The 57,671-nt window shown below is 53.2% G+C and carries 50 protein-coding genes (2 of these 50 running past the window's edge); 26 read left to right on the forward strand and 24 right to left on the reverse strand.

Annotated features, from left to right (window positions below; all coding sequences use genetic code 11):
* Positions 1-1,516 carry the 3' portion of a glucose/quinate/shikimate family membrane-bound PQQ-dependent dehydrogenase gene (locus tag F3J40_RS14095; RefSeq protein WP_167015522.1) on the forward strand. Its footprint begins 866 nt before the window's first position, so 1,516 of the gene's 2,382 nt are visible here — the last part of the coding sequence; its start codon lies off the left edge, out of view; the stop codon is at positions 1,514-1,516.
* Positions 1,517-1,566: 50 nt separating this feature from the next.
* Here the strand turns inward: F3J40_RS14095 and F3J40_RS14100 are convergent, their stop codons facing one another.
* From F3J40_RS14100 to F3J40_RS14110, 3 genes are all read right to left on the reverse strand, one after another.
* The gene (locus F3J40_RS14100; RefSeq protein WP_167015524.1) at positions 1,567-2,781 is read right to left on the reverse strand and encodes an MFS transporter; all 1,215 of its coding nucleotides are present in this window, start codon (positions 2,779-2,781) and stop codon (positions 1,567-1,569) included.
* 112 nt (positions 2,782-2,893) lie between these two features.
* A complete protein-coding gene (locus F3J40_RS14105) occupies positions 2,894-3,790 on the reverse strand; it encodes a LysR family transcriptional regulator (protein ID WP_167015526.1) in 897 nt (298 codons plus the stop codon).
* Between the two features lie 71 nt (positions 3,791-3,861).
* Complete coding sequence (locus tag F3J40_RS14110; protein ID WP_017347342.1) at positions 3,862-4,230, reverse strand: helix-turn-helix domain-containing protein; 369 nt, start codon at positions 4,228-4,230, stop codon at positions 3,862-3,864.
* 167 nt (positions 4,231-4,397) lie between these two features.
* On the opposite strand from F3J40_RS14110, the gene F3J40_RS14115 reads away from it, so the two are divergent.
* From F3J40_RS14115 to F3J40_RS14125, 3 genes are all read left to right on the forward strand, one after another.
* Positions 4,398-5,057, forward strand: coding sequence for a response regulator (locus F3J40_RS14115; RefSeq protein ID WP_017347341.1), 660 nt, complete (start codon positions 4,398-4,400; stop codon positions 5,055-5,057).
* Positions 5,054-6,409 carry a sensor histidine kinase gene (locus tag F3J40_RS14120; RefSeq protein WP_167015528.1) on the forward strand — a complete coding sequence of 452 codons (1,356 nt, stop codon included), beginning with the start codon at positions 5,054-5,056 and terminating at the stop codon, positions 6,407-6,409. The genes F3J40_RS14115 and F3J40_RS14120 overlap by 4 nt, the downstream gene beginning before the upstream one ends.
* A gap of 265 nt (positions 6,410-6,674) precedes the next feature.
* Positions 6,675-7,538 carry a nucleoside-specific channel-forming protein Tsx gene (locus tag F3J40_RS14125; protein ID WP_167015530.1) on the forward strand — a complete coding sequence of 288 codons (864 nt, stop codon included), beginning with the start codon at positions 6,675-6,677 and terminating at the stop codon, positions 7,536-7,538.
* 72 nt (positions 7,539-7,610) lie between these two features.
* Here the strand turns inward: F3J40_RS14125 and yjdN are convergent, their stop codons facing one another.
* Positions 7,611-8,039: a VOC family metalloprotein YjdN gene (gene yjdN / locus F3J40_RS14130; RefSeq protein ID WP_167015532.1), complete on the reverse strand. Its 429-nt coding sequence runs from the start codon at positions 8,037-8,039 to the stop codon at positions 7,611-7,613.
* A gap of 77 nt (positions 8,040-8,116) precedes the next feature.
* The gene (locus F3J40_RS14135; RefSeq protein ID WP_167015534.1) at positions 8,117-9,019 is read right to left on the reverse strand and encodes a LysR family transcriptional regulator; all 903 of its coding nucleotides are present in this window, start codon (positions 9,017-9,019) and stop codon (positions 8,117-8,119) included.
* Between the two features lie 117 nt (positions 9,020-9,136).
* On the opposite strand from F3J40_RS14135, the gene F3J40_RS14140 reads away from it, so the two are divergent.
* The 7 genes from F3J40_RS14140 to F3J40_RS14170 all read left to right on the forward strand — a co-directional run bounded on the left by F3J40_RS14140 (position 9,137) and on the right by F3J40_RS14170 (position 18,378).
* Positions 9,137-10,450: a M20 family metallo-hydrolase gene (locus tag F3J40_RS14140; protein WP_167015537.1), complete on the forward strand. Its 1,314-nt coding sequence runs from the start codon at positions 9,137-9,139 to the stop codon at positions 10,448-10,450.
* Positions 10,447-11,892, forward strand: a complete 1,446-nt coding sequence (locus F3J40_RS14145; protein ID WP_167015539.1) for a M20 family metallopeptidase — start codon at positions 10,447-10,449, stop codon at positions 11,890-11,892. Before F3J40_RS14140 ends, F3J40_RS14145 begins: the two co-directional genes overlap by 4 nt.
* A gap of 85 nt (positions 11,893-11,977) precedes the next feature.
* On the forward strand, positions 11,978-13,495 hold the full coding sequence (gene abgT / locus F3J40_RS14150) for a p-aminobenzoyl-glutamate transporter (RefSeq protein WP_167015541.1): 1,518 nt from the start codon (positions 11,978-11,980) through the stop codon (positions 13,493-13,495).
* A gap of 347 nt (positions 13,496-13,842) precedes the next feature.
* The gene (locus tag F3J40_RS14155; RefSeq protein WP_167015543.1) at positions 13,843-14,736 is read left to right on the forward strand and encodes a sce7726 family protein; all 894 of its coding nucleotides are present in this window, start codon (positions 13,843-13,845) and stop codon (positions 14,734-14,736) included.
* Between the two features lie 6 nt (positions 14,737-14,742).
* Entirely contained in the window at positions 14,743-15,675 is a 933-nt protein-coding gene (locus F3J40_RS14160; RefSeq protein ID WP_167015545.1) for a sce7725 family protein, read from the forward strand.
* A gap of 107 nt (positions 15,676-15,782) precedes the next feature.
* Positions 15,783-16,712 carry an RES family NAD+ phosphorylase gene (locus tag F3J40_RS14165; RefSeq protein ID WP_369410945.1) on the forward strand — a complete coding sequence of 310 codons (930 nt, stop codon included), beginning with the start codon at positions 15,783-15,785 and terminating at the stop codon, positions 16,710-16,712.
* A gap of 253 nt (positions 16,713-16,965) precedes the next feature.
* Entirely contained in the window at positions 16,966-18,378 is a 1,413-nt protein-coding gene (locus F3J40_RS14170; RefSeq protein WP_017347333.1) for an MFS transporter, read from the forward strand.
* A gap of 111 nt (positions 18,379-18,489) precedes the next feature.
* Here F3J40_RS14170 and F3J40_RS14175 read toward each other — a convergent pair whose 3' ends face one another.
* Genes F3J40_RS14175 through F3J40_RS14185 form a run of 3 tightly spaced genes read right to left on the reverse strand, consistent with a single transcriptional unit; the run spans position 18,490 to position 22,333 of the window.
* Positions 18,490-19,800 carry a c-type cytochrome gene (locus F3J40_RS14175; RefSeq protein WP_167015548.1) on the reverse strand — a complete coding sequence of 437 codons (1,311 nt, stop codon included), beginning with the start codon at positions 19,798-19,800 and terminating at the stop codon, positions 18,490-18,492.
* A gap of 11 nt (positions 19,801-19,811) precedes the next feature.
* Positions 19,812-21,596, reverse strand: coding sequence for a GMC family oxidoreductase (locus F3J40_RS14180; protein ID WP_167015550.1), 1,785 nt, complete (start codon positions 21,594-21,596; stop codon positions 19,812-19,814).
* Between the two features lie 2 nt (positions 21,597-21,598).
* On the reverse strand, positions 21,599-22,333 hold the full coding sequence (locus tag F3J40_RS14185) for a gluconate 2-dehydrogenase subunit 3 family protein (protein WP_167015552.1): 735 nt from the start codon (positions 22,331-22,333) through the stop codon (positions 21,599-21,601).
* Positions 22,334-22,632: 299 nt separating this feature from the next.
* On the opposite strand from F3J40_RS14185, the gene sbmA reads away from it, so the two are divergent.
* Positions 22,633-23,868: a peptide antibiotic transporter SbmA gene (gene sbmA, locus F3J40_RS14190; RefSeq protein ID WP_017347329.1), complete on the forward strand. Its 1,236-nt coding sequence runs from the start codon at positions 22,633-22,635 to the stop codon at positions 23,866-23,868.
* A gap of 38 nt (positions 23,869-23,906) precedes the next feature.
* Here sbmA and F3J40_RS14195 read toward each other — a convergent pair whose 3' ends face one another.
* The 4 genes from F3J40_RS14195 to F3J40_RS14210 form a co-directional block, all read right to left on the reverse strand.
* Complete coding sequence (locus F3J40_RS14195; protein WP_167015554.1) at positions 23,907-25,550, reverse strand: dihydroxyacetone kinase subunit DhaK; 1,644 nt, start codon at positions 25,548-25,550, stop codon at positions 23,907-23,909.
* A gap of 138 nt (positions 25,551-25,688) precedes the next feature.
* Positions 25,689-26,819: a 7-bladed beta-propeller protein YncE gene (gene yncE, locus F3J40_RS14200; RefSeq protein ID WP_240155466.1), complete on the reverse strand. Its 1,131-nt coding sequence runs from the start codon at positions 26,817-26,819 to the stop codon at positions 25,689-25,691.
* 229 nt (positions 26,820-27,048) lie between these two features.
* The gene (locus F3J40_RS14205) at positions 27,049-27,258 is read right to left on the reverse strand and encodes a YdgH/BhsA/McbA family protein (RefSeq protein ID WP_167015556.1); all 210 of its coding nucleotides are present in this window, start codon (positions 27,256-27,258) and stop codon (positions 27,049-27,051) included.
* 234 nt (positions 27,259-27,492) lie between these two features.
* The gene (locus F3J40_RS14210) at positions 27,493-28,680 is read right to left on the reverse strand and encodes an MFS transporter (protein WP_167015558.1); all 1,188 of its coding nucleotides are present in this window, start codon (positions 28,678-28,680) and stop codon (positions 27,493-27,495) included.
* 100 nt (positions 28,681-28,780) lie between these two features.
* On the opposite strand from F3J40_RS14210, the gene F3J40_RS14215 reads away from it, so the two are divergent.
* On the forward strand, positions 28,781-29,737 hold the full coding sequence (locus F3J40_RS14215) for an AraC family transcriptional regulator (RefSeq protein WP_167015560.1): 957 nt from the start codon (positions 28,781-28,783) through the stop codon (positions 29,735-29,737).
* A 39-nt stretch (positions 29,738-29,776) separates the two neighbouring features.
* Here the strand turns inward: F3J40_RS14215 and F3J40_RS14220 are convergent, their stop codons facing one another.
* From F3J40_RS14220 to gltP, 3 genes are all read right to left on the reverse strand, one after another.
* Positions 29,777-31,321, reverse strand: a complete 1,545-nt coding sequence (locus tag F3J40_RS14220; RefSeq protein ID WP_167015562.1) for a methyl-accepting chemotaxis protein — start codon at positions 31,319-31,321, stop codon at positions 29,777-29,779.
* 160 nt (positions 31,322-31,481) lie between these two features.
* The gene (murQ, locus tag F3J40_RS14225; protein WP_167015564.1) at positions 31,482-32,390 is read right to left on the reverse strand and encodes an N-acetylmuramic acid 6-phosphate etherase; all 909 of its coding nucleotides are present in this window, start codon (positions 32,388-32,390) and stop codon (positions 31,482-31,484) included.
* Positions 32,391-32,485: 95 nt separating this feature from the next.
* Entirely contained in the window at positions 32,486-33,784 is a 1,299-nt protein-coding gene (gltP, locus tag F3J40_RS14230; RefSeq protein WP_167015566.1) for a glutamate/aspartate:proton symporter GltP, read from the reverse strand.
* A gap of 581 nt (positions 33,785-34,365) precedes the next feature.
* Here gltP and acs point away from each other — a divergent pair.
* The 4 genes from acs to F3J40_RS14250 all read left to right on the forward strand — a co-directional run bounded on the left by acs (position 34,366) and on the right by F3J40_RS14250 (position 39,638).
* On the forward strand, positions 34,366-36,321 hold the full coding sequence (gene acs / locus F3J40_RS14235; RefSeq protein ID WP_167015568.1) for an acetate--CoA ligase: 1,956 nt from the start codon (positions 34,366-34,368) through the stop codon (positions 36,319-36,321).
* A 125-nt stretch (positions 36,322-36,446) separates the two neighbouring features.
* A complete protein-coding gene (locus F3J40_RS14240) occupies positions 36,447-36,776 on the forward strand; it encodes a DUF485 domain-containing protein (protein ID WP_017347316.1) in 330 nt (109 codons plus the stop codon).
* Positions 36,773-38,425, forward strand: coding sequence for a cation acetate symporter (locus F3J40_RS14245; protein ID WP_167015570.1), 1,653 nt, complete (start codon positions 36,773-36,775; stop codon positions 38,423-38,425). The genes F3J40_RS14240 and F3J40_RS14245 overlap by 4 nt, the downstream gene beginning before the upstream one ends.
* Before the next feature lie 178 nt (positions 38,426-38,603).
* The gene (locus F3J40_RS14250) at positions 38,604-39,638 is read left to right on the forward strand and encodes a substrate-binding domain-containing protein (RefSeq protein ID WP_167015572.1); all 1,035 of its coding nucleotides are present in this window, start codon (positions 38,604-38,606) and stop codon (positions 39,636-39,638) included.
* Between the two features lie 59 nt (positions 39,639-39,697).
* Here the strand turns inward: F3J40_RS14250 and F3J40_RS14255 are convergent, their stop codons facing one another.
* From F3J40_RS14255 to F3J40_RS14265, 3 genes are all read right to left on the reverse strand, one after another.
* The gene (locus F3J40_RS14255; protein WP_167015574.1) at positions 39,698-40,243 is read right to left on the reverse strand and encodes a YfaZ family outer membrane protein; all 546 of its coding nucleotides are present in this window, start codon (positions 40,241-40,243) and stop codon (positions 39,698-39,700) included.
* A gap of 130 nt (positions 40,244-40,373) precedes the next feature.
* The gene (locus F3J40_RS14260) at positions 40,374-41,069 is read right to left on the reverse strand and encodes an LrgB family protein (protein WP_167015576.1); all 696 of its coding nucleotides are present in this window, start codon (positions 41,067-41,069) and stop codon (positions 40,374-40,376) included.
* Complete coding sequence (locus F3J40_RS14265; protein ID WP_167015578.1) at positions 41,062-41,487, reverse strand: CidA/LrgA family protein; 426 nt, start codon at positions 41,485-41,487, stop codon at positions 41,062-41,064. The genes F3J40_RS14260 and F3J40_RS14265 overlap by 8 nt, the downstream gene beginning before the upstream one ends.
* 105 nt (positions 41,488-41,592) lie before the next feature.
* On the opposite strand from F3J40_RS14265, the gene F3J40_RS14270 reads away from it, so the two are divergent.
* Positions 41,593-42,513: a LysR family transcriptional regulator gene (locus F3J40_RS14270; RefSeq protein ID WP_017347310.1), complete on the forward strand. Its 921-nt coding sequence runs from the start codon at positions 41,593-41,595 to the stop codon at positions 42,511-42,513.
* Between the two features lie 35 nt (positions 42,514-42,548).
* On the opposite strand, the gene F3J40_RS14275 is transcribed toward F3J40_RS14270, so the two are convergent.
* The 3 genes from F3J40_RS14275 to soxR form a co-directional block, all read right to left on the reverse strand.
* Positions 42,549-44,198, reverse strand: a complete 1,650-nt coding sequence (locus F3J40_RS14275; RefSeq protein WP_017347309.1) for a Na+/H+ antiporter — start codon at positions 44,196-44,198, stop codon at positions 42,549-42,551.
* A gap of 371 nt (positions 44,199-44,569) precedes the next feature.
* Positions 44,570-45,919, reverse strand: a complete 1,350-nt coding sequence (locus F3J40_RS14280) for an NCS2 family permease (protein WP_017347308.1) — start codon at positions 45,917-45,919, stop codon at positions 44,570-44,572.
* Positions 45,920-46,180: 261 nt separating this feature from the next.
* Positions 46,181-46,669: a redox-sensitive transcriptional activator SoxR gene (soxR, locus tag F3J40_RS14285; protein WP_017347307.1), complete on the reverse strand. Its 489-nt coding sequence runs from the start codon at positions 46,667-46,669 to the stop codon at positions 46,181-46,183.
* Between the two features lie 100 nt (positions 46,670-46,769).
* Between soxR and soxS the strand changes: the two genes are divergently transcribed.
* Both soxS and F3J40_RS14295 read left to right on the forward strand, forming a co-directional pair.
* Complete coding sequence (gene soxS / locus F3J40_RS14290; RefSeq protein WP_026042552.1) at positions 46,770-47,192, forward strand: superoxide response transcriptional regulator SoxS; 423 nt, start codon at positions 46,770-46,772, stop codon at positions 47,190-47,192.
* Positions 47,193-47,422: 230 nt separating this feature from the next.
* Positions 47,423-47,704, forward strand: a complete 282-nt coding sequence (locus F3J40_RS14295; protein ID WP_167015580.1) for a YjcB family protein — start codon at positions 47,423-47,425, stop codon at positions 47,702-47,704.
* A 68-nt stretch (positions 47,705-47,772) separates the two neighbouring features.
* Here F3J40_RS14295 and F3J40_RS14300 read toward each other — a convergent pair whose 3' ends face one another.
* Both F3J40_RS14300 and F3J40_RS14305 read right to left on the reverse strand, forming a co-directional pair.
* On the reverse strand, positions 47,773-48,723 hold the full coding sequence (locus F3J40_RS14300) for an ATP-grasp fold amidoligase family protein (RefSeq protein WP_167015582.1): 951 nt from the start codon (positions 48,721-48,723) through the stop codon (positions 47,773-47,775).
* A gap of 8 nt (positions 48,724-48,731) precedes the next feature.
* Positions 48,732-49,988 (reverse strand): MATE family efflux transporter, encoded by a 1,257-nt coding sequence (locus F3J40_RS14305; RefSeq protein WP_167015584.1) that lies wholly within the window; start codon positions 49,986-49,988, stop codon positions 48,732-48,734.
* Between the two features lie 509 nt (positions 49,989-50,497).
* On the opposite strand from F3J40_RS14305, the gene F3J40_RS14310 reads away from it, so the two are divergent.
* A complete protein-coding gene (locus tag F3J40_RS14310; protein WP_167015596.1) occupies positions 50,498-50,911 on the forward strand; it encodes a transposase in 414 nt (137 codons plus the stop codon).
* An 839-nt stretch (positions 50,912-51,750) separates the two neighbouring features.
* On the opposite strand, the gene F3J40_RS14315 is transcribed toward F3J40_RS14310, so the two are convergent.
* The gene (locus F3J40_RS14315) at positions 51,751-52,680 is read right to left on the reverse strand and encodes a LysR substrate-binding domain-containing protein (RefSeq protein ID WP_167015598.1); all 930 of its coding nucleotides are present in this window, start codon (positions 52,678-52,680) and stop codon (positions 51,751-51,753) included.
* Between the two features lie 327 nt (positions 52,681-53,007).
* Between F3J40_RS14315 and F3J40_RS14320 the strand changes: the two genes are divergently transcribed.
* The 5 genes from F3J40_RS14320 to F3J40_RS14340 form a co-directional block, all read left to right on the forward strand.
* Positions 53,008-53,613 carry an ankyrin repeat domain-containing protein gene (locus F3J40_RS14320; protein ID WP_167015600.1) on the forward strand — a complete coding sequence of 202 codons (606 nt, stop codon included), beginning with the start codon at positions 53,008-53,010 and terminating at the stop codon, positions 53,611-53,613.
* 34 nt (positions 53,614-53,647) lie between these two features.
* Positions 53,648-54,529 carry an oxamate carbamoyltransferase subunit AllH family protein gene (locus tag F3J40_RS25220; RefSeq protein ID WP_505543774.1) on the forward strand — a complete coding sequence of 294 codons (882 nt, stop codon included), beginning with the start codon at positions 53,648-53,650 and terminating at the stop codon, positions 54,527-54,529.
* Positions 54,507-56,057 carry an acyl-CoA synthetase FdrA gene (fdrA, locus tag F3J40_RS14330; protein WP_167015604.1) on the forward strand — a complete coding sequence of 517 codons (1,551 nt, stop codon included), beginning with the start codon at positions 54,507-54,509 and terminating at the stop codon, positions 56,055-56,057. Before F3J40_RS25220 ends, fdrA begins: the two co-directional genes overlap by 23 nt.
* Positions 56,057-57,475, forward strand: coding sequence for a YlbE family protein (locus F3J40_RS14335; RefSeq protein ID WP_167015606.1), 1,419 nt, complete (start codon positions 56,057-56,059; stop codon positions 57,473-57,475). The genes fdrA and F3J40_RS14335 overlap by 1 nt, the downstream gene beginning before the upstream one ends.
* Positions 57,476-57,585: 110 nt before the next feature.
* Positions 57,586-57,671 carry the 5' portion of a hypothetical protein gene (locus tag F3J40_RS14340; RefSeq protein WP_017347294.1) on the forward strand. 1,459 nt of this gene lie beyond the right edge of the window, so the window shows 86 of its 1,545 coding nt (coding positions 1-86); it begins with the start codon at positions 57,586-57,588; its stop codon lies beyond the right edge, outside the window.

The raw sequence follows: 57,671 nt of genomic DNA on the forward strand, positions 1-57,671 counted from the left end.
ACGTCGCATTTACCTGCCGGTAAACGATGGTCGTCTGTTTGCGCTGGACGCAGATACCGGTGCTCGCTGCGCGGCATTTGGTAATGACGGTGAGCTGGATCTGCAACACCTGCAGCCAGTGAAAACCCCAGGCCAGTATGAACCGACTTCACCGCCAGTTATCACGGATAAGACCATCGTGATTGCAGGTGCCGTCACCGATAACTACTCTACTCACGAGCCTTCTGGCGTGATCCGTGGTTTCGATGTCAACACCGGTAAACTGCTGTGGGTATTCGATCCAGGTGCCAAAGACCCGAATGCGATCCCAGCGGATGAGCACAGCTTCGTGCCTAACTCACCGAACTCATGGGCGCCAGCGGTGTACGATCCGCAACTGGATACTGTCTATCTGCCGATGGGCGTATCTACCCCGGACATCTGGGGCGGCAACCGTACGCCAGAGCAGGAACGTTACGCGAGTAGCGTACTGGCTCTGAACGCCACCACCGGTAAGCTGGTATGGTCTTATCAGACCGTTCACCACGACCTGTGGGACATGGATTTACCGTCACAGCCAACGCTGGCTAACATCACAGATAAAGACGGCAACACCGTTCCTGTGATCTACGCTCCGGCGAAAACCGGTAACATCTTTGTGCTGGATCGTCGTACTGGTAAGCCAGTAGTACCGGCTCCGGAAACCCCAGTACCGCAGGGTGCGGCGAAAGGCGATCACGTTTCGCCAACACAGCCATACTCTGAGCTGACTTTCCGTCCAGAACAGCATCTGACCGACAAAGACATGTGGGGCGCGACCCTGTATGACCAGCTGGTGTGCCGCGTTATCTTCAAGCGTCTGCGCTATGAAGGTCCGTTCACGCCACCGTCTGAACAAGGTACGCTGGTGTTCCCAGGTAACCTGGGCATGTTTGAGTGGGGCGGTATTGCCGTCGATCCAAACCGTCAGATTGCAATTGCTAACCCAATGGCACTGCCGTTTGTTTCGAAACTCATCCCACGTGGACCAGGTAACCCGATTGAACCACCTGCTGATGACAAAGGCGGTTCAGGTACGGAAACCGGTATTCAGCCACAGTACGGTGTACCGTACGGCGTTGAGCTGAACGCGTTCCTGTCACCGTTTGGTCTTCCATGTAAACAGCCGGCATGGGGTTATATGTCTGCGGTTGACCTGAAAACCAACAAAGTGATCTGGAAAAAACGTATTGGTACCGTCCGCGACAGCGCACCTGTACCACTGCCGTTTAAAATGGGGATGCCAATGCTGGGCGGCCCAATCACTACCGCAGGTCACGTAGCCTTTATTGGTGCCACCGCAGATAACTATCTGCGTGCTTTCAGCACCAATACCGGTGAACTGCTGTGGCAGGCACGTCTGCCAGCAGGCGGCCAGGCGACACCAATGACCTATGAAGTGGATGGCCAGCAGTATGTGGTTATCGCTGCTGGTGGTCACGGTTCATTCGGCACCAAGCTGGGTGACTATGTGATTGCATACAAACTGCCGCAGTAAGGCAATGTAAGCAGCTGAAAACAGAGGCGGACTTCGGTCCGCCTTTTTTATTACTGCGTTTTACGCCGCAGCCACCAGAGATTCAACGCGCCGCACAGCGCCATCACGACACAGGTGGCAAGAAATACCGGCCTCATCCCCAGAGCGCCCCCGACAAACCCACCAAACAGCGGCCCCCCCACCTGCCCGACATACTGCGCTGAGGTGGAATAGCCCAACATCCGGCCGACCTGAGAAGAGGGCACATTATGGCGGATAATCGCCGTGATGCAGGGCATCAACCCGCCTAACGCCACGCCCATCAGGAAGCGTAAGATCACCAGTTGCCAGGCGGCAGTGATAAATGCCTGAGGAATCAACAGCAGTGCGCAGGCCAGCAATCCGGTAACCAGCACTTTGCCATGACCGATACGATCGGCCAGTCGTCCCATGCGCGGAGCCGAAACAATATTACCCAACGCCGCCGCGGCCATGACCACGCCCGCAGTCAGGGTAATGGCGTGATCGCCCGCGACAAACTGACCGATATAGAGTGTGATAATCGGCTCTATCGACATGTTCGCAAAGATCAGCAACGCCCCTGATAACCACATCAACCACACCACGCCCTGCTGCACCGTTGCCACCTCCCCCGCGACAGCCGCTTTTTTCTGTGCGGTCTGGCGCGGCGGATCGCGCAGCAGGAAAGTGGTCGCAAGAAACGCGACAAAGATCACCGCACCGGTCAGCCAGAAAGTGTGCCGAATGCCGATCAGTGGCGGTAACGCCCCGCCTAACAGCGGCCCCACCACATTCCCGGCCATAATCCCGGAAGAGAGGATGCCCAGTGCCCAGCCGGTATGCTGCTTTGGCGTCTGTGCCGCCACCATGATGGTGGAACCTGATGCATAGCCTCCCAACAGCCCCGCCAGCAAACGCAGCGCGACCAACTGCCAGGGCGCTGTTGCCATGCCAATCAGCGACATTGCCACCGCCATTCCCAGGCTGGCACGAATTAACATCAGCTTGCGCCCGTAGCGATCCGCCAGCTTCCCCCACAGGGGTGCCGTCAGCGCCGCGCTGAGAAAGGTTGCGCCATAAGCAATGCCTGACCAACGGGCAATCGCCGCAGGTTCAGTCACACTCAGTTGCTGTACGTAGAGCGGTAAAAACGGCAGCAGTAACGTCATTGCCACGATGGTGCTGAAAGAACCAAACACACATACCCACATATTGCGGCGCCAGTGTATTTGTTCCGGGGGGAGTGTCTCTTCCGTTGGTTGCATGATACCGGTCCTGTTGGATAACCAGCTCTCAGGCTAACAACAGGATCACAGCCGCAACAGATCGCGCACGATATTTACTCTCCAGCGTTCTGATGTTGCTGGAGAGCAACAATCAACCGTTCGCCAGCCCGGCGATCAGCGCATCACACAGCAGATTCACTGGTGAGGTAGCCTGCTGCGTCTCTTTAATCATCAGGAAGCACTGCAGGCGGTCCATTTGCCACTCCGGCAGCAGTTGCACGATTTCACCCCGCTGCATCGCTTCCTGCGTCATGTAGGAAGGCAGATAGGCAATGCCGCTGCCAGCAAGGGCGGCATTGAGGAGCGCCATACTGTTGTTGGCACGAAAGCGGCTACGGACATCCATCATCAGCTTCTGTTTTTCCCGGCGGAATGGCAGTGCGGCGGTATGTGCCGCACCGTGAAACAGCAGCAAATCATGGCGCGGCAGTTGCTCAGGATGCAGAATCGGCGGGCGCTGATCCAGATAACCCGGCGTGGCATACAGCCCCCAGTTAATGTCGGTCAGGGCGCGGAAATTTCCCTGTAGCGGCGTGCGCGCACGAATCGCAATCACCGCATCCACCTCTTCTGGCACGCTTTCACCAATGCGGTCAGTCAGATCGAGATCAACGTTGATATGCAGGTGACCGCGTAAAAAACGGTTGAGTACCGGCACCACACACTGGCAGCCAAAGGTCACCGGGGCCTGTAAACGCACGTTACCTGCCGGTTGCTGATGAATCTGCTTCACAAAGGCATCTGCGCGATGCATTTCCGCCAGCATTCGTGTACAGAAGGGGTAGTAGGCTTGACCAAGTTCAGTCAACGTCATTTTGCGCGTGGTGCGCTGGAGCAGTTTGATTCCCAGCCTTAGCTCAAGCCGGGCAATCTCACGGCTGACGTAAGATTTCGACAGCCCGAGATCGCGTGCGGCTTCGCTAAAACTTTGCAGCTCTACCACGCGAGCAAACAGCAGCATGGCGGTGAGGTTATCGCTATTTTCCATGAATTCCCGGATGAGGCTATTGTTTCTGAATTAAACAACATCTACCGGGAAGCATAACAGAATTCGGGCTATTAACTCGCTACCGCCACCGGAAACAGCAGCCGATCCGGTTCAACGCGACGCTGACGGCGCAGTTGACCCGGCGTCACACGGAAGTAGTTTTTAAAGGTGCGCGTGTAGGCTTGTTGCGTATCAAACCCGAAGTTCATCGCCACCTGCAAAATCGCCTCATTACTGTTGAGCAGGCTCAGGGCGGACTCGGTGAGACGACGTTGACGAATATATTCCGCCAAAGAGTAGCCGGTGTGTTGACGGAACAGACGCTGTAAATGCCAACGAGAGTAACCAGAACGACGCGCGACTTCGTCAAGATGCAGGTCGTGTGCAAGGTTGTTCTCGATCCACTCCAGCAAACTACGGATAAATTCGCTCTGATTCATGATGCTCTCCTGAAGAGACTGTTAGGCAGTAGCGTCACTGTAGCGCGTAAAATTTATCCCTTAATTAGCGAAAACTTAGCGCAGAATTAGCAAGGCTGAGATCGCGGTTAATTCTGCGCTAACTTTTCAGCGTTACACTGCGTGTAATGATGGCTGGAGGCATCCTGATGCGTGTACTACTGGTAGAAGATGATGAAATGATCGGTGCTAACCTTCAACATGCGTTGGAAGGTGCTGGCTGGTCAGTAGATTGGGTACGTGACGGCGTTTACGCCAGCAATGCCTGGAGCGAAGGTGGCTACTCCTGTGTACTACTCGACTTAGGCTTACCGCGCCAGGACGGGCTGCAAGTATTAAGACATGCCCGCAGCCGTGGCGATATGACGCCAGTGCTGATCCTCACCGCACGCGATAGCGTCTCTCAGCGCGTGCAGGGTCTGGACAGCGGAGCCGATGATTATCTGCTAAAACCCTTTGATCTACAGGAGGTTCTGGCCCGTATGCGCGCCATAACTCGTCGTCGCCATGGTGCGGCAGACTCCTTACTCGGCAGTGGCGATCTGCAACTCGACATGATGACGCGAGAAGTGTTGTACAAAGGCCAGCGCGAGCAGTTAACTGCGCGAGAGTATGCGCTGCTCTATGCACTGCTGGAGCGTCCCGGTGCCATTCTTTCTCGCGAACAGTTAGAGAACCGCATTTACGGCTGGGGCGAAGAGGTCACCAGCAACGCCATTGACGTACTGATTCACGGTATGCGCCGCAAACTCAACAACGATGCCATTCGCAACGTACGCGGCCTCGGCTGGCGGGTGCCTGCCATATGAAAACATTGCCCTTTATGCGTTCGTTACGTAACAAACTGCTGAGTACGCTGTTTATTATTCATCTGTTGGTGATTGGCGGCGTGACCTGGTATTTCTTTAGCTGCTACGGCGACATGATTGGCAGCATGAAAGACGACCAGCTCACCAAAATAGCGGATGCCTGGGCAGTCAACAAACGTTTGCCGGTGCTGATGCCGCTATTGGTCAATGCCGATAAGGTAAAAAGTGCCTATGTGGTGCAGCTATGGGATGCCAACGGCAAACTGCGCGCCAGCTCGTGGCCGGAACTCAATGCCCCGCTGGTGACGCAAAAGGGCTGGCACAACGTCTACGTCGGTCACTGTCACGACTGCCAATGGCGTATCTATACCCGCCCCGGCGAGCCAGGCAGCGATATTCGCACCATTCAGGTCATGCACAATCTCAGCTATATGAAGTCGGTGATGGTGTCCCGTACTTTATCGGCGATCATCCCCCTGATTCTGATGATGCCTCTGTCAATGCTGGTGATCTGGCTGGTGGTACGCAAAATCACGCGCGATCTGCGCGTGGCCGCCAGGGAGATTGCCGCCCAGGAGACGCTGAATCCGCACACGGTAGCCTCGCACGACTTGCCGGATGAGCTACAGCCGCTGATTGCCGCCTATAACTCCCTGTTACACAAGCTGCATGCGGCCTGGTCCTCCCAGCGACAGTTCCTGGAAGATGCCGCCCATGAGCTACGCACGCCAGTCACCGCCGTGACGCTGCAAGTGGAAAATCTGCGCCAGCATATTCAGCCAGGGGATGCCAGCCGACAGTTTGACCAGCTGGAAGCGGGCGTGACCCGCACCCGCCATCTGGTGACGCAGCTGCTGAATATTTCGCGTCAGGAAGATCACAGCGTGGTGGCAACGGTCGAAAATATCGATCTCGAAGGGCTGCTGAAAGAGAGCATTGAACAGCTCATGGTGGTAGCCGATAAGCGCGGCATTGATATTGGTTTTAACGGCAGTACCCAATATCAGATCCAGGCCAGCCGCTCAGAATTGCGCAGCTTGTTCGATAACCTGATCGGTAATGCGATGCTACACACGCCAGAAGGCAGCCTGGTGGACGTGCTGTTACATCGCGTCGCCGGCAAAACCGTGGTCGATGTGATTGATAACGGCCAGGGAATGGAAGAAGCGTTTATCGATCGTGCTTTTGATCGCTTTACCCGCTCGTCGGATGTGAAAGCCCAGGGCAGCGGTCTTGGCTTGTCCATTGTGAAAAGCGTGGCTAACAAACACAGCATTCAGGTCGCGATCAGTAACTGCCTTAACCCGCAGGGTGTGATTTGCGGTTTGCAGGTTCGCGTCACCCTCCCCTGATTTCCTGCATCGCAACGGAACCGGACAACGCAAACGGTTGTTCGGTTCCGTTCGCCTCAGTTTGATTATGTGATGCACGTCACATTTCCAATGATTTAAAATGCAACACGTTTTGACAAATGTGAGCAAAATCTATTTTCTATGCGCTGATAAACGGCACGCTACGCACGCTGTTTATCTGATTGTTACAGCGCATTTCCCGCGGGGAATTGATTTCACTCCGGCCGCCCCACGAGCAGCGGTCATCAGCATGTGGCTTATGATAATGAAATATAAAAAACTGATAGCAGGCGCTTTACTGGCAGGTAGCATGGCAGGAGCAGCCCAGGCTGCTGACGAACCGCAATATGTTTCTGACTGGTGGCACCAGAGTGTTAACGTGGTAGGCAGTACTCACACCCGTTTCGGACCACAGTACAACAATGACGTGTATCTGGAATATGAAGCCTTTGCACACAAAGACTGGTTCGATTTCTATGGCTACGCCGACCTGACCAACTTCTTTGGCACGGGCAACAGCAACGCCAACGGTATTTTTGACCACGGTTCGCCGCTGTTTATGGAGATTGAACCTCGCTTCTCCATCGACAAACTGACCGGCACCAGCCTGGCATTTGGCCCGTTCAAAGAGTGGTACTTCGCGAACAACTACATCTACGATATGGGTCGCAACCCATCTCAGCGCCAGAGCACCTGGTATATGGGTCTGGGCACGGATATCGATACCCATTCTGACGTTGGCCTGTCGCTGAACGTCTATGCCAAGTACCAGTGGCAGAACTACCAGGCTGCAAACGAAAACAGCTGGGATGGTTACCGCTTCAAAGTGAAATACTTTGTACCGATTACCGACCTGTGGGGCGGTAAGCTGAGCTACATTGGCTTCACCAACTTCGACTGGGGCTCAGACCTGGCGGAGAAAACCGGTCCATCACGCACCAGTAACTCCATCGCTTCCAGCCATATTCTGTCGTTGAACTACGCACACTGGCATGTTTCAACCGTGGCGCGTTGGTTCCACAACGGCGGTCAATGGGCGGATGGTCAGGAGTTGAACTTCGGCAATGGTCCGTTTGAAGTGAAATCTACCGGCTGGGGTTACTACCTGGTTGTAGGTTATAACTTCTGATAGATCGGGAGTGGGCATCTCCACTCCCGCATCTCGGGTTCCTTCCCCCGCTCCGGGAGAAGGAACCGGCTGTTAACCTTGTGGTTTATAAGCATTCACCATCCACGGCACGCCGAACTTATCGGTAAACATCCCAAAGCCATTTGCCCAGAATGTGGGTTCCCAGCTTTTTGTTACCGCTCCACCTTCCGACAGTGCGTCAAACCACTTTTTACCCTGAGCTTCATCGGGCGTAGAGAGGCTGACTGCAAAGCCACCATAGCGCGTATCAGAAGGTCCATCGCTCAGCATGATTTCACCCTGCCCAATGCGCAAATGCGCATGCATGATCTGCTCAGGCGGGAACGTCATTCCCGTAGGGCAACCTTCACCGCCTCCTTCAGACTCCGGCATATCACCAAACGTCATTTTAAACAGTAGCGTGGCATCGGTAGCGGCAAGATAAAACGCAATCGCCTCTTCACAGCGCCCGTTATAAAACAGATAAGGTGTGACTTGCATGATCGACTCCTGCGGAAATAACCCGCTAGAGAGTGTAGTGCGGTTTTTTTCACCCGGACGCGAGCCAGGCCACACTCTTAACTTTGCTGACAATAGCGCCGGAACAGCTGCGCCATATACGCCCCCATTGGGGTAAGTGACGTGTCCTTACGCTGAATAAGATAAAACTGTGCCAGTGGCAGCGGCTCGTCCAGTTCCACCGCCTGCAACTGGCTGCCCAACACCGCATCGTTAATCACATCCTCCGACAGAATGCTGACAAAGTCGCTCTGCGCCACCAGGCTGATACAAGCCATGAACGTTTCACAGGTCACCACAATATTGGGTGCCATGCCGCGTTCGGCAAACAGATCGTGCAGCAGGCGGTAGTAACTGCCTTTGCGCGTTGGCATCGTCCAGTCACAGTGTTGCATCTCCTGTAGCGATCGCGCTTTTGCCATGGGATGGCCTTTGCGCACTACCACGCGGTATTCGCGCGTCATCACCTGTTCGTAGCTCAGCTCCTGATCAAGATGGCTTTGATCGTAAGTGTTAATGGTGAAATCCAGCTCACCCTGACGCAGTTCTGGCACCATGGAGACCAGTTGCCCTTCAACAATACGGACTTTGACACGCGGGTATTCACGATGAAACTGCGTAATGACCTGAGGCATCACGGTGCGAGCAATACTGCCACCCACGCCAATATTCACCTGTCCCCCCGCCAGCCCTAACCGCTGCTGAATCTCCTCCTGCGCCACGCGGAGTTCTTCCAACACCAGACTGGCATGGCGAAAAAAGTTATCACCGATGTCCGTCATTCGCACACCCTGCTGGCCGCGAATAAACAGCCGCGCGCCAACCGCCAGCTCCAGCTCCTGAATCGCTTTCGTGAGCGCCGGTTGCGACAGACCAGACAGGCGGCTGGCTGCACGAATGCTGCCCTGGCGTGCCACATCGACAAAGGCGCGCAGTTGATGAAGTTTTAGCGGTGCTGGCATGGGTATCCTCGTGATAACCCCTGTTTATCATAGGCAAGATATTCGCATCTTATGCCCCCCAATACCATTGTGTAGATTCAGGTTAAAGACCAAAAAACCAACATCAAGGATCACACCATGACTACCCTTTCTCAGCAGGTTTCCGACCTGGTTCCACAACTGCAAAGCTGGCGTCGCGATTTGCATCAGTTTGCTGAATCTGGCTGGCTGGAATTTCGCACGGCGACACTGGTCGCGGAAGAGTTACACCAGTTAGGTTATCAGCTTCAGTTAGGTCGCGAAGTGATTGATGCGGAAGCCCGCATGGGCTTACCAGACGCCAGCGTGCTGGCCGCACAGGAAGCGCGCGCGCTGGCGCAAGGCGCATTGCCACAGTGGATTGGCCACTTCTCCGGCGGATTTTGTGGCGTGGTAGCCACCCTCAACACTGGCCGCCCTGGCCCGGTGATGGGTTTCCGGGTTGATATGGATGCACTGGATCTCAACGAGAGCCTGGCGGCCGATCACCTGCCTGTGCGTGAAGGTTTTACCTCCATCAATAGCGGCATGATGCACGCCTGCGGTCATGACGGTCATACGTCCATTGGCCTTGGTCTGGCCCGCGTCTTAATGGCAAACCAGGCGAAGTTGAGCGGCACCATTAAACTCATTTTCCAGCCTGCTGAAGAGGGCGTGCGCGGGGCGAAAGCCATGGTGGCGGCGGGCGTACTGGATGATGTCGACTTATTCACTGCGATCCACCTCGGGACTGGCGTACCGGCCGGTGAAATCGTCTGCGGCAGCGACAGCTTCCTGGCAACCACCAAGCTTGATATCCATTTCACCGGCGTGGGTGCGCACGCAGGCGCAAAACCCGAAGAGGGCCGCAACGCCCTGTTGGCCGCGGCACAGGCAACCCTTGGCCTGCACGGCCTGACCCAGCACAGCGGTGGCGTAGCGCGCATGAATGTCGGCGTATTGCAGGCAGGCACCGGGCGCAACGTGGTACCGGATACCGCGCTGCTTAAAGTCGAAACCCGTGGTGCCAATAACGAAATCAACGATGCGGTCTATCAGCAAGCACTGCGCGTGATTGAAGGCGCGGCCGTGATGTATGGCGTGGAATATGACATCAAGCTGATGGGCGCGGCGCGTAGCTGTAAACCAAGCCAGGCCTGGGTCGAGTTCATCCATCAACAGGCTGAAAAACTCAATATCTTCTCATCGGTGGTGGACACCAAATCGGCTGCCGCCGGTTCCGAAGATGCGACCTACATGCTGGAGCGCGTTCAACAGCGTGGTGGCCAGGCTTCCTATGTGATTTTTGGCTGCGATCTGGCTGCAGGCCATCACAACGCCAAATTCGATTTCGATGAGCAAATCATGGCTGTCGCGGTGGAAACCCTGGCCACGCTGGCGCTGCATCAGGCCGAATTCAAGGTGCCGGCATGAGTTTGACCGGTTTTATTGAAGAGTATATCCAACAGCATCAGGCCAAGTTTACGGCGCTGAGCGATGCCATCTGGGATATGCCGGAAACCCGTTTTCAGGAGACGCGCTCGTCTGCCCTGCTGGCGACTGCGCTGGAGCAAGAAGGCTTTCAGGTCGAACGGGCCGTAGGTGGCATTGATACTGCCTTTATCGCCAGCTTCGGCAGCGGTAAACCGGTGATTGCTGTTCTCGGTGAATTTGACGCATTGGCCGGGCTGAGCCAGCAGTCTGGCTGTGCCACACCGGCTCCGGTGGTGGAAAACGGCAACGGTCACGGCTGTGGTCACAACCTGTTAGGCACCGCAGGCGTGGCAGCCGTCTGCGCGGTGAAGGCATGGATGCAGCAGCAGGGCACTGGCGGAACGCTGCGTTTTTACGGTTGCCCTGGTGAAGAAGGCGGTTCCGGCAAAACCTTTATGGTGCGTGAGGGGCTGTTTGACGATGTCGATGCCGCCGTCACCTGGCACCCGGAAGGCTTCAGCGGCATGTTTAACCTCAGCACGCTGGCCAATATTCAGGCTGCTTTTCATTTCAAAGGCGTCGCCGCCCATGCGGCCAACTCGCCGCATCTCGGACGCAGTGCGCTGGATGCGGTAACGCTGATGAATACCGGTGCCAATTTTCTGCGCGAGCACATCGTGCCGGAAGCACGCCTGCACTACGCCATTACCAATACGGGTGGCGCATCCCCCAATGTGGTGCAAGCCGATGCAGAAGTGCTTTACCTGGTGCGCGCACCGCAGCTCGATCAGGCGCAGGATATTTATCAACGCGTCATCAATATCGCACGCGGCGCAGCCCTGATGACCGACACCACCATGACGGTACGCTTCGATAAAGCCTGTTCCAACTATGTGCCTAATCGCGCCCTGGAAGCGGTGATGGAGCGATATTTGCATCAGTTTGGCTTACCGGAATACAGCGTTGAAGAGCAGGCGTTTGCCGCAGAAATTCGTGCCACGCTGACCAAAGACGACCTGCGCAATGCCCGCCTCAACGCCGCACGCACCGGCGGTAGCGCAGGCACGGCATGGGCTGAAGCGTTAGGGGAGAAAGTCTTGATGGATGAAGTGGCCCCGTATGCTATCAGTAATGAGCTGATGTTTGGCTCAACCGATGTGGGCGATGTTAGCTGGGTCACCCCGGTTGCGCAGTGCTTTACGCCCTGTTTTGCGTTTGGCACCCCACTCCATACCTGGCAGTTGGTGGCGCAGGGGCGCACATCTCTGGGGCACAAAGGCATGTTGCTGGCGGGGAAAGTGCTGGCAGCCAGCGCGCTGACCCTGCTGGAACAGCCCGATACGCTGGCTGCCTGTCGGGAAGAGTTTGAACGGATACGCCAGCAGCAGCCTTACCGCTGCCCAATCCCGGACGGTATTCAGCCGTCACCGCTGGCTTCTTAGCATTACCCGCGTCGGCAACGGCGCGGCTGTACTACCCATAAAAAATATTACATCTAAGCAAACATAACGACACGAGGAATACCCGATGGATTTCACCACGGAGAACCGCAGCCCAGGGAAGCTGTTTAGCTTTATTGAGCGTATTGGCAATAAAGTCCCCAACCCTTTTCTGCTTTTTATCTATCTGATCGTGGTGCTGATGGTAGCCACTGCGCTACTGAGCAGTTTTGGCGTCACCGTAACCAACCCGACCAACGGCGAGATCATTCAGGTGAAGAACCTGTTGAGCATTGCCGGGTTGCAGTGGATGCTGCCGAATATCATCAAAAACTTCAGTAGCTTTACGCCGCTGGGATCGATTCTGGCTCTGGTTCTGGGCGCAGGCCTGGCCGAAAAAGTCGGCTTATTACAGGCACTAATGGTGAAGATGGCTTCAGGTGTCAGCCGTCGCTACGCCAGCTATATGGTGCTGTTTATCGCCTTCTTCAGCCATATCTCTTCTGATGCCGCGCTGGTGGTGATGCCACCACTGGGTGCGCTGATTTTCCTCGCCGTGGGCCGCCATCCGGTCGCTGGTTTGATGGCTGCGATTGCGGGGGTTGCCAGTGGTTTCACCGCTAACCTGCTGATTGTGAATACCGATGTGCTGTTGTCTGGCATCAGTACTGAAGCGGCGAAATCCCTCGACGGTGCGATGCATGTCAACGTTATCGATAACTGGTTCTTTATGGCCAGCTCGGTGATTTTGTTGACCATCGTTGGCGCACTGTTAACCGACAAGTTTATCGAACCCCGCCTGCAACCGTGGCAAGATCGCGATGGCGATCGCCTGCCAGCCTTAACTCCGCTGGAAAACCGTGGCCTGAAAGCCGCAGGCATTGCTGCGCTGATCTTCTGTGGTTTGATTGCTCTGCTGGTGATCCCGGATCATGCGCCACTGCGAAATCCGAACGGATCGCTGGTGCCATCACCGTTTGTGCAGGGCATTGTGCCACTGATTATCATTCTGTTTTTTGTCGTCGCCATTGCCTATGGCGTGGTAACAAAACAGATTCGCCGTCAGGATGATATTCCTCAGTTGCTGATCGACCCGATGAAAAGCATGGCGGGCTTTATTGTGATGGTGTTCCCACTGTCGCAGTTTGTCGCCTTCTTTAGCTGGTCCAATATGGGCAAATTCATGGCGTTTGGCATGACGGATATGCTGGAGAGTGCAGGCGTTAGCGGGGCACCGGCTTTCCTCGGGCTGATGTTCCTGTCGGCTTTCCTTTGCATGTTTATCGCCAGCGGCTCGGCAATCTGGTCGATTCTGGCACCGGTTTTCGTGCCGATGTTTATGCTGCTCGGCTTTCATCCCGCCTTTGCCCAGATGATTTTCCGCATCGCTGACTCCGCCGTCCTGCCGCTGGCACCGATGTCGCCGTTTTTACCGCTGTTCCTCGGCTTCCTGCAAAAATACGAGAAAAACGCCCAGCTTGGTCGTTACTACGTGTTGATTTTGCCTTACCCCATCGCGTTCTTTATCGCCTGGATTTTGCTGTTAGTGGTGTGGTATTTCCTCGGCCTGCCTATTGGCCCTGGCATCTATCCGACGCTGCATTAATTAGTTATCCTATTAAACATATCGACTAAAGGATTAGTCGATATATAATAACCCTGGAACAAGAGAATAATAAGGCTTTCATCTCATAAACTTCATATCCTTTTTGCAATTTCATTTTTTTCTGTGAGCGCGCGTATAGTTATTAACACTCCTCTTGAAAACCCCACCTTCCCAAAGTAACCTCCATCTCGCAAGCTAGCAATAAAAACTGTAAAATCAACAAATTAAACAGACTTACTCGCTATAAAAAAAATCATTGTGACTTTATAATGACTTATTAAGGGTTATGATTTATCATTCAGGAAGAAATTAATAAATATTCGTATAAGTAGAAGGATGTTGTGAGCATGGGTAGCATATCTCCCACACAGGATAAATCTCTGTCAAAGATGTTCTCAGCATCACTGATTTCAGAGATAGCGCGTAAGGGGAAGTCAGCCTCTCTTGCCCATCTACTCCATGAGAATGATATTATTGGCAACCATAAGAATGAAAACAATACGATTGGCGATGCCTTTAATCATGCCTTCAACATTTTACGAAAATCAAATTCTCGTGGCGATTACATCTATCGATCTGCCTTAATAAGGAAATCACTGTCTGGCAGAAATCCTTTAAAGAACTCAACTTATCTACCAGAGTTCAGAATTGGTTTAAGTAAGGCAGACATGGTAATAATTAATGAAACCGCGTCTGTTTATGAAATAAAATCAGAAATTGACTCTTTGTCTCGCTTGGCGAAACAAATCGGCGATTATCAGAAAGCATTCGCGAAAGTATTTGTGATTGCAGGTGAATCACATATTAACAATGTTATGTTGAAAGCACCTGATCAGGTTGGGGTATTAAAACTTGATCGTAGAAATAAAACTACGATTGTCAGGGATGCATCTTTTTTTAACGATGCCCTCTGTTCAACCACGATGTTTGAATCACTGAGAGTGAGTGAGTCTTCTGAAATATTGAGGAGAATGGGTATAGATATACCCTCCTTACCAAACACGCTAATTAATCGGGCGTTAAAGGATATTTTCTCCTCCCTTAACGCGATAGATGTAAATTATCATATGGTAAGCGTATTAAAAAAGACGCGTAACCTTGCACCATTAAATCCGTGCATAAAGGCAATACCTGACGCCTTGCAAGCGCTGGTTTTAATGATGCAGTTACGTAATGTTGATCGGGAACGCCTTATCGATACACTGAACAAACCAATCGAAGAGGCACTGACATGGGGTTGATAATTAATGTATTTTCCATATTTCAGAGGCAAAACATTTGAATTAATAGCAATTCGAGAAAGCGCCGCCGTTATGGCTAACGCTGGATTTATTCCAATTATTGAGCCTGTTAAAGAAAATTTTAATGGTTTAGAAAGAACGTTAGCAGAAATTTCTAAAAATGGCGGCAAAGCAATCGTCATAGTCAATCCTATTTATGGTGACCATGCTGAAAATCAGGCCTATATATCTCAGTTAATGACTGAAAATCTTTATGAGTTTGATAACATTTCAGCAGGGATTATAGCCAGCGCTAATACATCACCAAATACCATCTCAGATTTATTACAAGTCTATGAACAACACAACCCAGTGCTAATACATTATGGGTTTACAGACCCTAAATTTTTAGTAAGTTCTTCCGATAAAAAAGTAAAACATAATATCTTCATAGATCAATATTGTACTCGCTTGTACAGAAAACATTTCAACCAAACAGAAAGAACACTGGTTCGTGATGGTTTCAAAAAAAGGAAAAACTCTGAATATCCTGCCGTTGAGAATTTTTCTGAATTGCATGTTACATACCAAGATGAGGGTATGGATAGTTTTGGTGACTTTCTTATTGTGGGCGATGAGTATTCAGAGGGTGGTGGTCCAGCCTATGCAGTTGCCATTCATCTTACGATGATTGACTCCAACAAAGATGATGAAATGTTGGTGTATCATTTTGTTTCTACAACAAATGATACACCTACCGATCCAGCAGGAAAATTTGGTCAGGCATTAGATAAACTCATTGCCGAGATCAATAGTCAGCATTCTCAATTCTATGAGAGTTCAGCGATACAAATATTTCGCCATTTACACTCTGTAGGACACTTTCCTGGGCTCGCTATGGTGAAAAAACTCTCCATGCAGCATCACATAGAAACGCTTGCGAATTATTTCAGGGACTGAAAATGAAACGAATGTGTTGTCCACAATGCTTTTCTGATAGTGGGTTAGAAAACCATATCCTTTCCGAATCTCTTGAGGGGTACGGGAATTGTTCATATTGCGGCTCCATGTCAGTCCCTCTGATACAACCAGCTTCTCTTTCAGGTTATTTTGAATTCTTGATAAATATTTATGAAATCGATCATACCGGTCAAAGCCTGGTTGAGTGCCTTAAACAAGACTGGATGTTATTCCAGCACAGTAAAATGGATAATGCACACGTTAAAGAACTTCTGTCCGATATTCTTGATAATGGAGAAATTGTCAGGAAAAGTTTCTCTCCTTCCAAAAAATATGAAAGCCATGCGCTAGCTGAATGGGATACACTGCGTGATGAGTTATTACATAAGAACCGATATTTCCTTGAGGGAAATATTGACCAGGCTCGCCTAAAAAAACTACTCGGCTACTTAGTAATATCTAATCTACAACCCACCTGGCACCGTGCAAGAATTAATCAAACTCGGGAAGGCTACGCTTTAAGTGAAATGGGAGCGCCGCCAAATATGCTTGCGAGTCATGGCCGAGCTAATCCCACAGGCATTCCCTATCTTTACCTTGGTTCCTCCTCTGAAGCGGCTATTTCAGAGATACGACCTCATACGGGCGAAACTGCAACAGTTGCGGAATTCTTAATTAAAGAAAAGATTAAATTAGTAGATCTTCGCTCTCCTCGAAAATCTATTTCGCCATTCTTACTTCCCACTGAAGATGATATTGGTAGAGTACGGGCTGATATTCCCTTCCTGGAACGACTGGGAGAAGAACTCACTCGTCCCGTGTTACCGAGAAGCGCCGCAATTGATTATATTCCCAGTCAGTATCTCTGTGAGTTCATAAAGAAGTCTGGTTTTGATGGTGTTGTTTACAGAAGCTCTGTCAGCGATGGCATAAATCTGGCTTTGTTTAATCCAGATAATGCACATGCTATTTGCGTTTCTCAATTCAGTGTTCATAGGGTTTCAGTATCTGTGGCAAGTCTTGGCCCCGTTGAATAGATCAGTCTGATGATGGGCATACAAGCACCCGTTGCCCATCATCAAAAACGCATCTCAGTTTCCTCTTGGTGTTTAATTGCTCTTACAAATTCTGCAACGCACGTTGCCAAAAACTCAGCACGCTACCTCTCGGCAACCTGCGGCGAATTGATTATTCTGCCTCTTCTTCGCCTGCTAATGGTTTAACTCTTTTAACAACATCCTTGCCGTTAGTGGGTTTTGCAAACATCGTCACACCGAGGTTATTACAACAATGACAACAGCCAGCACCCCAGGGATCGCTTCTGTTCCACCCATCACCACACCCGCCAATAGTCTGGCAGGCCGTATTGACGCCCTGCCGTCTTCAGCCGGGTTATGGCGCTTTATTTCACTGCTGGCGTTAGGCGGCTTCTTCGAACTGTATGATCTGTTTGAGACCGGCTATATCAGTTCAGGTCTGCTGGCAGCAGGCATTTTCCACACCGGCAGCGCTGGGGCATTTGGCATTGCGGATCAGGCTGCTTTTGCGTCCGCAACGTTCCTCGGTCTGTTCGTCGGTGCCAGCCTGCTCGCACCCTATGCCGATCGCTTTGGTCGTCGCCTGACCTTTATGTGTGCCCTGTTGTGGTACGGCTGCTTCTCCCTGCTGATGGCTTTCCAGCAGAGTGCTGAATCGGTGATTTTCTTCCGCTTTCTGGTCGGGATTGGACTTGGCGTCGAGCTGGTGACGATCGATACCTATCTGACCGAATGGGTACCGACCCGGATGCGCAGCAAGGCATTTGCTTTCTCCTTCTTCATCCAGTTTTTGTCTGTTCCGGCAGTGGCGTTGATGTCGTGGTGGCTGGTGCCGCAGACTATCCTGAGCCTGGAAGGCTGGCGCTGGGTGGTGATTGCCGGGGCGCTGTGCTCGCTGGTGATTTGGTTTATCCGTAAAAACTTACCTGAGTCCGCGCGCTGGCTGGCACAGCAGGGTCGCCATCAGGAAGCGCATCAGGTGATGAGCCAGATGGAGATCCGCTGCGGTCTGACGCCAAAAGCAGATTTCCCACAGGATGATGCCGCCGCTCAGTTGCCACAGCGCGGGCGTTTTCGCGAGATTTGGGCACCAGAATGGCGTAAGCGTACCCTGATGCTGGTGGTGATGAACTTCTTCCAGGCCATCGGGTTCTTTGGTTTTGGCAACTGGCTGCCTGCGCTGTTGTCTGGCAAAGGCACCACGGTCACGCACAGCTTGCTGTATGCGTTTTTTATCACCCTCGCCTATCCGATTGGTTCACTGATTTGCAGCCGTTATGCCGACAAGTTCGAGAATAAATGGCAAATTGTCGGCTCTTCGCTGATGACCGTGGTGTTTGGCACCCTGTTTGCGCTGCAAACCAACCCGGTGTTGCTGATCATCTGCGGCTTCCTGATCACCTACTCAAACGCCTGGCTGACCTTTAGCTATCACGCCTATCAGACGGAGATTTTCCCTACGCACATCCGCGCACGCGCAGTGGGTTTCTGTTACTCGTTCAGCCGCCTGTCGACGGTGTTTAGCAGCATTCTGATTGGTTTGATTCTGGAGTATGCAGGCAGCCAGGGTGTGATTCTGTTTATCGTGCTGAGTATGCTGGTGGTGATGCTGTCGGTGGGCATTTTCGGGCCGAAAACCCGCGGGATTGATTTGGAAAACATCTGATTTTTCGAGCTTTTCCCCTCACCCTAACCCTCTCCCATAATGGGAGAGGGAATAGAGAGTGCAGACTTTGCTCCCTCTCCCATTATGGGAGAGGGCCGGGGTGAGGGGCCGTTACTTCTGCCCTTCCAGCACTTTAATATCCGCGCTACCTTGCTGATCCTTCACCGTTTTACGCAGTTTTGCTACCTGGCTGGCGCTCACCTGCTGCGGCGCGCTGTTACCCCAACTGCTGCGGATGAAATTCACGACGTCAGCCACTTGCTGGTCGTCCATCCGCCAGCCAAAAGCAGGCATCGTAATGGTTGAAGGTGCGCCGCTGACGCCCGGCAACTGTCCGCCCACTAATACGATATGGATCAGCGAAGTCGGATCATCCGCTAACACCACCGGATTCCCCTGCAATGCCGGGAAGAAGCGCTTGTAGCCGGTGCCATCGGTTTTATGACAGGCGGCACAGCTATCCACATAGGCAGCCGCACCCGGTTTGCTATCATCACCGTGCCATAAAGCCTGGGCTTCGCTGCTATTCGGGCTGAAGGCCACCTGATTCACATCTTTCGCCCCCAGTGACTTGAGGTAACGGGCAATTGCCGTGATATCCGCGTCGTTGAGGTGTTGCAGGCTGTGTTCCACCACATCGCTCATACCGCCAAACACCGCAGTATGATCGTTACGGCCATAACGCAGGAACTGACGCAAGTCCTCTTCGCTCCAGCGGCCTAAACCGTCACGGCTATCACCGCGCAGGTTACTTGCGGTCCAGCCATCCACCGGCGCGTTGCTGCCAGACAGGAAGTTGCTGCCTTCGGCATTGTTCAGCGCCTTCTCCTGCATGGTGAAACTGCGTGGCGTATGGCAGGCACCACAGTGGCCCAGGCCTTCAACCAGATACTGACCGCGCGTCAGGACCGGGTCCTGCTGCTGTGGCTGAATCGGCGCGACTGAAGGCGCGAACATGCCACGCCACACGGCCAACGGCCAGCGCATCGACAGCGGCCACGGGATCTCGCTCTCTTTATTCGCCTGATTCACCGGCGCGACACCCTGCATAAAGTAGGCGTAGAGCGCGTGCATATCGGCATCGCTGATCACCGCATATGATGGATAAGGCATCGCTGGGTAGAGCGTCGTGCCCTCTTTGGTCACGCCGTGGCGCACGGCTTTCTCAAAGTCATCGTAGCTGTAGTCGCCGATACCGCTGGTTTTATCCGGCGTGATATTGGTGGAATAGATCGTGCCGATCGGCGTTTCCATCGGTAAGCCACCGGCAAAGGGCTGACCACCTTTGCTGGTGTGGCAGGCGATACAGTCCCCGGCACGTGCCAGATATTCACCCTGTTTTACCAGGTCAGTGTTGCCTTGATCCGCGAGCGCAGCGCACGACAACGAGCCCAGTAGCAGGGCCAGAAAAATCTTTTTCATGGTCATGTTCCTTACGCTTGCACCAACGGGCCGGGGTTTTTCAGATACTGTTCACGGATCGCTTTAGCCGACCAGTAGGTCAACGCGGCCACCATGCCAGTGGGGTTATAGCCCAGTCCCTGCGGGAAGGCTGAAGCCCCTGGTACGAAGACGTTCGGCACATCCCAGCTTTGCAGATAACGGTTGATGGCGCTGGTTTTCGGGTCTTCTCCCATAATCGCGCCGCCGTTCATGTGCGTCGTCTGGTAGACGGTGGTGTCGAAATGGCTCCCAGGTGCTTTCGCTGCGCCCATGATCAGTTTTGGATTCATCGCCTCGGCGATGGTGTGCATTTTGCTCACCATGAACTGCGCCATCTTGATGTCGTTATCCTGCCAGTCAAAGGTCATGCGCAGCAGTGGCTGGCCGTAGGCATCTTTGTAGTTCGGATCGAGATCGAGATAGTTAGCGCGGTAAGACTGGTGAGCGCCGTGCGCATCCATAGAAATGTGATGGGTGTACGTTTCCGCCACGGCGTTTTTCCACTGGCTACCCCAGTTCGGCGTACCCGGAGGCGTCGGCAGGCCAGAGATCGGCTTGGTACCCGCCTGGTTAACCCAGAACGGTGAACCGCCGACAAACCCAAGCGGGCCGTGGTCAAAGTTATCTGCGTTGAAATCGTCGATACCCACACCCGCGCCACCCGCGCCGATAAACGGGTTAGTGGTGGTGTTTTTATCAAACAGCGCCTTCAGCGTTGAGATGTTTTGATAGGCAAAGTTACGTCCTACCGTCCCTTCGTTGGTGATAGGGTTGTAAGGCTTACCGATTCCGGACAGCAGCATCAAGTGGACGTTGTGGAACTGGAAGGCTGACAAAATCACCAGGTCAGCAGGCTGTACCTGCTCACGTCCCTGCGCATCAAGATAGGTCACGCCAGTGGCGCGTTTTTTATCTTCGGTCAGATTGACCCGCAGCACATAGGAGTTGTTACGCAGTTCGAACTTCGGTTCCTGACGCAGCGCAGGCAGGATGTTGACGTTCGGAGAGGCTTTCGAATACATGTAGCAAGCATAGCCACTACAGTAACCGCAGAAGTTGCACGGCCCCATCTGCGCGCCATAGGTATTGGTATATGGGCCCGACGTGTTGGCAGAAGGCAGATCGTAAGGGTGGTAGCCGACAGATTTTGCCGCCTCAGCAAAGAGCTGCGCCGAGTAAGTGCGCTTCTGTGCGGGCAGTGGGAAGTTATCCGAGCGATCCGGTGCAAACGGGTTGCCACCGCGCTCTTTACCCACTACCTGGCCTTTAATACTCCAGGCGCTGCCTGAGGTACCAAACACCTTTTCGGCCTTATCGAAAAACGGTTCCAGCTCGTCGTAGGTCACGCCGTAGTCCTGAATCGTCATGCCTTCAGGAATGAAGTTTTTGCCGTAGCGCTCTTCATAGTGGCTACGCATACGCAGTTCGATAGGATCGACACGGAAATGGACACCTGACCAGTGCAGCCCCGCGCCACCCGTTCCGGTGCCCGGTAAGAATGCCGCCAGTTGGCGGTAAGGCACGGCGGTCTGGGACGCATCGTGACGGATGGTGACGGTGCTTTTTGACAGATCCTGGAACAGCTTTTTACGGATGTTATAGGTCAGTTCATCAATAGACTGTGGATAAGCGCCGTCTGGGTAAGTATCACGCTGAGGACCACGCTCCAACGCCACCACATTCAGACCCGCTTCGGTCAGCTCTTTTGCCATGATCGCGCCCGCCCAGCCGAAGCCAACGATCACTGCATCTACTTTGTTCAGTTCATTTGCCATGCTTATGCCCGCTCCCCACGAATTGAAACTGACGGGAACGGATAACGCTCTCCGCGCTCTACCCAGTCCATATAATCAGCGCGTGCGCCAGGGAAGCCGATCAGCTTCCAGCCCACCATGCCCTGATTGCCGCCGTGGATGGGATCGCTAAAGAAACCTTCGCGGGTGTTCTGCAACAAGAAAGCAAAAAACGTCTTCGACGGGAGTTGTTCAAACACAATGCTGCCACTTTCCAGCGCATGCAGCATCGCTTCCTGCTGCTCGGTGCTGAGTTCCGCAAACACTTTGCCGTGCTGCTTTTTACTGTAGCTGTCAGCTTCTGCCAGCCCGAGGCGATAAACCTGCTGAGGCGTCAGCGGGAGTTGATAGCCCAGCTCTTTAGGCATATCCGGGTTAAACGGCCCCTGCATATACCAGTTCGCACCGGTAGCAAACGGCGTATTCATCTGGCGATCGATAAATTCTGGTACACCGGCTTCCAGTGCGCCCGGCCCGCGCTCATCTGCGGGAATCAACCGGGCAACGGCAGCAGTGATAAAGGCGAACTCTTCTTTGGTGAACCAGTTTGGCTGGTAGTCGCGCGCTTGTTGCGGCCCAGTCTCTGTAGCTTCGGCTTGCGCCAGCGGAATAAACCCTAACGACCCCACCGCAGAACCACCGACGGCCATCGCCGGTGCAAGCGTGATGGTCCTCAGCAGAAAGTCCCTGCGTGACTGACCTGTTTTCTGATCTGACATGACATTGCCTCATTGCCGCGTGAAAGCGACATGAAAGTTAAACGGCTGGTTGTAATAGTTTTTATGAGTTGTTGAGGGTTACAGTCCGGTTGTTACCGGTAACATCGCGAGGATTGTATCACCATATGTAAGGATTTATTAGCGCATTTATAAACATCCGCACAAATTCATTAACAAGCCACACTTCCCCGCTACGTAAATAACACTCTGCGCCTCGCTGTCATGCACAGAAACAACCGTCATAAGACAAGACCGGCCCTGGTGCGATATAAAGGAGTATTCAACACAGCGGAGTGCCTATGTTTAAGTCGTTTTTCCCGCGGCCAGCGCTGTTTTTCAGCTCTGCCGCTATCTGGAGTTTACTGGCTATTTTTGCCTGGTTTGGCTTTGCCGAAGCGCTACCACAGCACTGGCCATCTCTCGCCGCAGCCATGAAACAGCCGTTACCCGCGACTGCAATGCGCTTTATTGCGCCGGGTCAATTGTGGTTCTACGCCTACTACTGGCTGGTTGCCGGGATCTTTGCCTGTGCGTGGTGGGTGATTGACCGCCATCCCTGGCAGCGTTGGTCTGTATGGGGCACCGCCTTGATGATCTTCGTCACCTGGTTTGGTGTGCAGGTCAGCGTGGCCGTTAACGCCTGGTATGGCCCGTTTTACGATCTGATCCAACAGGCGCTGAGCAAAGCAGGTTCAGTACCAATTGGTGATTTTTATCGCGGCGTCTATGCGTTTCTCGGCATTGCGCTGATCTCCGTTGTGATTGGCGTCATGAATGCTTTCTTCATCAGCCACTGGGTGTTCCGCTGGCGTACTGCCATGAACAATTACTATGCGCATAACTGGCAGCGTTTGCGTCTGGTGGAAGGTGCGGCACAGCGTGTGCAGGAAGACACCATGCGCTTTGCCAGCACGCTGGAAGACTGGGGGATCAGCTTTATTCAGGCGATCATGACGCTGATTGCCTTCCTGCCAGTGTTGATGGCGCTTTCGGTACACGTAAAAGATATTCCCCTGTTGGGCAATATCCCGTACGCGTTGGTGATTATTGCGCTGCTGTGGTCGGTATTTGGTACCGGATTACTGGCGATGGTCGGGATTAAACTGCCAGGGCTGGAGTTCCGTAACCAGCGCGTTGAGGCCGCCTATCGTAAAGAGCTGGTGTACGGTGAGGACGATCCACAACGCGCGGCACCCCCTACATTGAACGAACTGTTCAGTCGTGTGCGTTTTAACTATTTTCGCCTCTATTTCCACTATCTTTACTTCAATATCGTGCGCATTCTCTATCTGCAAATCGATAACGTGTTCGGTCTGTTTGTGCTGTTCCCGTCCATTGTAGCCGGGACCATTACGCTGGGTCTGCTCAACCAAATCACCAACGTGTTTGACCAGGTGCGTGGCTCATTCCAGTACCTGATCTCGTCGTGGTCAACGCTGATTGAGCTGATGTCGATCTACAAGCGTCTGCGCAGTTTTGAGCAGATCCTGGCCGACATCCCCCATGAAGAGATGATGCGTGAAGCCTCTGAGTAGCGGTTTAACAGCGGTGCCTCCTGGCACCGCTGTGTGTTTTACCCTTTGCTCAGCGCGGCAAAAACCTTCTCTACCGCATACGCCCCCGGATCTTTCACTCCATCCAGACTGTGCTGACTCAGATAGGCGGAACGCCCCGCTTTGGCACTTTGCATGGTAGCGGTCGCTTCTGCACCACGCTGCGCGGCGGCAGCGGCCTGCGCCAGCGGCTCTCCAGCCACTAAGGCTGCCAACGCGGGTTGCAGTGCATCCACTAGCGTACGGTGGCCCGGCTGCGCCCCGCCATAGTGTTTCATCTGCTCTAAACCATGCTGTAACGCCTGCGCTAGCGGTTCTCCCTGCTGCAATGCCTGCCCGGCGGCGGTGAACAGAATCGACATCAGTACGCCGCTGGAACCGCCCATCACCGTTGCCAGCTCTTCGCCTACCAGCGCCAGCAACTGCGCGTGGTCCGCCAGCGGCAGCTGGTTTTGTTGCGCCAGTTGCTCAATACGACGCGCCGCCGCCGCAAAGGTTGAACCGGTATCACCATCGCCTACTTTGGCATCCAGCGCATTCAGCTCCTGCTCCAGCGCAATCAGTTGGGCAGTAATACGGCCCACTCCCTGCCGGGTTGCGTCATGCTCAGAGGGGGTTATCTGGAGTTGGCTGGTGACTTTTTGCGCTGGCAGTGCTGCAACAGGTTGAAGTGCCACCGGTTTGATCCAACCGACCACTTCAACAGGGGCTTCCAGCGCGGCCAGAAACGCCTCTTCAAGCTGCAACAGCGTCAGGGAAATGCCTTTCATATCCAGTGCCCCCACCAGCGTGGCAGGGCCAAGCAGGTGCGTGACATGCTGCGCGAGCGGGGTTTGCAGGATTTCATGGGTTAACTGCGCCAGTTCCAGCTGCGAAACGCCACCGAGATTGTTGAGCATCAGCAACTGTTGGCCGTTGAGAGGACGCTTTGCCGCCAGGGTGTGGGTCATCGCAGCGATCACTTCACGACTGTTTTGCGTTGCCAGCGTTGAAACCCCAGGTTCGCCGTGAATCCCCATCCCCAGTTCGCTGTGCCCGGCTTTTACCCGCTCATCACGCGGCTCTCCCGGTAAATGACAGGTAGAGAAAGCGAGGCCGATGGTGGCGCTGGCATCTGCGGCGCGCTGCGCCATCTGCTTGACCTGCGCGAGGCTTTGTCCCAGTTCTGCGGCATGTCCGGCAATTTTATGCACCAGCACCGTCCCCGCAATCCTACGCGGCTGCGGGTTCTCAGGCAGTGCAATATCATCCTGCACCAGCACCATCTCAACCTTATAACCAAGGTTTTTGGCTTTTTCCGCCGCGAGGCCAAAGTTCAAGCGGTCGCCGGTGTAATTTTTCACGATCAGCAGGCAGCCTGCCTCACCGGTAACATTAATAATGGCGGTTAAGACCGCATCGACGCTGGGGGAAGCAAAAATATCGCCGCACACGGCGGCTGTGAGCATCCCACGGCCGACAAAACCCGCATGGGCTGGCTCATGGCCTGAACCGCCGCCGGAGATCAGGGCAACCCGGCTTTTATCCCAGTCATTGCGCGCCACCACACGAATCGCGTCCCCGGCATCGAGACGCCCGAGGTTATGCCACGGCGTGCTGTGGAGTAATCCGGCAATGGCTTCATCAACCACACTGGCTCTGGCGTTATAAAAAAACTGGCTCATCCGATTCCTCATAGGCTGGTTTGCAGGCAGCTTAAGGGTAGCTGAATCGAGGACGGTATCCTGAGAAGCAGGTCAGTATTATGCAGATTTGAGAGGAAGAAGAACCAGCCAGCGGGCGCTGACTGGTTGCACAACGGATTACAGCGCGATGCGCAGTACGCTGTCAGGTTTGCCAGGCTGTGGAGCTGGACGTTTTTCAGCTCCTGCTTCTGGCTTCGCGGCAGGGGCTTTTTCGCCCTCTTTCGCACCCGCTGGTTTACGTGGCGGTCCAGGCTGCTTGACGCTGACGAACAGGGCTTTACCGTCGGCAGAAATCGCCAGGCTGTTTGGCAGACCTTCGGTTTTCACCGTGCGCTTAACTTTATAGTTGCTGGCATCGATGATGCTCACTTCAGACGCCATGCGGTGCGTCACATACAGTTCATCACGTTGTGCATTGAACAGCACAGCCAGTGATTCTGGTACGGCGATGCGCTCAATCACTTTCTGAGTTTTCAGATCAACCACCAGCACCTGAGCCTGTTTAGAATCGGTGATGAAGGCACGCTGACCTTTGGTATCCAGCGCGATGTTCAGGAAGAAGTGATCTTTGCCTTCATCCAGTTTCACACGCTTTTCAATCGCATTGGTGCGGGTATCAATGGTGACTAACTCGCCATCAGCGTTGGTGACGTAGGCTTTCTGAGCCGCAGAGTCCAGCGCAATACCGGTACCCATTTTGCCGGTGTTCGGGATGGTGCTGATCAGTTTCAGGTCTTTCCCGTCAACAACCCATACCACGCTCTCTTTGCCCAGGCCGGTGATGTAAACACGGTTGGTTTTCTCATCCACCGCCAGCTCACGTACCGCCAGAGGACGTACATCGCCTTCGCGCTTGGTGGCATCCAGCACCAGGTTCTTCAGCTCTTTACCGCTGGCCACATCCACAGAGGTCACAGCGCTGTTAAGGGTGTTACCGACATACAGCACGTTGGTCTGGTTATTGATGGCTGCGCCAAAGGTTTTCAGCTCGGTAGGGATTTTGCCCTGCACGGCCAGATCCTGCGCGCCCAGGCGGTAAACCACGCCGCCGCCTTCGCCACGACCGTTTGAGGTGGCAACGTAGAGTGCATTGTTGGTGTTGCTAAAAGCCAGCTCATACGCGCCCTGACCTACTTGCTGAGTGACATCAGCGGCAGGTGCAGCAAATGCTGCCGAGGCAGAAAACAGGGCAGTAGCCAGCAGCAGAGGACGCAGGGCCCACTGTTGTGTAGTTTTTAAAGCTTTCATGACTTCTCCATAGCAAACACTGCTCAGCGGCAGCAAATGAACGATCGCGCAGACATCCAGAACACGGGCCATAGCGGCAAGCAGGCGATCCTTTTTGAGAATAATAATTATTTAAAGTGTAAAGGAACAGTGATTTTATCTTACGGATGCGGGAGTGGGATGCGGAGAAGAGCAACGCCGCCAGGACGCCATAAGGCGTCCTGTCAGCAACAGAGGGTATTCAGCAGGCTTATTTATGCAGCTCGGCAGTCATGTGTACGCCGTTGTTGTTGTACGCTTCGGTGATGGTGTACTGCTCACCCAGTTTGTGTGCTTTAGCCGCGATTTGTGCTTCAGCACCATCCAGTGTGGTGTCACATGCAGTCACAGATTGCGCGAAGCTGGCAATTGGCATGACAGCAAAAGCGATAACTGCAGCAAAAGTTTTGATAGATTTCATGGTCATTTCCTCAGAGTTTTTCGTTTGTTTGAAGCGCTGTGCTTCGATGTGGGAAATGATATGAGAAAGACAGGAAAGGAAAAAGCGGGAAGATTTGCCATTCTCATTCAAATTAAATGAACAAAAAACAGCACGTCTGGACAAGAGATGCCACAGGGGGTTAAAGTTTTGCGCTGAAAAAGTCCCCGTGCTTAATCAATCTGGGGCTGGCAGCGATTTTGCCAGCCCATTCGGTCATGCGTGACGTCGAACCTGAGTCACCACCAACAGTGTGCTCAGTAGAATCACCACGCCGCTGCTGGCAATCACGCCGCTGGTGCCATGCCCATCGACAATCAAACCACCGGCCGCTGCGCCAAGCGTAATGCCGAACTGAATGGTCGCGACCATCAGGCCACCGCCCGCTTCGGCATCATCATCAGCGACTTTTGCCAGCCAGGTTGACCAACCCACCGGCATTGCGCCAAACGCCAGGCCCCACAGCGCCACGCCCAGTGCAGCCAGCCATGGCGTACCTTCGCTGTTGACCAACACCAGCGCCATCAAACTCATGAGCAGTGACATGCCTGCCAGCGTGCGCCAGACGCTACGTGCCAGCAACCAGCCCGCCAGCGAAGTGCCAAAGAAGTTAGCGATACCAAAGCCCAGCAGCACCAGAGAGAGCTGATTAAGGTTGAAGCCAACGCCGGTTTCCAGGTACGGACGCAGATAGGTAAAGAAGGCAAAATGTCCTGTGAACAGCAGCATCACCGCCAGCAGCCCCCAGCGCATTACCGGCCGACGCAGCAAGTTCATCGCTCCCCCTTCGGCAGATTTCTCTTCCGCAGGCAGTGATGGCAGGCTGAAGAACAGCCACACCAGGGATACTCCGCTCAACATGGCCGCTAACAGGAAAGTGTCACGCCAGCCCAGTAATCCCCCGAGATAGCTGCCCAATGGCGCGGCAAACACCGTCGCCAGTGAAACACCACTAAAGACAATCGACAGCGCACGTGGCACCTGCCAGGGCGCAACCAGACGCATCGCCATTGCGGTGGAGAGTGTCCAGAAGCCTCCAATGGCCATACCCAACAGCACACGAGCGGCCAGAATCATCGGCAAATTGACCGCAAAAGTCACCAGTAGGCAAGAAGCGATCAGCAGGACGAAGAAAATCAGCATGACGCCACGGCGGTCGCGGCCGCGCGTGACCTGAGCGGTTGCCAGGCTGGCAAGCAGCGCTACCAGCGCCGTTGCAGTAATGGTCTGCCCGGCTAGCCCTTCAGTCACATGCAGCGACGCCGCCATTGGCGTCAGCAGGCTGACCGGCAAAAATTCCGCGCTGACTAACACAAATACGCCGAACGCCATCGCCACCACTGCGCCCCATGCGGCGCGAACCGGGGTGGCAGATTCGCCAGCCATTTCGCTATTTACACTCATAGAAAACCCCACAAAAAATAATAAGAGGAGGATAGAGCGGGAAGGCAAGACGATCTATGATACTTACACCGTGTTTATTGATAATTCGTCCTGGAATGCGATGAGCCACTACGAAGATTTAACCAGCGAGCTGCTGATGGGCATGCGCCTGTTTGGCGTTGAGTACCAGCGGATTGCCCTGTGCGCGCCGTTTGGCTTGCAGTTTGAACATGCCCCTGGCCGTGCACAGTTTCACTTTATCGGACGTGGCTCACTCATGGTGCGCAGCGCTACCGGTGAGGTCTATCAGTTACATGCCGGAGATGCGCTGCTGGTGCCACATGGCCGTCCTCATGCGCTACTCTCTTCCACTGAAGTCAGCTGCACCACCTTATCCACCTATAAAAGCAAGCCGATCTGCGATACGGTCTGCGCCATTGCCGATCCGGTGATTGAAAGTGACGACCACAGCGTCATCCTGTTCAGTGGCTGCATGGCCTTTGAGCTGGGCGGGATGCAGCCGCTGATCAACACCATGCCAGATATCATGCTGGTCAGTACGCTGCTGTCACGCTACCCGGAAATTCAGCCCATGCTCAATGCGATGGAGCGTGAGGCCTGTACGCGTCACGCGGGTTCGGCGGGTATTTTGTCGCGCCTGGCTGATGTGGTTGCCGCCCTGATTGTGCGTGGCTGGGTAGAGAATGGGTGTGGGGCCGGAAGTGGGCTGGTACAGGCGCTGCGCGACCCACGTCTGAGCATGGCCATGGCCGCAATGCATCGCTTCCCTGTAGAGAAATGGACGGTGGAACGGCTGGCGAAAGAAGCAGGCTGTTCACGATCGGTCTTTGCCGGGCGTTTCCAGCAGGCCACCGGCATGACGCCGCTACGTTATCTGACGGAGCTGCGTATGCGTCTGGCGACCGAACGCTTAAATAAAGGCCATGCGGTAGAGAAAGTGGCGTTTGATCTCGGCTATGGCTCACTGGCCGCCTTTAGCCGGGCGTTTAAGCGCACCGTGGGGCACTCGCCCGGTGCCTTGCGTTCACCGCGAGAAGTGGCGAACGCAGGCACCTGAGAACAGGCCACAACACGGAGTTGCGACCTGAACCAGGCGTTAGCGGAAGACGCTGATCGCTTCAACCAGACGGTTGGCCTGATTAGCCATACGCGTTGATGCCTCAGCACTCTCCTGGACACGCGCCGCATTACGGTGGGTGATCTCATCCAGATCTTCCACTGCAATGCTGACCTGGCTCAGCGCCACGGACTGCTCGGCAGTCGCTGCGCTGATCTGTCCGATCAACGTGCTGACGTTTTGGATCTGCGCCACGATCTCCTGCATCGTTCTGCCAGCGGCATCAGCATGATCGCTACCCGACTGCACGCGCCCGGCGCTGGTATCCACCAGCGTTTTAATCTCGCTGGCCGCTTTCGCACTACGCTGTGCCAGGTTGCGGACTTCTCCGGCTACCACAGCGAACCCTTTGCCCTGCTCACCGGCACGCGCCGCTTCGACCGCGGCGTTAAGGGCCAGAATGTTGGTCTGGAAAGCAATGCCATCAATCACGCTGGTAATGCTGGCAATACGCTTCGAACTGTCGGCAATTTCGGCCATCATGCCGACCATCTCCTGCATCACCTCGCCGCCTTTTAAGGCCACGTCACTGGTGTTGTGTGAAAGGGTATTTACCGCCTGCGCTGTTTCAGTGTTGCTCTTCACCGTGGCGGTCATTTCGTTCATGGTCGCCGCTGTTTCCTGTACGTTCGCGGCAGCCTGTTCGGTACGACGGCTCAGCTCATTATTGCTGTCAGCAATGGCATCACTGGCACTTAACACGTTAATCGCCTGGCCGCTGACATCATCTACCAGCCAGCGGAACATCAGACCGAGTTGGCTGATGGCGCGGGAAGTCATGCCAATCTCATCCGCCCGATCCAGGGTTTCAACTTTATGGCTGGCCCCGGTAGCCACGTTCAGCGCCTGCCGGTACATCTGTTCGAGGGGGCGAACGATCTGCTGCTCCAGACAGATGTTGGTGATCAACAACAACAACGCCATCAATCCTGCTGAGCTCAACAACATGGCGTTGCTGGCCCCTAACGCAAACAGGCCCGCCAGTGAAAGGGGCCACAGCGCCAGCATGGCCGAGCGTACACGCCAACGCAGCGGCATGGTTTTCAGCAGTGAGGCCACTCCGCGCACACCACGGCGAACAATCAGCCCCTTATGGAAATGGCGACCTTTCGCTTTGCCTTGACGAAAATCGCTATACAACGCTTCCGTCGCGCGGATCTCCTCTGCGCTCGGCTTAGTACGCACTGACATATAGCCGCGCACCTGACCGTGACGCACCACCGGAATGGCATTGGCACGCACCCAGTAGTGATCGCCATTTTTGCGGCGGTTTTTCACCAGCGCCGTCCACGGCTCGCCCTTTTTCAGGGTTGCCCACATATCGGCAAACGCTTCCTGCGGCATGTCAGGGTGGCGCACCAGGTTATGCGGTTGTCCGTTGATCTCTTCGGCGGTAAAACCGCTGACTTCGGTGAACGCATCGTTGGCGTAGGTGATGTGGCTATTGAGATCGGTGGTGGACATAAGCGTAGCGTGATCGTCGAAGACAAACTCACGCTGAGTAACGGGCTGATTATTTCGCATGTAAGGGTCCTTGGAAGCCGCGAGGGAGTGCAGAATTGATAATGTTTTTTTACATTTTCGGCACGACAAGGACCTGACTTTAGAGCGGGTGCGTTTTTTACTGCATTAAAGCAAAAAAACGCGCTTTATTAGCGCGTTATTCCAGCGATTAGCGCCGCTTTCAGGCGTTAGCGGCCTGCAATGCCAGGCGGATAAAGCCTTTATGCTGCCCGAGCAATTCGGCTGCCTGCTGCGCATCTAAGTCCGCCAGCACCATCACAATGGCTGTTTTACAGTGGCCCCCACAGGCTGCCAGCGCCGTGGCGGCCGTTTTGCTGTCACAATCGGTGGCTTGCATGACGATATCTTGCTGCCGCTGCACCAGTTTCTGGTTAGTGGCTTCTACATCAACCATTAAGTTACCGTACACTTTACCGCTGCGAATCATCGACCCGGTGGTGAGCATATTCAGCACCAGTTTCTGCGCCGTTCCGGCTTTCATACGGGAAGAACCGGTGACCACTTCCGGCCCGACAACGGGCGTCAGGGCGATATCCGCTAACTGCGCCATTGGGCTGTTTGGGTTGCAGCTCAGCGCCGCAGTGGTTGCGCCCTGCGCTTTTGCCCATTCCAGCGCACCCAGCACATAGGGCGTCCGGCCACTGGCAGCAATGCCCACCAGCACATCACGCCCGCTAAACGCGATATCACGCAGGTCCTGTGCGCCCTGCTCGCGGTTATCTTCGGCATTTTCCACCGCTTGTAAAATCGCGGTATGCCCGCCTGCAATCAGGCCCACCACCTGCTCGCGCGGCGTGCCGAAAGTGGGTGGGCATTCACTGGCGTCCAAAATGCCTAAACGACCGGAAGTGCCTGCGCCACAGTAAATCAGACGGCCACCCTGCTGGAATGCCCGTGTAATAGCCTCCACCGCCTGAGCGATGTGCGGCAAAATAGCCTCTACCGCCAGCGCGACTTTTTTATCTTCATCATTAATCACACGCAGCATGGCTTCGGTGCTGAGTTCATCAATCTGTTGGCTGGCCGGATTACGGCCTTCAGTGATCATACGGCTGAGGTCGAGCGACATAGCAGCTCCTGTCGAAGGGTTTGCGCCACTATAAACAGGATTCAGCCATAAAAAAACCGGGGTTTCCCCCGGCTTCTTTCATCACAGATTGCCGCTTAAGCGGTCTGCGTTTTTAGCTGCAACTCGTATTCGCGAGCCTGTTTTTCATCGAACTGGTTTTCCCAGCGTGCGATGACCAGTACAGCCAGTGCATTACCGATGACGTTCAGTGCGGTACGAGCCATATCCATGATGCGGTCAACACCGGCAATAAACGCCAGGCCTTCCAGCGGGATACCCACGCTGCCCAGGGTGGCTAACAGCACGACGAAGGAGACGCCAGGAACACCGGCGATGCCTTTCGACGTCACCATCAGCGTCAGCACCAGAATAATCTCATGGCCGAGGGACAGGTGAATGCCATACAGTTGGGCAATAAAGATGGCTGCGATGCTCTGATACAGCGTTGAGCCATCAAGGTTGAATGAGTAACCGGTCGGTACCACAAAGCTACAGATCGATTTCGGCGCACCGTACGCTTCCATTTTCTGCATGATACGTGGCAGCACAGTCTCAGAACTTGAGGTGGAATACGCCAGAATCAGTTCATCTTTCAGGATGCGCATCAGGGTTGTGATACGCAGCTTGCAGAGACGAGCCACCGCACCTAACACCACGAAGGCAAAGAACAGAATGGCGGCGTACACCAGCAGCACCAGCTTCGCCAGCGGCCACAGTGAGGCAAAACCGAAGTTCGCGATGGTAACGGCAATCAGCGCAAAGACCCCAACCGGCGCATAGCGCATGATCATATGGGTCACTTTGAACATGGTCTCAGAGATGCCACGGAACATGTTGACCAGCGGGTCACGCTGTTCAGCAGGCAGCGAAGAGAGGCCAAGACCAAACAACACAGAGAAGAAGATGATCGGCAGCATGTCACCCTGCACCAGCGAGGCGAAGATGTTCTGCGGGATCAGTGACAGAATCGTCGTGACCAGACTGTGCGGACCGTTCTGCACCGCCTGAGTGGTGGCTTCATATTTTGAGATATCTACCGTGACCAGCTTCGACATATCAATGCCGCTGCCAGGCTGGAACACGTTCGCCAGCGTAATGCCCACGATGATGGCAACGGTGGTGATCACTTCAAAATAGAGAATGGTCTTCACCCCGATGCGACCCAGCTTCTTCGCATCACCCACGCCCGCAATGCCGACCACCAACGAGGTGACAACAATCGGTACGACAATCATCTTGATCAGATGAATAAAAATATCACCGGCTGGCGTCAGCACATTGGTGGTTAACCATGCACGATCGTCCGGCATGTTATGCAATACCGAGCCAACGACGACACCCAGAACCAGAGCAATCAGAATCTGCCAGGCGAGGCTGATTTTAGTACCTTTCATAACGCATTATTTCCTCAGTGTGAAACCCCTCTCTCTGCCGCTTGCAGGCCGCAGAGTTTTAACCGCAGGGAAATGAGCAAAAGCCCGGTAATTTCGAGGGTTGTGGTGGACCACGTCCAGTATGTTTGCTCAGCGGCAAACGTACATTTTTCAGACGCTGTCTGAATTGAAACCTGCTACGCAGGGGCGAGATAAGTACCATTTAAGCCAGGGTAAATGCAAGCCCTGGTGACTTCGTTTAAAAATCAGCCACTCAGCCAGCATAAACTGCTGACAGACAAATAAATTCATAACTAATTGTTATGAAAAGTATTAATTCACCTTCCTGACGCATATCTATGCAAAAAGTGAAAAAAACGTGCGATTCAACAGCCCATATTTTCAGCAGGTTATGCCCGGTTTTTCTCCGCCTGGTGCCGCAGGGGTGACAAGTAATTACCCGACAGGTTATAAGGTGAGAAGACGTTAAATCGCTGAAGGTGTTCCGCGTGATCTGCGGCGCAAAAAACAAACAAAGCGGCTGTCGCAGCTTCAATTAACCTTTGGTTGACATATCATTAACATCTTCAAGGAGATCCGTCATGAGCCAAATACATAAACATCCTGTACCCGCTAATATTGCCGAAAATACCCTGATCACTGCTGAGCAGTATCAGGCGATGTATCAACATTCCGTTGAAGATCCGGCGGCTTTCTGGGGAGAGCAAGGCAAAATTCTTGACTGGATCACCCCTTATACTCAGGTCAAAAATACCTCTTTCGCCCCCGGCAATATTAATATCCGCTGGTATGAAGATGGCACGCTGAACCTGGCCGCTAACTGCCTCGATCGCCACCTGGCTACGCGTGGAGATAAAGCCGCGATTATCTGGGAAGGTGATGACGCCAGCGAAAGCAAAACCATCACTTACCGTGAGCTGCATGCGGATGTCTGCCGTTTCGCCAATGTGCTGCAACAGCTCGGCGTTAAGAAAGGCGATGTCGTTGCTATCTATATGCCGATGGTGCCGGAAGCCGCTGTAGCGATGCTGGCCTGTGCGCGTGTGGGCGCGGTGCACTCCGTCATTTTTGGCGGTTTCTCACCAGAAGCCGTTTCTGGCCGGGTGATCGACTCCAACGCCAAACTGATCATCACCGCCGACGGTGGCCTGCGTGCCGGGCGCGCTATCCCACTGAAGAAAAATGTCGATGATGCGTTGAAAAATCCGGGCGTCACCAGCGTGAAAAACGTGGTGGTATTACAACGCACGGGCAAAGACGTTGAATGGAAAGAGGGGCGCGATCTGTGGTGGCACGAGCTGACAGCTAAGGCCAGCGCGGAACATCAGCCGGTTGCTGTAGGTGCCGAAGATCCGTTGTTTATCCTCTATACCTCAGGTTCTACCGGAAAACCCAAAGGCGTGTTGCACACCACTGGCGGTTATCTGGTGTATGCCGCGACCACCTTTAAATATGTTTTCGACTACCACGAAGAAGATATCTACTGGTCAACCGCAGACGTTGGCTGGATTACCGGCCACAGCTATCTGGTGTATGGCCCACTGGCGTGCGGTGCCACAACGCTGATGTTTGAAGGCGTACCAAACTGGCCTACGCCTGCGCGCATGTCGCAAGTGGTAGATAAACATCAGGTGACGATCCTGTACACCGCCCCGACCGCTATTCGCGCCCTGATGGCCGAAGGCGATAAAGCGATTGATGGCACCCATCGTAGTAGCCTGCGCATTCTCGGTTCCGTGGGTGAGCCTATCAACCCAGAAGCCTGGGAGTGGTACTACAACAAAATTGGCGATGGTCGCTGCCCGATTGTTGATACCTGGTGGCAAACGGAAACAGGTGGTTTCATGATCACGCCACTGCCGGGCGCGACAGAACTGAAAGCCGGTTCAGCCACGAAGCCGTTCTTCGGCGTGCAGCCCGTGCTGGTCGATAATGAAGGTAATCCGCAAGCAGGCGCGGCTGAGGGCAACCTGGTGATTGCCGATTCATGGCCGGGCCAGGCGCGTACGCTGTTTGGCGATCATGACCGCTTCGAACAGACCTACTTCTCTACCTTCAAAAATTACTACTTCAGCGGTGACGGTGCGCGTCGTGATGAAGACGGTTACTTCTGGATCACGGGCCGCGTAGACGACGTTCTCAACGTGTCTGGTCACCGTTTAGGCACCGCGGAAATCGAGTCAGCGCTGGTTTCCCATCCGAAGATTGCAGAAGCAGCGGTCGTGGGCATCCCACACAGCATCAAAGGCCAGGCGATCTACGCCTACATCACGCTGAATCACGGGGAAGAGCCTTCACCTGAACTCTATACCGAAGTGCGCAACTGGGTGCGTAAAGAGATCGGCCCGATCGCAACCCCGGATATTCTGCACTGGACGGATTCTCTGCCAAAAACCCGATCCGGTAAGATCATGCGCCGCATTCTGCGCAAGATCGCGGCGGGTGATACCAGCAACTTTGGCGATACCTCAACCCTGGCCGATCCTGGCGTGGTAGAGAAATTGCTTGAGGAGAAGCAGTCCATTCAGATGCCATAACCTGACCTACCTCCGGCAGGCGGGTTCACTCCGCCTGCCAGCCTTCCCTACGCTGTGCTTTTCGTAATCGCAAAAACAAAAACATAAATCAGGCCCGAGCCTGGCATACCTCTGGAGATGCTGTGATGAACGAAGCTCAAACCACACTCGATGTGCGCTATCAACTCATCGAAAATAACCCACGGTTTCACGAACTGGTGCATAAGCGCCAGGCCTTTGCACTGTTACTTTCCCTGATAATGTTAGTGCTGTACGTCGGCTTTATTTTACTGATTGCCTTCGCCCCCGGCTGGCTGGGGACACCGCTGCATCCCGGCACCAGCGTGACGCGTGGCATCCCCATCGGCGTTGGACTGATTGTGATTTCCTTTGTGCTGACCGGCGTTTACGTCTGGCGGGCTAACGGCGAGTTTGATCGCCTGACCAAAGAGATCGTGCGCGAGGTGCAATCATGAGAAACCGCTTTCTTCCCCTGATGCTGCTGTTTCCGTTACCGGCACTGGCGGCCGATGCCATCACTGGCGCTGTACAAAAACAGGCGACGAACTACCAGGCAATTGCCATGTTTCTGGTGTTCGTGCTCGCCACGCTGGGCATTACCTATTGGGCATCCAAACGCACCCGCTCACGCAGTGATTACTACACCGCTGGCGGCAACATCACGGGCTTTCAGAACGGGTTAGCAATGGCCGGTGACTTTATGTCTGCCGCCTCCTTCCTCGGTATTTCTGCGCTGGTGTACACCTCCGGCTATGACGGATTGATCTATTCGCTGGGCTTCCTCGTTGGCTGGCCGATGATCCTGTTTTTAATTGCGGAACGCCTGCGTAATCTGGGGCGCTATACCTTTGCGGACGTGGCCTCATACCGCTTGCAGCAAAAACCGATTCGCACCCTTTCCGCCTGCGGGTCGCTGGTGGTCGTGGCGCTGTATTTGATTGCGCAGATGGTGGGGGCCGGTAAGTTAATCCAGCTGCTGTTTGGCCTTGATTACCACGTTGCTGTGGTGCTGGTTGGCATTCTCATGGTGATGTACGTGCTGTTTGGCGGCATGCTCGCCACCACCTGGGTGCAAATCATCAAAGCGGTCCTGCTGCTGTTTGGTGCTTCATTCATGGCCATTATGGTGATGAAGGCCGCCGGTTTTAGCTTCAATACTCTGTTCAGTGAGGCGATGGCGGTGCATGCCAAAGGTGAAGCCATTATGCGCCCCGGTGGACTGGTTAAAGACCCGATTTCAGCCCTGTCGCTAGGGTTGGGGCTGATGTTCGGTACCGCCGGTTTACCGCATATCCTGATGCGCTTCTTCACTGTGGCAGATGCACGTGAAGCGCGTAAAAGTGTGTTCTGGGCCACCGGTTTTATGGGCTACTTCTACTTCCTGACCTTTATTATCGGTTTTGGCGCCATCTTGTTGGTGGGAGCCAATCCGGCATTCAAGGATGCCAGCGGCGCGCTGATTGGGGGCACCAACATGGCGGCGGTGCATCTTGCTGATGCCGTCGGCGGCAGTACCTTCCTCGGCTTTATCTCGGCCGTGGCCTTTGCCACCATTTTGGCTGTGGTTGCCGGATTAACCCTGGCAGGGGCTTCTGCGGTTTCACATGACATCTATGCCAGCGTGATCCGTAAAGGCCAGGCCACGGAGAAAGAGGAGCTACGCGTATCGAAAATTACCGTACTCGCACTGGGCGTGGTCGCGATTGCCCTGGGGATTCTGTTCGAGAAACAGAACATTGCCTTTATGGTCGGGCTGGCGTTTTCTATCGCAGCCAGCTGCAATTTCCCGATCATCCTGCTGTCGATGTACTGGTCGAAGCTGACCACGCGCGGTGCAATGGTGGGTGGCTGGCTCGGGCTGCTAACGGCGGTGATCCTCATGATCCTCGGCCCGACGGTCTGGGTGCAGGTGTTAGGCCATGAGAAGCCGGTCTACCCTTATGAGTACCCGGCGCTGTTCTCGATGATTATCGCGTTTGTTGCTACCTGGCTGTTCTCGATTACCGATAACTCGCGCCAGGGTGCCGAAGAACGTTCGCGCTTCCGTGCGCAGTTTATTCGTTCACAAACCGGCATTGGCGTCGAACAGGGTAAAGGGCATTAATGACACTCGTTGCGGCACCCGCTTTCCGGGTGCCGCCTCTCTCCGCGGTTTGTGCAGGCAGTGCGCTGGTGAACCATGACAAAAAAGAGACCTTTTGTGTCATTGGGTTTTACGGAGACTTACGCTGAGCTGATGAGGTAACATCAGAACGTTGAAATATTGGATACCAACGACTGTTATGAATCGTAAACCCACTATGAAAGAGCTGGTTGCAGCCACCCAGTTAAGCCGAGCCACTATCGATCGCGTCCTGAATAATCGTGCCGGAGTGAATCCCAGAACCGTTGAGATGGTGCAGAATGCCTATGCATCATTACTGGTTCAGGTCGCTGATGAGGTAAAACCGGCCCCGGTAAAAGTGGATGCACATTTTGCCGTGGTGGTACAGGCCAGTGAGGAGTACAACGACGCGGTGAAGGCAGCTGGTGAACAGCTTACCAGCCAGCTGCAAGCCCAGGGGATTAACCTCGATATCAGTAGTTGTTCGGATGTGAATGACGAAGAGGTGGTGCGCTTGATCAACCAACAGGCTGAGCGTGCTGATGGTCTGGCGATCGTCGCTAAAAATACCCCAGAAATTAATGCCGCAGTGCATAAGCTGAAACAGCAGGGCAAGGCGATTATTGCGCTGGTAAGTGATTTGGATGCGGACGTCAGGGAAGCCTATGTTGGCATTAATAACCGCGCGGCGGGCCAGGCAGCCGGTTTTATTTTGGGTCGACATTTACAGTTTTGCGCTGAGGCCAGGGTTGCCGTGATCGTCGGTACGCTCTCTTATAGCTGCCATGACGACCGTGAAATTGGTTTTCGCGCACAAATCCGTAAGACCTTTCCCACGGTGCATGTGCTGGAAGCCATCTCAGGGAACGACAATACTCAGCAGACTTATACGGCAACCAAAGAAATTCTGCGCCATCACCCCAACTTGCAGGCCATTTATAACGTTGCGGGTGGCAATGACGGACTGTCACAAGCACTAGATGAACACTCGGCAGCGATCAGGCCCATCGTGATTACTCATGAGGTCAATAAGGTGACGGAAAGCCTGCTGCTCAGTGAGAAAATTGATTACGTCATCTCACAGAACATTCCGCAACTGCTGATAGAAACGGTGAATAAACTGATGGCGTTGAAACAGCAGCAGCCGGTGACGGCACATGCCTATTTGCCGATAGAGATTCTGACGCGCTTTACGTTACCCACCAGTGGCTGATTGTGGGTACAAAAATGCCAGGCAGCAGTGGCTGTCTGGCATGTGATCATTACACCGAATTAGAAGCGGACTGACGCACCCACATAAGGTCCATCAACCAGCACGTTATCTTTGCGGCTGCCTTTGTTATCCAGTTCCGCATACTGATAACCCACGCGCAGATTCAGCAGAGAAATTGGCGTGAAGCTGATGCCACCGCTGATCTCTTTGTAGTTATCAAGATGGGTGCTGAAGGACTCTGGCGCATAGTAATATTCGCCGTACAGGCCCCACATGTTGTTGAAGCTATACTGCGCACCTGCACCCACCGCTACGGCAAAACCATCACGGCCATTGTTTGGGTGAGTGAAAATCGCTTTCGCTCCCGGCGCCAGACGCAGTGGGCCAACATCAACGTTATAGCCCACGCCCGCATCAAACACGCTACCGTCATCGTTGCTGCGCAGCCAGTTGCCGTTCAGAAACAGGCCTGGCGAGCTGGTACCCAGCCCCAGATTGAGGTTGGTGCTACGTTCACTGACGTTAACGCCACCTTCGATGGCCTGAGCTGCGCCGCTGATCAGCGCTAATCCCAATACGCCCCCGGTAACAAGTTGCTTAATCATCTGTCCACTCCATGCTGGAAAATTATTTCGCGGCAAGGTTAACAGCCTGACACCGGGACACAAATTAATTTTAGGAGCTTTACGTAACAGCCCGTATTATCAGACTATTCTCTATCTGGTTAGTGAATACTTACGCGCTCCACATCACATGACTAATCACCGGTGCCAGAAGTACGGTGACAACACCCGCCAGCATCATCACCAGACTGGAAACGACCCCTTCCTGCTGACCAATTTGATAAGCGCGTGCGGTGCCAGCGCCATGAGAAGCCGCGCCAAATCCGGCCCCTTTTGCTACCCCCTGTTTAATGGCGATACGCAAAAACAGCAGGTCGCCGACGGCCATACCAAATACGCCGGTAATCACGACAAACAGCGCCACCAGATCCGGTTGCCCGCCCACCGGTTTCGCCGCTGCCAGGGCGAACGGCGTGGTGATCGAGCGCACCGCCAGGCTACGTTGGATGCTTTCAGGGAGCATCAACAGCCGCGCCAGCCATACCGAACTGACCACAGAAACCAGCGTAGCGGTGATGACGCCAGCACTCAGCGAGAGCCAGTGGCGTTTAATGATCTCAATGTTTTCATACACCGGCACGGCAAACGCCAGGGTTGCTGGCCCCAGCAGCCAGAGTAGCCAGTGGTTATCCACGATATAATCCTGCCAGGTGATGTGAGTAATCACTATCATCGCGACCAGCACCAGTGGAGTCATCACTAATGGCATCAGCAACAATGTGCGCCAGCGGGCGTACAGCCGTTTATTAAGGTAATAAATACAGATGGTCACCACGACACAGAGCAGACTGATGGCGAAATCACGCATCTTTGGCCTGCCTGCGCGCAGCACGTGCGACTTCAAAACGGTAAATGCGATCCACCACCAGTGCCGTTGAGGCCAAAACCAGCAGTGTGCTGATCACAATCACCAGGCAAATACGCCAGCCCTCGACGCGCAGCAAATCGCTGTAGTTCACGACCGCCACCACGGCGGGTACGAAGAACAGCAGCATTTCTGCCAGCAGCCAGTTTGACCCGGCCTTCACCCAACGGAGCGGGAGGATGCGCGCAGCGATCAGCACCAGCATCACTAACAGTCCGACAATGTTGGCCGGTAATGGCAGATGAAACAGCCTGACGAGCTGATCACAAGCCATGAAAATCCCGATATATAACACCACCTGCAGTGGCATCCAGAGTTTTTGCAGCCGGTCCGTTCTGTGCGGACTTAGCGCTATCGCCATTTTGTATTACCCTCAAAAAAATGTGATGCAGGTAGTATAAATCGGGCACAGTATGTGAAAAAAATGAATTAATATTATTCAATTCATGCCTAAAAGGAATAGTTTATGGACGTCCGCGCCCTGCGTTACTTCACCGAAGTGGTCCGCCAGCAGAGTTTCACTCGTGCGGCACAGAAACTGTTCGTCACACAGCCCACCATTAGCAAGATGCTGCGACAGCTTGAGGAAGAGCTGGGCTGTACGCTGCTACTGCGCGATGGCCGTCGGCTGCATCTGACGGATAGCGGCCAGGCCGTCTATCAGCGTGGGCTGGCAATTTTGCAGGAATTTCATCAGTTAGAGGCGCAGATTGGCGATATTAACCAGCTCAAAACCGGTGACTTGCGTCTTGGCATTCCCCCGATGGTCGGTATGCAGATTGCGGGATCTGTTTCTGCCTTCCGCCGCCGTTATCCCGGCGTCTCCCTGACGATTTCTGAGTTTGGCGGCCTTACGGTGCAGCAGGCGGTATTAGCCGGTTCTCTGGATATTGCCCTGACGGCGTTACCGGTTGATGAGGACTTGCCGCTGAATACCCTGCCTCTGATGCATCACCCACTCTGTGCCCTGCTACCACGTCATGAGCACTGGCTGGCGCGCAGCTCCGTGACGTTGCGCGAACTGGCTGCGCACCCACTGCTGATTTTTAACGAAGAGTTCTCTTTGAATCGCCAACTAATGAAGGCTTTTCAGCGCCAGAATCTGACCCCAGAAATTGCCGTACGCAGCGGGCAGTGGGATTTTCTTGCCGCCATGGTACAAGCCGAAATGGGGGTAGCGATTTTACCGGAACCCATTTGCCAACGTCTCGATGAGCAATCATTGCTGTGGCTACCGCTGGAATCGGAATTGAAGTGGAGTCTGGGATTGATCTGGCGGGAAGGCAGTTATTTGTCGCGCAGTGCGCAAGCGTGGATTGACTGTTGTCGTGAGTATTGGCCGGGAGAAGCCCCTCGCCTCTCGCTACTCAATAAAGATAGCGAGTAGTCAGGCGTCAGCCAGAGACTGACGCCTGAGGCGCATTACTCTTCTTTTTCGATGAGCAGCGCTTCCAGCAGGTCGAGATCGCGCAGTAACTTTTGCATACTCTCATTGCTGATTTGCTGTGTGGCGCGCAAATGATAGACCTCCGCGCGTTCCGCTCGCAGCGCCGTCAGACGGAAACGGCGCTCCAGATTTTCAGCAAACAGCGCATTATCGAGGTCATTTTTCCCTTCTGCACGACGACGTAAATTCCCCATCACGCGCAGGCTGATCTCTTTAAGCAGGTCAGGATCGATGTTCTCATCGCTGTCGTTACTGAGGCGTTCTTCCATCTTTTGCAGGCTTTCAATCGCCACACCCGCCATCGCCGCGCGGGCGCTTTGCAGCTCATGGCGATGGCCCGCTTTATCTGTCCCGTCAATTCCACGCAGCAGCAGCGGCAGAATCACCACCCCCACCAACAGCGAGAACAGAATCACACCGGTAGCGATAAAGATGAGTTCATAGCGCGCCGGGAAAGCCGTGCCATCGGTAAGGAACAGCGGAATAGAGAGCACACCAGCCAGCGTGATGGCACCACGCACACCCGCAAATGAGGCGATAAGCAGGTCACGCAGCGAGTAGTTGCTGAATTCCATCGGCTTTTTCTTCAGCCAGCGGTGGCTAAAGCGCTGCATGACCCACAACCAGCCGAAACGCACCAGCATCAGCGCGGCATACACCAATACCACATCAGAGAACAGTACCCAGAGTTCGACATTAGGATCGGCATTTGCCTGAGCAATGGACGTTTGCAGGATGTCCGGCAGTTGCAGGCCGAGCATCAGGAACACCATGCCGTTGAAGACGAACTCCAGCATTTGCCACACGCTGTTAGCACGCAGGCGCATTGCCAATGGCGCCTGGCGGATGATGCCAGAACGGGTGATAGTCATACCCGCTGCAACCGCCGCGAGGATGCCAGAGACGCCCAGGTGTTCTGCAATCAGGTAAGAAGCGAACGGCAGCAGCAGCAGCAAGACCGTTTGTGTTGCCGGGTCATCTCCGCTCCAACGGCTAAGCAGGCGCAATGAACGCCCATATAGCCAGCAAATAGCGACACCGGCCACAAGGCCGCCGACCGCCACTTTGAGGAACTCAACGCTGGCACCGCCCCAACTGAAGACCATCGTGCCCATTGCAACGGCGACGGCGAATTTCAGTGAGACCAGGCCAGAAGCGTCGTTCATCAGCGCTTCGCCCTGAACAATCGACATGATTTTTTTCGGGATACGCCCTTCACCCACAATACCGGATAGCGCTACGGCATCCGTTGGTGACAGGACTGCCGCCAGCGCAAAGGCAGGGATTAATGGAATCCCCGGCACCATCCAGTAGATCAAGTAACCGATACCAATAACGGTAATCAGTACCAGCACCAGTGCCAGGCCAATAATTTCCCGCCCATGATGCAGGAATTCATTGATGGGGGTTTTCCAGCCATCGGCAAACAGCAACGGCGGGATAAACAGGACGAGGAACAGTTCTGGATCGAAGTCGACATGTAAGCCAAAAGTCGGCCAGGCCAACAGCGCCCCCATTGCAATTTGCACCAGCGGTAACGGAATTTGAAAAGGCAAAATACGCGCCGCCACGCCGGAGAGCGAGACCACAAGCGTCATGATTAAAATGGTAAAAAAGATTTCCATGCTTTCCTTAGGCGTAGAGTTTTAGGCGTAATGTTGTGAGGGGTTAGTGTAAAACATTCCTTAAGCATACGGACCACCAGACGTGCGACTAGCGGAAAAAACGGAAAATTCGTTGAGATGAGGTTTGTGTTGATGCGTTGTGGTCGGGAGGGATGCGGCTAATAAATGGAAGCAAGCCTGCTGCGTTCTGTACCCTCACCCTAACCCTCTCCCTAAAAGGGAGAGGGAATGTGCGGTGCTGTTGTTTCAAAGGGAGAGGGAATGTGCGGATTCGATATTTAAAAGGGGTAAGGGATTTACGGCACAGTTATTACACATATCACCGATCGTGCTCCCTCTCCCGCGTGCGGGAGAGGGTTGGGGTGAGGGGCTTAGATCGCCCAGCCACCGGCATAGAATGCGACGAGTGCCACGGCAATAATCACCGTGCCAGCGTTCAGCTTACGCCACTCACCGGCAAACAGGCGGCCAATCACCAGCGTGGCGAAACCGAGCATAATGCCGGTAACGATGTTACTGGTTAGCACGATCACCACCGCCGTTAACAGGCCCGACATCGCATCTACAAAGTCTTTGAAATCGATCTTGGCGACATTACTCAGCATCAGCAAACCGACGTACATCAACGCAGGCGCAGTTGCGTAAGCCGGAACCAGATAAGCCAGTGGTGACATAAACAGAATCAGGAAAAACAGTAATCCAACTACCACTGCGGTTAAACCGGTCTTTCCACCTGCTGCTGTGCCCGCAGCCGATTCGATGTACACCGCCGCAGGTGCTGCTCCCACTAAACCAGCAAACAGGCTACTCACTGAATCAGACGTCAGCGCGCGGCCACCGTTAATAATCTGCCCCTGCTCATCCAGCAGATTTGCCTGACCTGCAACTGCACGAATCGTGCCGGTAGCATCGAACACCGCTGTCATCACCAGCGCCAGTACGCTAGGCAGCACTACCGGGCTAAGCGCGCCGGCGATATCCAGGCGGAACAGCTGAGAATGTCCGTTACTGTCGGTCAGCGTCGGCAAGGCAAACAGCCCCTGCCAGCGCACCGCCGGATCAAAGATCAATCCCAACAAAGAGATCGCCACGATCACCAACAAAATACCGCCCGGCACCCGGCGTTTTTCTAAACCAATAATGGCCGCCAGTCCCAGCAGTGTCATCACTACAGGGAAAGCGGTGATATGTCCCAACACCACCGGCATCCCTGCGCCAGGGTTTTTCATCACCAGGCCCACACCGTTCGCCGCAATCAGCAGCAGAAACAGGCCAATCCCCACGCCAGTGCCGTGCGCCACGCCCATCGGCAAATTACGTAAAATCCAGCCACGAATTCCGGTGGCAGAAATCAGGGTAAACAACACGCCCATCAGGAATACGGCACCCAACGCCACCGGCACACTCAAGTGCTGTCCGGCCACCAGGCTATAGGCGGTGAATGCGGTTAACGAGATCGCACAGCCAATCGCCATGGGCAAATTAGCCCACAGGCCAATCAAAATTGAGCCAAAACTGGCTACCAGACAGGTCGCAACGAACACGGCCGTTGGCGCGAATCCAACGCCACCCAACATGCCGGGAACCACGATGACGGAATACACCATCGCCAGAAAAGTGGTCAAACCGGCCAGGATCTCCTGACGCACGCTGCTGCCACGTGCGGAAATAGCGAACCAGGCGTCCAGCTTGCCAGCGGACGGGCGTGATTCTACAGACATAATTGAACCTCAATAGCAGGGAGTTAAGGCGAAAAGTACTGGCGGCAACACTGCACATTTATTAACCAGATGATACGCAAACGATTATCCGGCCTTTTCTGGCAGAGGATCAACTGCTGAATTGCGATATAGCAGAACAATTAATGGTTACTCTGGATTTTCAACATGAAGTGCTGCACAGCTGAAGTCAGCCGTACGGCCCCAGAGCCAAACGGGTGCTGTATCAGTCATCTCTCCGCAACGGGGTCGTTGCCAGAATGCTTAGCCGTGGGGATCTTCGCCTTTCTCCTCCTGATGCGGCTCCAGCAAGACGGCACCGGACCCCTGTTCACCCAGTTTATCGCCGGGATTGCGCAGCGGGCAGTCGCGCATTGAGAGGCAGCCGCAGCCAATACAGCCATCAAGGTCATTACGCAAACGCATCAGCGTATCAATACGGTTATCCAGCTCCTGACGCCAGTGCTCAGTCAGTGTATTCCACTCCTGCGTAGACATGCGTTTGTCCGGGCGTAAATGCATCAGACTCTCACTGACGGTGGCCAGCGGTATCCCAATACGCTGAGCAACCTTAATGATTGCCACTCTTCTGAGTACGTCACGCCCGTAGCGTCGTTGATTACCGCCATTACGCGTACTGGAAATTAACCCTTTGCTTTCATAGAAATGCAGGGCCGATACCGCTACGCCGCTTCTTTTTGCCACCTCACCGGGGGTAAGAACGGGCTTGGGATAATTGCGTTCTTTTTTCATTTTGGCTCTTTACCTCAAGTTAACTTGAGGAATTATACTCCCCGACAGCTAAATCATGAATCCCTCGGGCGATCCTGCCGGTTTTGATAAGGATAAGACGATGATGCAAGAGGAAATTATTTTTTCACTCACCCACTGGATTGAGCAGAATCTCGATAAGACGCTCTCCATTGATGAAGTGGCCGCCAAATCTGGTTATTCAAAGTGGCATCTGCAGCGTATGTTCCGTTCTGTGACGAAACAGACGCTGGGTGGTTACATTCGTGAACGCCGTCTGACGCTGGCCGCAGAAGCGCTACGTCAGACCCAGCGTGCAGTTTTCGATATTGCGATGCAGTATGGCTTTGATTCACAACAGACATTTTCGCGGGTGTTTCGCCGCCAGTTTGCACAGACACCCACGGCTTATCGCCACACCATGCGGCGCCAGGCCATGCAGCGTCCGCGTCTGGTAACCTTCGACTGTAATGACAACACCAGTTTCAACTCACGCCCACAGGGTGAGTACTGCCCGATTTTCTGATAGCCCTTCACGCGCCCGTTCCGGGTGCGTGGCTTTCCTGCCTGCTCAAAAAATTTGCTGCCGATGAAGGTGCAAATTTTATTCATATTTTCAAATCCAGTGATATAATGTGAGCCAGGTCACATATTGACCACCTGTTCCGCAATAGCAGGATGCCCCTGACATCCTGCTGTCTCATGCTATGTCGTACGCCTGTCAGGGATGAATGCCGAAATTTGAGGTCCATGCCAATGGCTACGTTAACTACCAGTCTGCTCGTTATGCGTTGGGAACTGCTCAGCGCCGTTATGATGTTTTTCGCCAGTACCATGAAGATAAAATTCCGCCGCAACAGCAATCACCTGCTGGCTTTTGCCTGTGGTGGCGTAGGTCTTGGCATGTCATGTTGGTTCGTCACCGGTCTGCTCGGCATTACGTTGAGCATGGAGACACTGACCCACATGGTAGACGTCACCAAAACATCATTCGTTAACGTAATGAGTATGACGCCAGCCACCTGGCCGATGCCGTAAGCAAGTACCGCTTCCTGACAGCACAATAAAAAACCCTGCATTGCAGGGTTTTTTATTGTGCTGTGTGGTCAAATTTTCTTAGGTATAGTGGCGATGCCGACCTCACTGGCTTTCACGCTTGCGCTCTTCGTCTCGCCACGATCCTGAATCCACATATCTCCCATCATCTGATTTAAGCCTCGATCCAGCCCGGTCACCAGCCCTGCTCCCGGCGTAAAGGTCAACTCGCCAAAGTAAATCCGCTGGTCGTGGATGTACCAATCCACCCGGACATAATCGAAATCACTGGCGAGGACTTTGCTCAGCTCCAGCGCCTGTTGCAGCGGCGCTTTAAGTGCCGAGATATCCAAACCGGTATCACGGATCTTATGAAACGCCTCGCAGAGATTGTTGACGAAAAAACTCATCGATAGCGCAGGATTTTCCCGGTTATAGATCACCTGCAACACATACTCAAAACGGCCATCGCGTTTGTTAAACATATGAAATTTATAATCAATCGGCGGTTTTGTGCCATCGCCAATATACTGTTCAACAATGATGCGAGGCTGAATAAAACGGTAATGAATTTCCCGCGATGCGCTGGCATAGTCGGTGTTCAACCATTGATGACAGCGTTGAATGATCTGCTGCTTTTGCCGCATATCCGGCTCTTCCAGCATAATCTCCACCAGGCTGGAGGCGTGATTGGGTTTGATTACCGCGCCTTTCCACTGCGCTAATCCGTTTAACGTCGTGGGATCCGTGGTTTCATGCAACAGCGGGATCAAGTACGCCGACCCGATCCTGGATTCAATATGTTCACGCACCAAAAATTTGTCAGACAGGCGTGCATAGCGTTGGTGGTCACCGTAGACAAACTTCCGATACAAGACCTTTTCGTTAAACACTTTGGGCTGCCGCAGGTTCGGCAACTGGTGAAAGGTGCGGTAGTAGTAGAGGCGATCCTGGTATGCCCAAGGCATTTTTTTAATGAAGTATTGGACGCTTCTTCTGAGTTCGTCTTTCAACTTTAACATCTGGAACCTCATTTGTAGGTTTTGTAGTTGAGTGAGGAGATCTGAATTTTTTGGATAACGCCGTTTTTGAAGAAGTAGTTCATCACGGTAAGGGACAAAAGTTCTGAAAGAAAAACACTCCACGCGGCTCCCAAAATGCCGTGCTGATGAATCAGCCACCACGAAAGCGGCAGGCTAATTGCCACCAGACAAGTAATTTTTCCCAGTAGGTAGTTAAAGCCTCCCTCTTTAACCATGTAGCGATAGGCTACGGTCCCCATTGCCGAAAAGCAGGTTGCTGACGACAGCAACGTGATGAGACTTCCTGACTGTGTGTACTCATGGCCGTACAAGGCAATAATGATCTTCTCGCCAAACAGCGCGACGACGAAAAGCATCAATAATGAAACCCCCATCACATACCCATGCAGCCGTGCCGCTAGCCGCAGAGCAACTTCCCCACGCGCTCTGAAAATTTCCGTAAAGCAGGACGTAATCAGCGCGACAGGAATAAAAATCCACGACGCCGCGACAGTATTTGCCGCGGCAAACAACCCCAAATCACGCGCAGGTGCAATGCCAGCAAGGAACATCTGGGCGGTTTTTACCTGCACCGCAATGAAAATACTGGAGATAGCCAACGGTAAACCGGCATACAGTAAGTAACGTAAGTAAGCGGGTCGCTTCGCCGGCGGCGGCGCAATATCGGTTGCTTGACGATAAAAATGATGCCGCTTAATGGCATAAGGAATCAGCGTCACGCTGATCATGGATAACGTCAGCCACAGCGGATCGAGGCGCTGCCAGGCAATAAAAAAACTGATGGCAAAGCTCAGCACCAGCCCCGTTGCGTTAGCGAGGGTATTTAATCTCGAGGCCAGACGCGCATTGTTGTAAACGCTGAAAGTATCCTGGGTAACAAATACTGAAGCCACAAATGACGCTAGCGCAAACCCGATAAAGTTTTGCGGCATTGCGTACCACACCCAAGCCAGCAGAGGAATTGCCGTCACTAACAGCAGCACGAATCGCAGGCTGCGTGCAACGCGCATCAGACGAAGTCCCTTTGCAGTGCTTTTGCTGATGCTTTTGAACAGGATAGTTTCAGTACCAAACACCGCGATGGTTTGCACCATGGAAAACAGCGAAACGGAAAAGGTCATCTGGCCAAACACCGCAGGACCAAATGCCTTTGCCACATAGGATGTGACAAAAATCACGCCAAATACGGAGACAATTTTCTCTGACATCATCCAGGCAGCGTTAGACATTACGCTATATTTCATCGACTCATTCCTTCGCGTGAAACCACTACAAACAGCTAACTCACTGAACGCTATTTATTTTCCGAAATTATGCTTTGCGTACGATAAATCTGAAATCAGGGATACGCACTGAGCATTAAGGTGTAGGTCATAACGCGGAATGTTGACTCAGGATAATTCCGATTATAACTGCGATCAGTTATCTGGCTAAAACGATTTCATCCCTAACCCACTGAAAATAATACCCTCTGGCAAGGTTATTTCCGTAGTTTAGGCCCTTTCAAATGAAAGTAAGTTATCTTTGTGACGTGGTGAAAAGAATTTATATCAAAACCCCCATTCCCGAAAGGGACGCCCCGCCATTTGGAATAAAATAAGATTTATCCCATGATGATATTTATTCTAAATAAATTAATTTATACCTAGTACTTCAAATCGAAAAATTTAATTCTGCTTAATAGCGGGCGGCAGTGCCAGATATTAATGCAGTTAATTTCATTCATTAATTGATAAGAAAGGTAAGCGGACTTATGAGAAAGTCACGATATAGCGAAGCACAAATCACCAATGCTATTAAAGCATCTGAATCCGGCGTTAAGGTCAGGGAGATTTGTGCCGAACTGGGCATTTCAGAAGCCACTTTCTACAGCTGGAAGAAAAAATTCTCGGGCTTATCCTCCGAAGAAGGAAGGAAAATCAAGGATCTGGAAGAAAAGCTTTCTGTTATGAGCCGCGAACTGCAAGCGCTCAGCTCCGACAAGGAGATGTTACAGAGTGTGCTGAAAAACTTTTTCACCACCCATGAAAAACGTCAGGCCGTCAACTTTTTACAAAGCACCTTTGAAATAGGCACCCGCCGTAGCTGCCGTTTACTGGATATTAGCCGCAGTGTGTACCACTATCCGCCTCAAATGGACAACCAGAATGACTATCAAGACCATTGATTATCATTTCGTTGCCAGGAATTTTCCGCCCCACGACGGTTATTGGTGCTATTAATCAAGTTTCCCTAAGGTGAATTTTGCACCGGGATTTTCATATATTTATGTTCTGTAATTGACACGCTTTTGACAAAAAGCTTGATAAACACCAGCAAAAAACGCCAGCTTTCAGCTTGTTTGCGTGTCCCCGATCTCATTTTAAGTGAGATCGGGGGTTAATTGTTCAACTCAGCTTTTCTGACACTGTGGTTTGTTTACAGATAACTTTGTTTAACTGCTCTGAACAAAAAATCGATGAATGCGTACGACACAACAAGAGAGTGCTGGCCCTGCTTTGTTTTAACAACCCATTTACATTCTGGAGGCAAATGTCGTTTTAAAATACGGTCTGGCAGAGAACACGTTCACTGGAAACTTTAATAAAGCTAAAGATTAAAGCCAGGGCATGACTTTAATTCACAAAAAATGATCGACGAACAACTTAAAAATTAATGTTTTATTGCAACGGGCGGTACTGTTCCTGGCAACACAGGAGCTACAAATTGAAGAAAAAGTGGTCTATTTGCCGGTCACGGCAGGGCCAAAAGCTGCTGAGAAAGCGCTGTAGGGTTGCACTATTGCTGTAACAAAGCTTACGACTGACCGATTTTTGCAGGGAAAAAGCGCGATATATTGTCTGAGGCGACCTCTCCCTGGCCTAAAAGTGGCCTTCAGCGATACGTGAGTCAGAGAAAAATCATGATACTTTGCCGTACTTTCGGCCATTAAACAGAGAGAAATGAGGCCATGCTCAGCGAAAGTACCGTTTCCTGGCCTGGCGTAAATCTGAAAAAGCCCCTGCGCTAACGTCCTGACAACAGATCCTGATAGATAGCGCGCAGCACTCCTCCTTCAGCAAACTGCTGGGTAATCCACTGAGTCACCTGCCCGTTTGCTGCATGACGCGTTGCCAGTAACATCCCCGACTTCTGCCGTGGGTTAATCACTTCACGCCGCACCAGCAGCCCTTTTTCGATAGCATCGTTTGCCATGTACTCCGGCAGGAAACCAATGCCTTCTCCCATAATCTGGCAATGGCACTTGGTATTGAAATCAGGCACCAGTAACACTTCCTGCCCATGCAGTAGCCAACCGACTTTTTTATTGATGGTGTCCGCCGTATCTTCCACCATGATGTTGGGATACAGCCGCATCTGACTCTCTGACAAGGGTTCTGGCATATGCGCCAGTGGATGAGTCGGTGATAGCGCAAAGACCCAGCCGATAGCACCAATTTCGGTGTAATCGATACCGCCGCCATCCAGTAATGTGCCTGGCGCGCCAATGGCGATATTCACCTGATTATTGATCATGGCTTCCCAGACTCCATTGTAGACCTCTGTCGTTATGGTGAACTGGCAAGTCGGGAAGCGCGTTTTAAGGACTTGCAGCAACTTTGCCGTGTGCCACGGCGTATAGAGGAGCTGATTAATACAGATGCGCAGCCGTGCCTCGATCCCCTGGGCGATCGTATCTATGCCCCGTCGAATCATCTCGAAATCATTGAGCAGATCCGACGCCTTACGATAGAAATAGAAACCGGACTCCGTCAGTTCAATACTGCGCGTGTTACGTTCAAACAGCACCACACCCAATCCGGTTTCAATACGCTTTATGGCATAGCTGATTGCAGAGGTGGTCAATTGCAACTCCTCGGCGGCTTTACTGAAACTGCTACAACGTGCAGCGGTAGTAAAAACCAACAGGTTTTCTTCAGTGAAAATCGAGTTCATTTCCGCCCTGCTCCCGCAATAAATGACGGATCTACCGCGGTCGCAGCAGATCTTAGTGAAAACGTCAGAGTGAATGAATGTGCCACTGAATCACACCTTGCAGCATGACCTGCATCACAGAACAGGGTGATTTCAATTGCAGACGGTTTAGAAAGTGACTTTTATTTCTTTTTTCTACTCTTTCAGTGTAAATCAAAGTAAATAAAAAATCATTATTGAACGTTATTCAACAGTAGTGCTGATCAAGTTGAATAGTCTTTAATGGGCTATTTTTAACAAATTAACCTTGCTATCCTTTCGCCATCAATTCAGGAATGGAGCACTTTCATGTCATCTTATCAAGATATCGATAGTTTCTTTTCTGCTGCGGCGCAAGGCGATATTGCTATGCTAGAAAGTTATCTGGCGAAAGGCATTGATATTAATGCCACCGATAAGCAGAGAAGAACGGCCATTATTATCGCCAGCCTTAATAAGCAATATTCATGTGTACAACATCTCATTTATGCGGGTGCTGATATTAACCAGCAGGACGATACCTGTTTTAACCCTTTTCTTATCAGTTGCCTCACTAACGATCTGACGCTGCTGCGAATTGTTTTACCGGCTAAGCCCGATCTTAATCGCCTGTCACGTTTTGGTGGTGTCGGTATTACCCCTGCCAGTGAAAAAGGCCATATTGAGATTGTGCGTGAGTTATTGAATTGTACTGATATCAATGTGAATCACACTAACTTTGTCGGCTGGACACCCTTACTGGAAGCCATTGTGTTAAATGATGGCGGCCCGGTGCAGCAAGAGATCGTCAAGCTGCTGCTGGAACACGGCGCAAATCCACATATGACCGATAAATACGGCAAAACACCACTGACTTTAGCGCGTGAGAAAGGCTACCACGAAATGGCTGAGCTGCTGATCGCCGCCGGAGCCTGATCTAAGGAGAAATGCTATCTCAACGCACCCCAGATTGTGCGTTGCAGCGCTCTCTGCTGATACGAAATTCCCCCGCCAGTCGTTAACAGGGGTTGTTCAGCAGGTGTTTCGTCGCGCGGTGAATCTGTATCAGCCTCAGCAGCAACAGCTTTTCACCCTGCTGAGCCAGGAATATGACAACGGCCCGAATAGCTGCAGAATCGCCACTACGCACTTTAATACGTTGTTTCGTCCCGGTGAAACGGTCGCATTTTCCCCGCACGGCATCGCGATCGGCACAGATAAGTGGATAGATTACACCCACTGCGCTATCTGGCATCCGCCGGTAATATCCATTACTCGGGAGGAATTAAATACTGTTTGCTGGCGCTCATGGCAACAGCTCATTAATAGTGAAATTAGATATAGCAATAGTCTGTTTAAATATCGCGGTGATAATTTATTTCATCAACAACTCGCAACATTATTACAACAAGGCCGACAGGCCATTATAACGTCGATAAAGAATAATCTGGATCCCACGCCGGCCATGCGCAGTCTCATCGGACTTGGCATCGGTTTGACCCCTTCAGGGGATGACTGGTTATGTGGATTTAGCATGATATTTTTCCTGCCAGGCCATCCTGGTGAAAAATATCGACCTTTTTTAATTGATGCGCTGGCATCCGGGAAACCAAAAACCACGTTATTAAGTGCGATTACGCTGGAGCACCATTTACAGCACCGTTATCGCGAACATGTTGGTGAGTTTATTACGACACTGCTGAGTAACAACCGGCAAGCCATTAAACCCGCCATTCAAAAGATAAAAGAAATCGGGTCGAGTTCAGGCTGCGACATGCTCTGCGGTATCGCAGACGCCTGCGCTTTGACTGCGGAAATCGGAGAGCATTATGTCCGTCAAGATAGTGATTAAACCCAACACCTACTTTGACTCCGTCTCATTAATGTCTGTTTCTACTAAGGCTAATCAGTTAGATGGCGTTGAGCAGGCGTTTGTCGCAATGGCGACAGAGATGAACAAAGGCGTTCTGAACAACCTTGGGCTGATGACGCCCGAGCTGGAAGCTGCACGCAATGGCGATCTGATGATTATCATCAAAGGCCACAGCGATGAGGCGAATGAAGAGAATCTGCTGGCAATCGAAGCGCTGTTCACCCAGAAAGGGAGCAACAGTGGCAGCCACGAAGCAAGTTTTGCCACATTAGGCAGCGCAAAAGCGCATAACCCAGACAGCAATCTTGCGGTTATCGCGGTGAATGGCCTGTTTGCCGCGCGTGAAGCCCGTCTGGCGCTGGAAAACGATCTCAACGTCATGCTGTTTTCTGACAACGTCTCGCTGGCTGACGAATTGGCCCTCAAGCAATTAGCCCACGAAAAAGGCTTATTGATGATGGGACCTGACTGCGGCACAGCCATTATCAACGGTGCTGCACTCTGCTTTGGCAACGCGGTTCGTCGCGGCAACATTGGTATTGTGGGCGCTTCCGGCACAGGTAGTCAGGAGCTGAGCGTACGTATTCATGAGTTTGGCGGCGGTATTTCACAGCTCATCGGCACCGGTGGACGCGATCTCAGTGAGCAGATCGGTGGCCTGATGATGCTGGATGCCATAGCAATGCTGGAAGCCGACGCGCAAACCGAAGTGATCGTGCTTATCTCTAAGCCCCCTGCTCCAGCAGTGGCAGAGAAAGTGCTGGCTCGCGCTCGCCTGTGCCATAAGCCGGTGGTGGTTTGCTTCCTTGGTCGTCAGCCACAGCCTGAAGATGAAGCGGGCTTACAGTTCGCCCGTGCCACCAAGCAAGCGGCACTGAAAGCGATTCTGCTGACAGGCGTTAAGGAATCCAGCCTCGATCTTCATCCGCTGAATCTGCCACTGATTGAAGAGGTGCGTGCTCGTCTGACCCCACAACAGAAATACATTCGTGGCCTGTTCTGCGGCGGTACGCTGTGTGATGAAGCGATGTTTGCTGCCATGGAAAAACACCCAGAGGTTTACAGCAATATTCACCCCGATCCGGCCTTCCGTCTGCAAGATGTCAACCAGAGCCAGGGGCACACCTTCCTTGACTTCGGTGATGATGACTTCACCAATGGCAAACCTCATCCCATGATCGATCCCACCAATCGTATCAGCCGCCTGATCCAGGAAGCGCGCGATCCCGAAGTCGCCGTGATCGTGATGGATTTTGTGCTCGGTTTTGGATCGCACACCGATCCGGTCGGCGTGATGATCGAGGCGATCCGCGAAGCAAAAGCGATCGCCGCAGCGGATCAACGTCCACTGGAGATCCTCGGTTATGTGCTCGGCACCGATCTGGATACCCCGTCTCTGCACCAGCAGTGCCAGCTATTAACCGATGCGGGAGTGATCTGGGCCAGCAGCAGTACCAATACCGGTCTGCTGGCGCGTGAATTTGTCTGTAAAGGGGAGAACGCCTGATGAGCCAGACACTGTTTAATCAACCACTAAACGTCATTAATGTCGGCATCGCGCTGTTTCGTGACGATCTGAAAAGCCAGCATGTTGCGGTGACACATCTCGACTGGACACCGCCAGGTCAGGGCAACATGCAGGTGGTAGAAGCGTTGGATCAAATCGCCGATCCCCGCCTTGCGGATAAAATTGCGGCCGCTAACCAGCAGGCGCTGGAGCGCATAATCCAGTCTCATCCGGTTCTGGTTGGTTTTGACCAGGCGATCAACGTGGTTCCAGGCATGACGCCTACCACCATTTTGCACGCCGGGCCTCCCGTCAGTTGGGAAAACATGTGTGGTGCAATGCGCGGAGCCGTGACCGGGGCGCTGGTGTTTGAAGGACTGGCACAGAGTGTTGAAGAAGCGGCTATCCTGGCAGCTTCGGGGGCAATCACCTTCTCCCCTTGCCACGAACATGACTGTGTCGGGTCGATGGCGGGCGTGACCTCCGCTTCAATGTTCATGCATATCGTCGAAAACAAAACCTACGGTAACCGCGCTTTCACCAACCTCAGCGAGCAGATGGCCAAGATCCTGCGCATGGGCGCTAACGATCAGAGCGTTATCGAACGTCTGATCTGGATGCGTGATGTGCTTGGCCCAATGTTACGTGATGCCATGAAACTGGCCGGTGAAATCGACCTGCGCCTGATGCTTTCTCAGGCCCTGCACATGGGTGATGAGTGCCACAACCGTAACAATGCGGGCACCACGTTGCTGATTCAGGCATTAACGCCGTGGCTGATTCAGACCGGTTATCCGGTCGCACAGCAGCGAGAAGTGTTTGAGTTTGTTGCCAGCAGCGACTACTTCTCTGGCCCCACCTGGATGGCAATGTGTAAAGCTGCCATGGATGCAGCACACGGCATTGAATACAGCACCGTGGTCACCACCATGGCGCGTAACGGCGTGGAGTTTGGCCTGCGTATCAGCGGTTTGCCAGGCCAGTGGTTTACCGGCCCCGCCCAGCAGGTGATTGGTCCGATGTTTGCGGGCTATAAGCCGGAAGATTCAGGCCTGGATATTGGCGACAGCGCCATCACCGAGACATACGGCATTGGTGGGTTTGCGATGGCAACCGCGCCAGCCATTGTGGCGCTGGTGGGTGGAACCGTAGATGAAGCGATTGATTTCTCGCGTAAAATGCAGGAAATCACTCTCGGCACCAATCCGAACGTCACGATCCCCCTGCTCTCCTTTACCGGTGTGCCTACCGCCATCGATATCACTAAAGTGGGCAGCAGCGGCATTTTACCGGTGATCAACACCGCTATCGCCCATAAAGATGCCGGGATCGGCATGATCGGCGCGGGTATCGTCTACCCGCCGTTTGCCTGCTTTGAACAGGCTTTGTTGCACTACCGCGATCGCTACTGCCAGTAAGAGCAGCCGGGGCGATAACACGCCCCTTTTATAACGCATCGCGCATGTTGTTCACCTGCAGGACCGGGCTAACCGCCCGGCACATATGACCCTGTGAAGGACACTCTTTCATGAACCGTTTAAAACTCCAGTGGACACGAGGCGATTGGGCGGGCTATTTCGGCCTGATGACCAATAACCTCACTAACTTGCTGAC

Origin of the sequence: Candidatus Pantoea multigeneris (assembly GCF_011752615.1) — a bacterium.
GTDB lineage: Bacteria > Pseudomonadota > Gammaproteobacteria > Enterobacterales > Enterobacteriaceae > Pantoea > Pantoea multigeneris.

Excerpts from the sequence above, each read along its gene's own strand:
- F3J40_RS14110 (WP_017347342.1), bottom strand. The coding sequence starts at position 4,230 with ATGAATCAGAGCGAATTTATCCGTAGTTTGCTGGAGTGGATCGAGAAC.
- F3J40_RS14245 (WP_167015570.1), top strand. The coding sequence starts at position 36,773 with ATGAGAAACCGCTTTCTTCCCCTGATGCTGCTGTTTCCGTTACCGGCA.
- fdrA (WP_167015604.1), top strand. The coding sequence starts at position 54,507 with ATGTCCGTCAAGATAGTGATTAAACCCAACACCTACTTTGACTCCGTC.
- F3J40_RS14140 (WP_167015537.1), top strand. The coding sequence starts at position 9,137 with ATGACTACCCTTTCTCAGCAGGTTTCCGACCTGGTTCCACAACTGCAA.
- F3J40_RS14180 (WP_167015550.1), bottom strand. The coding sequence starts at position 21,596 with ATGGCAAATGAACTGAACAAAGTAGATGCAGTGATCGTTGGCTTCGGC.
- F3J40_RS14115 (WP_017347341.1), top strand. The coding sequence starts at position 4,398 with ATGCGTGTACTACTGGTAGAAGATGATGAAATGATCGGTGCTAACCTT.
- F3J40_RS14215 (WP_167015560.1), top strand. The coding sequence starts at position 28,781 with ATGAGCCACTACGAAGATTTAACCAGCGAGCTGCTGATGGGCATGCGC.
- F3J40_RS14255 (WP_167015574.1), bottom strand. The coding sequence starts at position 40,243 with ATGATTAAGCAACTTGTTACCGGGGGCGTATTGGGATTAGCGCTGATC.
- F3J40_RS14185 (WP_167015552.1), bottom strand. The coding sequence starts at position 22,333 with ATGTCAGATCAGAAAACAGGTCAGTCACGCAGGGACTTTCTGCTGAGG.
- murQ (WP_167015564.1), bottom strand. The coding sequence starts at position 32,390 with ATGTCGCTCGACCTCAGCCGTATGATCACTGAAGGCCGTAATCCGGCC.
- F3J40_RS14100 (WP_167015524.1), bottom strand. The coding sequence starts at position 2,781 with ATGCAACCAACGGAAGAGACACTCCCCCCGGAACAAATACACTGGCGC.
- F3J40_RS14145 (WP_167015539.1), top strand. The coding sequence starts at position 10,447 with ATGAGTTTGACCGGTTTTATTGAAGAGTATATCCAACAGCATCAGGCC.
- F3J40_RS14125 (WP_167015530.1), top strand. The coding sequence starts at position 6,675 with ATGAAATATAAAAAACTGATAGCAGGCGCTTTACTGGCAGGTAGCATG.
- F3J40_RS14105 (WP_167015526.1), bottom strand. The coding sequence starts at position 3,790 with ATGGAAAATAGCGATAACCTCACCGCCATGCTGCTGTTTGCTCGCGTG.
- acs (WP_167015568.1), top strand. The coding sequence starts at position 34,366 with ATGAGCCAAATACATAAACATCCTGTACCCGCTAATATTGCCGAAAAT.
- F3J40_RS14155 (WP_167015543.1), top strand. The coding sequence starts at position 13,843 with ATGGGTAGCATATCTCCCACACAGGATAAATCTCTGTCAAAGATGTTC.
- F3J40_RS14250 (WP_167015572.1), top strand. The coding sequence starts at position 38,604 with ATGAATCGTAAACCCACTATGAAAGAGCTGGTTGCAGCCACCCAGTTA.
- F3J40_RS14320 (WP_167015600.1), top strand. The coding sequence starts at position 53,008 with ATGTCATCTTATCAAGATATCGATAGTTTCTTTTCTGCTGCGGCGCAA.
- F3J40_RS14305 (WP_167015584.1), bottom strand. The coding sequence starts at position 49,988 with ATGAAATATAGCGTAATGTCTAACGCTGCCTGGATGATGTCAGAGAAA.
- soxS (WP_026042552.1), top strand. The coding sequence starts at position 46,770 with ATGATGCAAGAGGAAATTATTTTTTCACTCACCCACTGGATTGAGCAG.
- F3J40_RS14120 (WP_167015528.1), top strand. The coding sequence starts at position 5,054 with ATGAAAACATTGCCCTTTATGCGTTCGTTACGTAACAAACTGCTGAGT.
- F3J40_RS14275 (WP_017347309.1), bottom strand. The coding sequence starts at position 44,198 with ATGGAAATCTTTTTTACCATTTTAATCATGACGCTTGTGGTCTCGCTC.
- F3J40_RS14205 (WP_167015556.1), bottom strand. The coding sequence starts at position 27,258 with ATGAAATCTATCAAAACTTTTGCTGCAGTTATCGCTTTTGCTGTCATG.
- F3J40_RS14210 (WP_167015558.1), bottom strand. The coding sequence starts at position 28,680 with ATGAGTGTAAATAGCGAAATGGCTGGCGAATCTGCCACCCCGGTTCGC.
- F3J40_RS14160 (WP_167015545.1), top strand. The coding sequence starts at position 14,743 with ATGTATTTTCCATATTTCAGAGGCAAAACATTTGAATTAATAGCAATT.
- F3J40_RS14260 (WP_167015576.1), bottom strand. The coding sequence starts at position 41,069 with ATGCGTGATTTCGCCATCAGTCTGCTCTGTGTCGTGGTGACCATCTGT.
- F3J40_RS14220 (WP_167015562.1), bottom strand. The coding sequence starts at position 31,321 with ATGCGAAATAATCAGCCCGTTACTCAGCGTGAGTTTGTCTTCGACGAT.
- yncE (WP_240155466.1), bottom strand. The coding sequence starts at position 26,819 with ATGAAAGCTTTAAAAACTACACAACAGTGGGCCCTGCGTCCTCTGCTG.
- F3J40_RS14280 (WP_017347308.1), bottom strand. The coding sequence starts at position 45,919 with ATGTCTGTAGAATCACGCCCGTCCGCTGGCAAGCTGGACGCCTGGTTC.
- F3J40_RS14195 (WP_167015554.1), bottom strand. The coding sequence starts at position 25,550 with ATGAGCCAGTTTTTTTATAACGCCAGAGCCAGTGTGGTTGATGAAGCC.
- F3J40_RS14240 (WP_017347316.1), top strand. The coding sequence starts at position 36,447 with ATGAACGAAGCTCAAACCACACTCGATGTGCGCTATCAACTCATCGAA.
- F3J40_RS14300 (WP_167015582.1), bottom strand. The coding sequence starts at position 48,723 with ATGTTAAAGTTGAAAGACGAACTCAGAAGAAGCGTCCAATACTTCATT.
- F3J40_RS14165 (WP_369410945.1), top strand. The coding sequence starts at position 15,783 with ATGTCAGTCCCTCTGATACAACCAGCTTCTCTTTCAGGTTATTTTGAA.
- F3J40_RS14170 (WP_017347333.1), top strand. The coding sequence starts at position 16,966 with ATGACAACAGCCAGCACCCCAGGGATCGCTTCTGTTCCACCCATCACC.
- sbmA (WP_017347329.1), top strand. The coding sequence starts at position 22,633 with ATGTTTAAGTCGTTTTTCCCGCGGCCAGCGCTGTTTTTCAGCTCTGCC.
- F3J40_RS14175 (WP_167015548.1), bottom strand. The coding sequence starts at position 19,800 with ATGAAAAAGATTTTTCTGGCCCTGCTACTGGGCTCGTTGTCGTGCGCT.
- F3J40_RS14270 (WP_017347310.1), top strand. The coding sequence starts at position 41,593 with ATGGACGTCCGCGCCCTGCGTTACTTCACCGAAGTGGTCCGCCAGCAG.
- F3J40_RS14265 (WP_167015578.1), bottom strand. The coding sequence starts at position 41,487 with ATGGCGATAGCGCTAAGTCCGCACAGAACGGACCGGCTGCAAAAACTC.
- abgT (WP_167015541.1), top strand. The coding sequence starts at position 11,978 with ATGGATTTCACCACGGAGAACCGCAGCCCAGGGAAGCTGTTTAGCTTT.
- F3J40_RS14135 (WP_167015534.1), bottom strand. The coding sequence starts at position 9,019 with ATGCCAGCACCGCTAAAACTTCATCAACTGCGCGCCTTTGTCGATGTG.
- soxR (WP_017347307.1), bottom strand. The coding sequence starts at position 46,669 with ATGAAAAAAGAACGCAATTATCCCAAGCCCGTTCTTACCCCCGGTGAG.
- F3J40_RS14295 (WP_167015580.1), top strand. The coding sequence starts at position 47,423 with ATGGCTACGTTAACTACCAGTCTGCTCGTTATGCGTTGGGAACTGCTC.
- F3J40_RS14335 (WP_167015606.1), top strand. The coding sequence starts at position 56,057 with ATGAGCCAGACACTGTTTAATCAACCACTAAACGTCATTAATGTCGGC.
- F3J40_RS14315 (WP_167015598.1), bottom strand. The coding sequence starts at position 52,680 with ATGAACTCGATTTTCACTGAAGAAAACCTGTTGGTTTTTACTACCGCT.
- F3J40_RS14310 (WP_167015596.1), top strand. The coding sequence starts at position 50,498 with ATGAGAAAGTCACGATATAGCGAAGCACAAATCACCAATGCTATTAAA.
- gltP (WP_167015566.1), bottom strand. The coding sequence starts at position 33,784 with ATGAAAGGTACTAAAATCAGCCTCGCCTGGCAGATTCTGATTGCTCTG.
- yjdN (WP_167015532.1), bottom strand. The coding sequence starts at position 8,039 with ATGCAAGTCACACCTTATCTGTTTTATAACGGGCGCTGTGAAGAGGCG.